We start from the raw sequence: 57,671 nt of genomic DNA, 5'->3' as shown, positions 1-57,671 counted from the left end.
ACTTCGCTGCCTAATTTCCGCAAGCTCATGGCTCCTTCAAGCCCAATAAACGAACTGCCAACAATGACCACCCGTTTATTCTGCTTGCCTAAATCGCGCAAATGCTTGCTATCGTGCAGGCTGCGTAGTGTGTAAACGCCTTTAAGATCAGGATTTAAGCCGGGTAATGTATTGGGTTGCCCACCCGGACAAACGAGTACCTTATCGTAGGTGAGTGTTTCGCCGGAAGCCAACTCAATCCGCTTTTCTATTGGGTCCAGTGTCGTAACGCGCTGGCCAGTACGAATTTCGATTCCGTAATTGGTATAAAATTCTTCGGTCCGAAGAGGCATCCATTCATCAGGAGCGGCATCCTGCAAGTATTCTTTCGAGCAATTTGGGCGATCGTAGGGAATCCGATCGCTTTCGGTTAGCATGATGATGTTACCGGTAAAACCGCCTTCCCGCATAGCTTCGGCCGCAAAGGCAGCCGCCCCTCCTCCCCCAACAATCACATACGTTGCCGTATTGGTTTCATCAGGTGTAGCCATTGGATTTTCCAGGCTTTCTTTATTCGTCGTTACCCGCACAAACACCTGGTCCTGCTCGATACGAACCTCATGCGTGGGTAGACCATTCAGGGCAGGGGCTTCGAGACGATGGCCATCCCGAACATCGAAGCAAGCGTTATGCCATGGACAAATCAGTCGATGCCCATTCAGAACGCCCTCAACCAATGGCCCATGATAGTGTGTACACTGGGGATGCAGGGCATAAAACTGTCCATCGGCACGCGCCAGCAGTACATCGGTATCGCCCACGCGAACTTGTTTTAATTCGCCATCAACGAGGTCATTTACATGACAAACAGGAGCTTCGGTGTAATCGGCTATCATAATCGATTCGTTTACTGGAATAACCGGAAAGTAAGCCAATTTGATTGAACAAAAAAAAGCCGATGCGGCAACGGCATCGGCTTAACATAAGCGAGTAAGGCCAAAAATAGGCTGAATATAACTTTATTTCGAGGTAGCCATGACCATTTTGATATTGAGTTTGGCTCCCGTTTGTAGTACATCGACTAAATCCTGAACCGTCAGACTTTTATCAAAACGCACGACAACAGTTGGCTCAGCAATACCGGCCATGATCGTTTTCAGTTCATTTTCCAGATTAGCCGGATCGACGGGTTTCTTATCAATAAAGTACTGCTTCTTATCATCGACCGACAACGTCACCTGTTTTTTACTCAACTGCTGCGACGAAGACGCTTTGGGCAGCATAAGTTTAATGACGTTTGGATTGGCCACCGTAGAAATGATAAGGAAGAACAACAGCAGGAAAAACATGATGTCGTTCAGCGACGAGGTCGCCACTTCGGCAGCAAATTTATTTTTTCGACGGAGTTTCATAATTGCAATGGATCATGAACAATGGACAACAGGCCAGCCTTTAGCCCCATTTCGCATTATTCATTCGTTACCGTACACGCGCAGGTTCGTTGGTCGGTTTCTGAAGCACCTCGATAAATTCAAACGCATTGATTTCGAGCGCGAGGGTAAACCGTTCGATCATCATATTAAGCAGGTGATAGCCTGTGTAGGCAATAACCCCAACAATCAGACCGGCGCCCGAGGTGATCATTTTTTCGTATAGACCCCCAGCAATAATCCCAACACTGATATTATCAGACAGCGAGATGTCGTAAAAAATGCGGATAATCCCTGAAATCGTACCGATAAAACCCATCATTGGCGCAATACCGGCAATAATTCCAAGATAGCCCATATTCCGCTCCAGTCGCGATAGTTCGATCTGACCAACGGTTTCGATGGTGCTTTCGATTTCCCGAATGGGCGAACCAATCCGACCGATCGCCTTTTCAAATACACGCCCCATAGCGGTACGCTGGTTTTTAGCGAATGATTCGGCCGACCGAATATTACCCTGGGCCACCATATCGCGGATGTTGTCGATAAAGTTGGCATCGGTCTTCGATTGGGAGCGAATAACGAAGTAGCGCTCAAAAATCAGGTAAAGCGCGGCAAAAAATAAAATGGCGATGGGAATCATAACCCAACCCCCTTTGGCTACCAGGTCGAATAACTGGAGCGATTGGGTTTGGGTGCCCGCTGTGGCAGACAGCGAAGCGGCTGTAGTGTCGACAGCCGGAACCTGAAGCAAAAGCATACGAACGATTCGGGTAAATGGATGAGGTAAGACCAACAGAGTCGTTACAGGAACAAACGTGCGGGTTTTACTGGATATTGTTTCAAAGATAAGGAAGTAACACGGACATCCCGTCCGATGTTAACAAATACAGCCTAAATGCCGATTTTACTTAGCAAATACTTGTCGTCCAGCCGTAAATGTGTATGACAAACTATATAGTCCTTTAGCGTATAGACTAAACCGTCAGGGCTTTACCAGAATCTTGCCCCATCGTCCATGTCGTTCAGCATGATCAACGGCTTCGGTAATTTGATCCAATGAATAGGAGGCCTCTACGGGTAATTGTATCTGGCCCGATGCCAGAAGACTAATTACTTGCTGGGCTACATCCTGCCGGGTTTGACTATCGACCCGTTGCATCCAATCTGTTAGCCAGAATCCTTTGACGGTTAACCCTCTGAATATCATTAACCCCGCATTGATCTGAGGGTCTTGAAGACTTAATACACCATATATAAGCATGGCCCCGCCTTTAGCCAAGCACTTCAGGGCTTCGCTTGCCGTGTGACCACCAACGGCATCGAGCACACAAGCTACGCCAGCCCCTTCAGTAATCTCTTTGACGCGGTCTGTCAGATTCTCCGTTTCAACGTTAACCACTTCGGTAAGGCCAAGTGCTTTCAATTCCTGATTCAGGTCATCGCGCCGAACGGTACCAATGGTTTTAATGCCTCTCATTTTACACAACTGAATCACCATTTTACCAAAGGCCGATCCAGCAGCCGTAAGCATCAGCCAGCCCCCTTCCGGCACCTTAGAATCCTGTACCATAGCATAGGCCGTAAACGGATTGACAAACAACTGAGCCGCCACCTCATCCGACATAGCATCGGGCACCGGAATCAAACTCCGATGATGTGCTAAGGCATAGTCGGCCCAGGTTCCTATAGCCGTAAAACTCACCCGCATACCCGTTCGCATCTGAACCCCTTCGCCCAGGGCATCGACAACACCCACTCCTTCAAACCCGGCTCCAGATGGCAGTTTTGGCCGAATTCCATACAGGTCCTGAACGAACATAATGTCTGACGGATTGATTGGTGCCGCAATCACTTTTATCCGAACCTCATTGGGGCCAGGTTCTGGCAGGGCTGTATCAGCAGTTTTAAGAATGTCGATGGGTTTGCCAGTTTGATCAAAGACAACACGTTTCATTCGCTAATGAGCAGGTTAAATGGTAAAAACTTTGTTGAGTAACCGATAATCCAGAGAGTTTTATGCCTGGAATTTGGATTCCGGCCAAAAATATAATTTAATTTGCATAAACTATTCCTAAACCTCGAAATCAAGTCATCAGCCAATGGTTGTCAATCGATAGTCAGTAGGTAATCGTGTATCGTATACTTTCTGACCATTGACAACTGTTGGTTGACGACTACTCTCTCCCCAATGCACACCTCTCCATTTCTAGGTGAATTAATTGGCACTATGGTATTGCTGTTGCTTGGCAACGGTGTTGTAGCCAATGTAGTGTTAAAACAAACCAAAGGCGAATCGGCTGGTTGGATAGTGATTACAGCAGGCTGGGCTTTTGCCGTTACGATGGGCGTTTTTGTTGCCAAAGCATTTGGTAGCATCGACGCACACCTGAATCCGGCCGTAACGGTTGCATTTGCTGTTGCCACAAACGATTTCAGTCATCTGGTTCCCTACATTACCGCCCAAATGATCGGGGCTTTTCTGGGCACCACACTTGTCTGGCTACATTACCTTCCTCATTGGGCAGCCACACCCGATCCTGGTGATAAACTGGCTTGTTTTTCAACCGGCCCAGCCATTCGGTCAACGGGTGCTAATTTCCTAAGTGAAGCCTTGGGCACCCTGGTTCTCATTCTGGGTCTAGCGGGTATCTCGTCAAAAAATCTTGGTGAACTGGCTATAGGTGTAGGACCTTATTTGGTAGGCATTCTGGTCTGGAGCATTGGCCTTTCTCTGGGAGGTACTACAGGGTATGCAATCAATCCTGCCCGTGATTTAGGCCCACGACTTGCCCATGCCATCCTGCCGATTTCGGGTAAAGGCTCGTCCGACTGGGGCTACGCCTGGATACCCGTCGTTGGTCCAATCGTTGGCGCTATCATTGGCGGCCTACTGATTCGAGGCTTCGCCTTATAATGCAATGTAGAATGTAGAATGAATAATGGGAACTAGCTTGCCACTATTCATTCTACATTGTTCATTATCCAAAAATATTCGTATCCAGAAAGGCGTTGCGGAATTTCCCCTGAGGGTCGTAGTCGGTCAGCATTTTTTTGAATTCCGGCATCTTCTCGTAGCGGGACTGTAACTGTTTGGGCGCAATCGTAAATAGCTTTCCCCAATGAGGCCGTGTGTTGAACGGTGCCAGTTCTTTTTCAATCATAGGTAGTACTTTTCTGACCGAAGGCCAGTCCTGTTTCCAGGTAAAGTGAATGGCTAAACTTGGCCGTTTATAGCAGGGGCTCAACCAGAGATTATCGGCATCGATGGTTCGCAACTCGGTGATCATCAGGTGAGGACTCACAAACTTATTCAGTCGCTCAACCGCAAGGATGGCCTCAACGGCATTTTTCCGGTCTACAAAATATTCCGATTGCAATTCTTTTCCACTGCTCGGCGTGAAACCCATTCGGAAGTGTGGTAGCCGCTCATACCACGGGCCTGGAACGCCCATCTGCTCCGTGCAGTTAACGGCCGATAGTTCGGCAATGGGGTGCAGATTCTTCGTGGCTCGCCTGGCACCGTAAAATTCCGGTTTGGCATCCAGCGTTCTTCCCGCTTCAACTTTGCGTTTAATCCACACCTCGTTGATACGCTTTTTCTGCCAGTCGGTGAATAAACTTACACTATAACCACTCGACATGATGGCTTCAAAATGATCCTGAAGCTGTGCCAGCGGAAGATTTTCGTACACATCCTGCCGCATCTGGAACGTTGGTTGAATATCGAGGGTAATTTTTGTAACAGCGCCTAATCCACCCAGATGCACCACGGCGGCTTTGAAAGCCTCGCCATCTTTAGCTCGCGAAAGTGTACGAATTTCGCCCTTGGCCGTAACGATTTCCATAGCGGCAACGGCCGTAGACAGATTGCCATTTTTAACCCCGGAGCCATGCGTAGCCGTAGCGCAGGCACCCGCTATGGATATATGTGGCAATGAGGCCAGATTATGAAGGGCAAAGCCTTTTTTATCCAGATATGGAGCCAGTTGACCGTACTTCATGCTGGCATCGACGGTTACAGTTCGGGCTTTCGTATCCAGCGAAATCACATCGTCCATCTCCGTCAATGAAATGAACTGATGCGTGCTATCGGCTATCCCATTGAAGCAGTGGCGCGTACCCAGTACTTTCAGTTTATTCTGTTTTTTAATAAAATCCTGTACCTCCTTTATCGACTTCGCTTTGGTGAGTTTGGTGGTGCTGTATTCGTAATTACCAGCCCAGTTTCTGATTTTTTCATCAGCTACCCAGCTAACCAGTGGCGACAATAACGGAGCGGCCAGCAGTGTAGATGATAGCTTGATAAACGTTCTTTTTTGCATGGTTATAGGGTTTTTCGCTAAACTAATTGGATATTTCGACAATATTACAAGCCCAAACGAATATCCCTATACTCTTTATGCCTTCTTACGTAGCCGCCATCGACCAGGGAACGACCAGTACCCGTTGCATCGTATTCGACCGGCAAGGTCAGATTGTTTCGCTGGCCCAGAAAGAACACAAACAGATTTATCCACAACCCGGCTGGGTCGAACATGATCCCGAAGAAATCTGGAAAAATACCCTCGAAGTCATTGCTTTAGCCCGCATAAAAGCCAAACTTTCGGTACAGGATATCGCTGCCGTTGGGATTACAAACCAGCGCGAAACGACGGTCGTCTGGAACCGTCGGACCGGAAAGCCGTATTACAATGCTATTGTCTGGCAGGATATGCGAACGGCGGATCTGGTCAATCAATTTTCTGCCGATGGTGGGCAGGATCGCTTTCGTGCCCAGACGGGTTTGCCCTTAGCTACTTACTTCAGCGGCCTCAAACTTAAATGGCTGCTGGATAATGTAGCGGGACTGCGGGAAGATGCCGAACGGGGCGATGCCTTGTTTGGCAACATGGATACGTTCGTAGTATGGAATCTGACGGGCGGATCGCAAGGGGGGTTGCACCTGACCGACGTAACCAACGCCAGCCGAACCCAACTCATGAATCTTCAGACCCTGAACTGGGACGATGATTTACTGCGTGACTTTACAATTCCTCGCACAATGCTTCCTCAGATTCGCCCAAGTAGTGAGGTTTACGGCAATGTGGCTTCAGAAGTACTGCCGGGTGTTCCGGTGGCAGGTATTCTGGGCGATCAGCAGGCTGCACTGGTTGGTCAAACCTGTTACGAACCGGGTCAGGCAAAAAACACCTACGGAACTGGCTGCTTCCTGCTGATGAACACAGGTACGGAGCTACGCACATCGACCTGTGGACTGCTGACTACGGTAGCCTATCAATTTCAAAATGAACCCGTTCACTACGCACTCGAAGGCAGTGTAGCCATTACGGGGGCACTTGTGCAATGGCTACGCGACAACTTAGGCATTATCAAGAAAAGTACGGACATCGAGACCCTCGCCCGATCCGTTGACGATAACGGTGGAGCCTACTTCGTTCCGGCTTTTTCGGGCTTGTATGCGCCCCACTGGAAAGCCGATGCGCGGGGGGTTATTGCAGGGTTGACGCGTTTTGTCAACAAGGGGCATTTGGCGAGAGCCGTTCTGGAAGCAACCGCCTATCAGACCGTGGATGTCGTTCGGGCGATGGAACAGGACGCGGGGGTATCGCTGAGCTCGCTTCGGGTCGATGGCGGGATGGTTGTCAATTCGCTGCTGATGCAATTTCAGGCCGATGTGCTCGACCGACCCGTTATTTGCCCCCGTATGACCGAAACTACGGCGTTGGGAGCCGCTTATGCTGCAGGCCTGGCAGTCGGTTACTGGCAAAACCTCGACGATTTACGGCAGAACTGGGGTATTGCAAAAACGTATGAACCCGCTATGGAAGATGCGCAACGGGCCAAACTCATGCACGGCTGGCAAAAAGCCATCGAACGTTCGTTTGGCTGGGAAGAGTAAATTTTTGTCATCCCGGCGAAGGACCGGGCCACCGGGATGACAAAAGCAGCTAACTACCAAATCCTTTATTTTGCCTGATTCGTAAAGTCAACAACCGTCAGATCACCGATCCAGGGACCCACAACTTTGCCAAACTCTTTGTGAGCTGGGTGAGGCAGATAGGCATCGCGGTCTTTTTCAGAATCGAAGGTCAGAATAAACGCGTGAGTTAGTCCATGGGCGTGATTTTCAGGACTGTTGTTGGTTCCCCACTGAAACCCTTTGATTTCCTTGATTTTTGAGGGCAGCGCTTCAAAAGCCGCTACGATTTCCTTTACTTTCTCGGGAGTGGTTTCGGGCTTGAATTTGAAGAGCACGATATGCTGAACAGAATTACTTTTCATGGTTTTTACGGGCGGATCGCCGTTAAGTGTGTGTGCATTTGCGGTAACCGAAAAAAGCGCGAAAGCCGCAAGAATCAGCAGTTGTTTCATGATTAAACGAGTTTAGACTATCAAAGAAAAGAAAAGTGCCGCCCTACTTGAGAGCGGCACTATCTGAACCGGGATTTATACGATTTAATTGACCGACTATGATTTGTAGATAGCTTTCGAAGAAAGTATAATCAAGGTCAGTCAATAAAATCAGTTTAATCCTAGCTTAGTTTCGCTTTCAGGTTGGTATCCAGCGCTTCGAGGAAGTCTTCAGTATACAGGTAGTGCTCACCGGCTACCAGATTCTTCACATCGGGGAACGCCGACAGAGCCAGGTCTTTGGTCATTTTGCCGCTTTCAACCGTTTCGACGCAAACAGCTTCGAGGGCGTTAGCAAAATCGATCAGTTCCTGATTACCATCCAGTTTACCACGGAAGGCCAGACCACGGGTCCAGGCATAAATCGACGCAATAGGGTTAGTAGAGGTCTTATTCCCTTTCTGATATTCGCGGTAGTGACGGGTAACCGTACCGTGAGCTGCTTCCGCTTCCATCGTATTGCCATCGGGCGTCAACAGAACGGACGTCATCAGACCCAGTGAACCGAAGCCCTGAGCAACCGTATCCGACTGAACATCACCATCATAGTTCTTACAAGCCCATACGAAGTTTCCTTCCCATTTCAGCGCCGAAGCCACCATGTCGTCGATCAGACGGTGTTCATAATGAACGCCTGTGCTCTTGAACTCGGTTTCGTAGATTTCCTGGAAGATATCTTTGAAACGGCCGTCGTATTTTTTCAAGATGGTATTTTTGGTCGAGAGGTACAGCGGCCAGCCTTTCTGAACGGCTACATTGAAGCACGAACGGGCAAACCCTTTGATCGACTCATCGACGTTATACATACCCATGGCAACACCTGGGCCTTTGAAGTTGAATACTTCGTACTCCTGAACGGTACCGTCTTCGCCTTCAAATTTCATGGTCAGTTTTCCTTTGCCAGGAACCACAAAATCCGTAGCCCGATACTGATCGCCAAACGCGTGACGGCCTACGATGATCGGTGCTTTCCAGTTTACAACCAGACGAGGAACATTGCTCATCACAATCGGCTCGCGGAACACTGTACCATCCAGAATATTCCGGATCGTACCGTTTGGCGATTTCCACATCTGCTTCAGATTGAATTCTTTAACACGGTCCTCATCGGGGGTGATCGTAGCACATTTGATACCGACACCGTATTCTTTAATGGCATTAGCCGCATCAATCGTTACCTGGTCGTTGGTTTCGTCGCGGTATTCGATGCCGAGGTCGTAATATTTAATATCAACGTCAACGTAGGGCAGAATCAGCTTGTCTTTAATGAATTTCCAGATGATACGGGTCATTTCGTCGCCATCCAGTTCGACAACCGGATTCGCTACCTTAATTTTCTCCATTGGACTTGGTTCTATAAACGATTGAAAACGATACAAAAACTTGGCCGCAAAAGTAGTGAATATCGCCCAAATATGGGTAGCACGTAGGGGTGCGGTTTCATTTGTAATGATAAAGCGAAAATGGGAAGTAAGACATGATAAGTTTTATTACTTTTCTACATCAATCCGCACAAAGCATATGGCTAGCCGAAAATTTATCCTTTCCACTCTTTTCATTTTCCTGAATACAACCTTTCCAAATTATGCACAACTCTTTTTTTCTCCCGGTTACGTTGTTTTGACGAACGGGGATACTCTCAGAGGAGAGTTAAAGGAACAAGGAAATAAGTCGATCTTCTTTCGAAAAAATACAAACAGCGCCCCACAGCCTTATGATCCTACCCAAATCAGTAGCTACTACTCCGACAATACAAATCACGTAGCGGTAACGATTACTGAATCGCAGCAGGAAACCATCTATTTTATGCGGGAGGTAATCAAAGGCTATGTTAGTTTGTACCGATTGCTTTATCCTGAAGGCCGATTAACCCATACAATCCGGCTCTCGAATGGGTCGTTTATACCGCTCCGGGGTACTATCGCGTTACTAATGCTCACCAATAATTTAACGGAGTGCAGGAACTCAGAATTTACAAGACTACTTAATCCACAATTATTTTATAACTCAGAAATTCAGCTTAAACGAATTGTAAACGCATATAACCAGTGTGTTCAACCTAATAAAGTTGTAATTCAGCCCCCCTTGAAAAAGCGCTTTAGTTACGAAGCAGGGTTGTTTCTGAGCGGTTTACAAAACAACTGGTTGTACGGAAGAGCTGACAAACCCAACACTGTTTACTACGACCCCTATGGACTTTTTAGCCCGTTATATACAGGTACTCTGGGTGCTATGTTTACCATATTTCCCCGAAAACGTCTTTCGGGAAGTATAGAGTTTATAACCAGCTATTATAAAGGGAATCGAAATGTACCTATTACCGACCCATTAGATCCAAGCAATCCTAATTATAGACTTTACTCTTTTGAAGAGCATTATGTTTGCTTACCGATTTCTGCTCGTTATGTATTTATAGACCAACATATTCGCTGGTATGCCAAAGCGGGGCTAATGCCTTCATTAACGACGTCAGTAGAAGGAAATTATTTTGATAGCGGCCAGCAGCAAACTTCACCCATCACTATTCTAAACAAAAAGAATATTGGTATTGGCTATTTAGTAGGAGTGGGTACCGATATACCTATTAAAGAGCAGCATGTATACGTTGAATTCCGAATGGCACCGCATTTTGTGTTAGATGGCGTAACCCGCACAGCTATATCACGCTCCTATCAGTTTATCGTATACGTACCACTCATTAAACATTGGTAGAATATCCAATAAAAGTAATATGTTAAAAAAAGAGGAGCTCCTCTTTTTTAGTAGCTGATCATGAATTAAGCGTGATACGTGAACGTCCGGGCTGGGGAGTGGCTTTAAGTGGCTCGCAGGAAAGCAGAAGTTTGGCCGTTTCGGTCAGGCAACGGATAAGCGAATAACAGCCAACGGTCGGAATCGCTTTGGCCATTATTAGCGGTTGGCCCTGGCTATCAATAACTAAATGCCAGCCTGTTGCTTTTGGGTCAGGAAAATACTGAAACGTATAATCGTGAATACGCTTGAACCACTTCAAACAATCGGCATTATTCGTGTGATAATAGCACTTCAGCAGGGCCGAAAGCGCTTCTGCATGTACCCAGGCCCATTTTTGCTGAGATTCTGGAAAAACAATTGGCTGTCCTTTGAAGTCGATGTATTGATTCAGACCAGCCGAGGTTTCGTCCCATCCCTGTTCACACATCTGTTGGCACCAAGCAACCACCTGTGACACTACCTTCCGATTAACGACACCAGTTCCTGCATGTTTAGCCCGATCCGTTTCGGTGTGTAGGTCGAGCAGGTAGTTAGCCGCCTGAAACGTCAGTCCAACATTCAGCCGACGCCCTTCAGGGGTATTCAAAAAACCACCATCGGGCAGGATGTATTCGCGAAGGGTATCCGTTCGTCGATCGACAAACTCTTGTAGTATTTCCAGAACGATGGCATCCGTCGCCTGCTTCCACGATTCTTCGTCCAGAAGTGGTTGCATAGCCATGGTAGCTTTCAGAAATGCCAACGCTTCGGCCAAATGGCGGGTCTGACGGTATTTTTCGGGGCTTAGTGCGTGTGCTTGCAGGCTAATTCCCCGACGCTGATGGGCACTTGAAAAGATTTGCTTGGCCAGCATCTCCCATTCATCTTCAGCCGTAGCCCGAAACAGCTGCACATAAGCCATCAAGATATAAGCATCGGGCGTAAAATCGGCGGAAGCTGCAACCGGACGGCCACGACGATCAAGTTGCGCGTAGTACTGGTTCTGGTCATCGTGGGCAGACTGGCTTAGAAACATAGCCCCATGCCGTGCATGATCGAGCCAGGCCGTTTGTCCGTCAAATGTGTTGTAGAGCCAGGAAAACGCCCATGTCTGCTGCGCCTGAACAATAACGGATTTATCACCGTCAATGGCTCCGCCTGTTGCCGTCAATCCATCAAAATATCCTCCGCACTGAACATCCAGGCTATGTTTAAGCCAAAACGGCACCACCTGACGCAATAGCGCCTGCTGATACTGAGCAGAAAGTTTCTGAAAGTCAAGCACTGGCAGAGTAGCTTAAACTGAACAATGGATAATGTAAAATGAATAATGGATAATGAGCTTATTGTTCATTATCCATTATTCATTTTACATTACCTACTAATATACTTTCTCAACTTCCCGTTGTTGTTCTTTTTCTTCGGGAAGGATAAACTTCATAGGTTTGCCCACTTTGCCGGGGAGCAGAGCAATACTCAGTACCTGATCCACTGTATCAACGTAGTGAAATTTCAGGTCTTTGATGTAGGTCTGGTTTACCTCTTCAATATCCTTCCGGTTCTTTGAGCAGAGAATAATTTCTTTAACGCCTGCCCGGTTAGCCGCCAGAATTTTCTCTTTGATACCCCCTACCGGCAATACTTTTCCACGAAGGGTAACCTCGCCCGTCATCGCGATATAGGGCTTCACCTTGCGTTGGGTATAAATAGAAGCCATCGAGGTTAGCATCGTAATACCCGCCGATGGGCCATCTTTCGGAACGGCTCCAGCCGGAATATGAATATGTAGATCGTAATGGTTGAAAATCCGGTAATCGATTTCCAGATCGTCGGCATGTGCTTTCAGGTACGAAAGTGCTGTAATGGCCGATTCTTTCATCACCTCACCCAACTGTCCTGATAAGGTCAGTACGCCTTTGCCCCGGCTTAAGCTGGATTCGATCAGCAGAATTTCACCACCAACCTGTGTCCAGGCAAGACCCGTGACAACACCCGCAATATCGTCGTCGGCATAGAGCTCTTTATCGAATATTTCGGCCCCCAGCAATTTTGGAATATCACCCGCTTTAATGTTGTGGGTGTATTCTTCTTCCATTGCAATGGATTTGGCAACCTTCCGCACCAAAGCGCCGATTTTCTGTTCCAGGTTCCGAACCCCCGACTCACGCGTGTAGCCTTCGATGATGCGCAGGATGGCTTTATCGTCAATAACCAGATCTTTGGGTTTTAGCCCGTGATCTTTACGCTGTTTTGGAATCAGGTACTTCTTCGCAATCTGTACTTTTTCCTCAACGGTATACCCGGCAATATCAATGATTTCCATACGGTCGCGCAGGGCCGGATGAATGGTATCGAGCGAGTTGGCGGTAGCGATGAACAATACCCGCGACAGATCGAACTCTGTTTCGAGGTAATTGTCCATAAACGTTGAGTTCTGCTCAGGATCAAGTACTTCGAGCAGCGCCGATGAGGGGTCTCCCCGGAAGTCGGAGCTTACTTTGTCGATCTCATCCAGAATAAACACCGGATTGGCCGTACCGCATTTCCGAATGTTCTGAATGATTTTACCCGGCATGGCACCAATGTACGTTTTCCGGTGGCCACGAATTTCGGCTTCATCATGCACACCACCGAGTGCCATCCGGCTGTATTTACGCCCGAGGGCCTTGGCTACCGATTTGCCCAGTGAGGTTTTACCCACACCCGGAGGACCATACAGGCACAAAATCGGCGCTTTCATATCGTTTTTCAGCTTCAGAACGGCGAGGTATTCAATAATCCGCTCCTTCACTTTCTCAAGCCCAAAGTGGTCGGTATCCAGAATCTTCTGAGCCCGTTTCAGATCAAAATTATCCTTGGTATACTCGTTCCAGGGCAGATCGACCATCAACTCCACGTAGTTCATGGTCACCGGATATTCGGGGGCCATCGGGTTGATGCGCTGTAATTTATTCAGTTCTTTATCGAAATGGCCACGCACTTCGGTCGACCATTTTTTGCGATCGGCTTTCATGCGCAACTCATCAATATCGCGGTCGGGGCTATCCATACCCAGCTCGTCCTGCAGGACTTTCATCTGCTGACGTAGATAATAGTCACGTTGCTGCTGGTCGAGGTCAGAAGAGGCTTTAGACTGGATTTCCCGTTTCAGCTCAAGCAGCTGCACTTCTCGGAGCATGAATTCGAGCAGTAAACTTGCCTGCTGGCTTCCATCAATAAGTTCAAGCAAGCGCTGTTTATCCGCCACATCGGCATTCAGGTTCGACGACAGGAAGTGGAGCAGGAACGTTGAGCTTTCAATATTGTCCAGCGCAATACGGGCCTCCTGAGGGATTTCGGGGTTGAGCCGCAAGATTTTGTAAGCCGCATCTTTCAGCGATTGCAATAACGCTTTTCCTTCCTTCTTATTTACGTTCGGGAATGAATCATCGATCTGACGAACCTGAGCCGTCATAAACGGCTCTTCCTGCGTAATCTGCTGAATCTCGAACCGTTTTTTCCCCTGAATAATAATCGTAATATTTCCATCGGGCAGCGTAATCATTTTGATGATATAGGCTACCGTTCCGAACCGATACAAATCATCGACCGTTGGCTCGTCTTTCTGCTGATTGAGCTGAGCCACTACACCAATGATCCGATTGCCTTTATAGGCACGCTTCACCAGCCGGATCGACTTGGCACGCCCGACCGTAACGGGTATAACCATACCCGGAAACAATACCGTATTTCGAACCGGCAAAATGGGAAGATTGGCCGGTAACTCATAGTCTTCATCTAACCCCTCCGGTGATCCGAGCGGAACAATCTCTAAATTATCCGAATCAAAATCGGTCATCAATAAACGGGCTGTTAAGTCTTTATTAAATAGCATATGTACACTGCCAGTGTGGCAGCTTCAATAATGGGTTAGCTACGGCAAGGTACGTATCAACCTAATACAATCCGTATGCCAATTGTATTCTCATGACGAATTGGCCAGGAAAGCGTTGTTACTACAATATTAACGGATTACAAACCTTACTTACTCAGAAATTTATTAACCGAACGATATGTCCTGAACGGGCTGGTTTTTACGAAAAACGAACGTTTTTTTCTGGCCCTGGTACTGGATGTTGACCATATTGACCTGATCGTCAAAGAGCTCCATCAGTACATTTTGTTTCAGCAAGCCGCCCCGAAACGGTTCAGCATACGGCATTTCCAGATAAATCCAGTTTGCATCCGCTTCTACTTCATGCCCTACATATTTTAATGGCTTGGTCTGCTTTTGGGGATTTACGTAGCTAATGTGCGACAGGACGTATTTTTCAATTAGCTCGTCGGCTTTGGGATTCGTTTCCAGATTGATTCGGCTGTGCGACGCTTCAGAGAGGGCTTTTTCGAAATCGTCTGTAAATATGCGAATGCTAATTTCGAACGATCGCTCCTTAGGGTTATACTGCATCTGCGTTACACTGGCATGAAAATCATGGGCGGGTCGACTAGCGGTAAGCAGTATAAGTGAAAGGCAAAGAGGTAGACAGTACGCAACGAACGACCTAAATCGCCTGTCATTCGTTGCGTTGCTTGTTGCTTCTTTGCGTTTAAACTTCTTAAAAAACGGCTTTAAATACATCGTTGAAAATAGCAAAAGCCATCAAGCAGAGCAAAATAACCATACCTACCCGTTGAGCTCCCTCTAAGAACTTGTCGGATGGTTTACGGCCCGAAATAATCTCATAGCCTAAAATTGTTGCATGCCCACCGTCGAGGGCCGGAATCGGCAGCGCATTCATAAAGGCAAGCGCCATCGACAGAAGCCCGGTAACGGCCCAGAACCGATTCCAGTCCCAGATACCTCCAAACAGATTTTGGGCAATACCGATCGGACCGCTTAGCGCTTTAGAGGCAGACACATCACCCCGGAAGATTTTCCCAAATCCTTTAATGTTGTCGAAAACCACCTGAAAAGCCTTATTGGTACCCACTACCAGCGCCTGCCCAAATGTGTAATCTTCGGTGGTCAGTTTCAGAAGCGATTCACGGTAAAAACCGATTGTACCGTCGGGGGTCGTCGTCATTTGTAGTGTAAGCGGGGTTCCACTGCGGTTAATACCCAGGGTAATTGGCTTATTCTTCAATGGCTTAATCGCTTCGACGAACTCATGGTAAAACTGAATAGGTTTACCGTTAAGGCTCGTTATGACATCGCCCGTTTTAAGGCCAGCTTTCTGTGCCGGTTGGCCTGGTGCCAGTTCACCCACTTTAAACGGTTCTATTGGCGCAATAAATGGCTCTGTATCTCCTTTCTTCCCGATAAGCTTGTCGGCAAAATTATTCGGGATATAAATATCAAGCTGCTTACCACCCCGCTCTATGGTGTAATAGCTATTGTTTCCCAACAACACATCCGAACTGCGGATCTCATTGAAATCGACAATATACTTTCCATTAACCTTCACAATTTTATCACCCGTCTGTAAGCCAATGCTTTTGGCCAGATCGTAGGCAACAATTCCGTATTTCGCATCTTTCGTTGCCAGATACGTATTTCCGTTTTTATAGGCCAGGATTACAAAAATCAAAATACCTACGATCACATTGACAATGATACCGCCGAGCATAACGATCAATCGCTGCCAGGCTGGTTTCGAGCGAAATTCATAAGGTTGTGGTTCAGCATTGGTATGGGCCGTATCAAGCGATTCGTCGATCATTCCAGAAATCTTCACAAAACCACCCAGTGGAATCGCCCCCACCCCGTATTCGGTTTCACCCCGCTTTATACTCCATACTTTCGGGGGAAATCCGATAAAATATTGTTCAACTCGCATACCAAATGCTTTGGCAGCCAGCAGGTGTCCTAACTCGTGTAATCCAACCAAGATGGACAGGCCCAGAATGAGCTGTCCGGCCATCACTAAAATTTCCATGTATTCAAAAACCGCTTTGGCGGGCCTTTATGAGAGGTTTCTTTTAAGACTATTTAACGACTTAGTTTAGGAAAGCTTGCCCGATAAACCACTTCGGCAACCTAAATGTAGTAGGTTATGACGGTTAAAACGTTATGTTTAGGTCATATAATGCAAACAGCTAAACCAAACTTTTAATTCGTTCGGTAGCCAACCGGCGCGTCTCTTCATCCGTACGTACGTAGTCGTCGTAGGTTGGACTTTGCACAAATGAAGATTTGGTCAGGCAACTTTCGATAATTTCCGAAATCTCCAGGAATCCAATCTGATCATTCAAAAATGCGTCAACGGCTACCTCATTGGCCGCATTGATAATGCAAGGAGCATTGCCTCCTTTATCGAGCGCGTCGAAAGCTAGTTGCAGGTTTCGGAAGGTAGTACGGTCGGGCTGCTCGAATGTTAAGGAAGGATAATCCATAAAATTGAAGCGCGGAAAATCGGACTTGATCCGATTCGGATAACCTAGCGCAAACTGGATCGGCAAACGCATATCGGGCAATCCCATTTGCGCCTTCAGACTCCCGTCTTCGAACTGAACCAACGAGTGAATAATGCTCTGTGGATGTACGACTACCTCAATCTGATCAGATCGCAGGCCAAATAACCACTTGGCCTCGATCACCTCCAGCCCTTTGTTCATCAACGTAGCTGAATCGATGGTTATCTTGGCCCCCATCGCCCAGTTTGGGTGTTTCAGGGCTTGAGCCTTTGTTACCGTCGATAAAAATTCCCGTGTTTTCCCCCGAAACGGGCCTCCCGAGGCTGTCAGGATAATTTTCTCGATGGGGTTGTGAAACTCACCAACCAGACATTGAAAAATCGCTGAATGTTCCGAATCGACGGGGTAGATATTGACACCTTTCTGAGCCGCCAGCCGCGTAATGAGTTCACCCGCTACTACGAGCGTCTCTTTATTGGCCAGAGCGATCGACTTCCCGCCTTCAATGGCCTTGATCGTCGGCAGCAGACCAGCATAGCCAACCATAGCTGTCAAGACCATGTCGATAGCATCCATCTGAACTACCGAAGCAATGGCTTTGGCACCTGCATATACCTTAATGCCCAGCGGATCGAGGGCCGAAAAGACCTGATCGTAGCGATCTTCATTGCAGATAACCACTACATTAGGCTGTAAGTCAATGGCCTGCTCAATGAGCAGATGGGCGTTATTATTGGTGGTTAGCACTTCCACCTGAAACTGGTCGGGATGCGCTTTTATTACCTCTACAGCCTGCGTACCGATCGAACCGGTCGAACCCAGAATGGCAATATGTCGTTTTTTAATTTCAGTCATTTAGTTCTTAGCAAGTCAAAATTGACTTTAACATTCAATTCTTCTTCAATGGCCCGGATGAAATAAAGACCATCAGGATCGGTGACCAGTAAATCATCAATAAAATCCTGGTTAGTTTTCCCAGAATAATTAATAGTACTTTTGATCCGTTGTATGTATCGCTTACGAGTATCTGCGAGCAAAGGATCGTCCAGCTTCAGTAATTGGATCAGATTGGTTGCTTCTAAGTCATTGGGATTAGCAGTATCATAATTCCCCTCGAAGTAAATAATACGTTGTTCAAAGTCATGTGCTGTCGGGTATAAAACAGGCTGAAAATCTACCCATTTTTTACCCTTCTCACTATTCCACTGCGCCTTAACTAGAAACCAATTTTCATAGTTGTCATCTAGCGTACCTTTGATCGTAGGGTTAAAATGTTCAATATCTTTCTTATCAGCCCGACCTAAATACGTTTCTGTATAAGCACAAATATTAAACTGTTCATCACAAAGCGCTTGTGCCAACTTTTTATTATCTCCACCGTCTTTGTATGTTAACTTCTTTGAAAGAACTTTTGAATCGGCTGGTTTATCAATTCGTCGCATCCAACTCAAAAATTATAACGATTACCTAACTCAATACGATCAGCGATCAACTCATTTTTCCTTTTCTCATCGGTTTCTTGCCGGATTAATGACCCTAGACGGCGATATTCCTGATAAGCTTCTAATCCTTTATCCAGCATGAGTTCATTCAAACCAAAATCCTGCCGTAAGACATCATTTGGGTCATCGCCAATGGGCGCTACCCCGTTTCGGCATTTCACCTCACCGTTTTCATCAAAATACAAAATGAACCGTTCGCATGGCTCAAAGGCGGATGCAATGATCGGCGAGTGAGTTGCAAAGAAGAATTGAGCTTGGGGGGCTAGATCCTTATAATATTGGATCAAGCGACGTTGAATATCTGGAAATAGTGAACGTTCGGGCTCGTCGAAAAGTATTACTGTGTCTGTTGTATCAAATTTGTAGATGGGAATAGCGGTTGCTAGAAGTTGGCGTGTGCCTGTGCTCATATTTGAACTATCTATTTTAACGCCTTGCCTAGTACGTAGCGTAATAGGAACATTTCCTGTCTCGCCATCATTTAATTCTAGAAAAAAGTAATTTAAAATCGGGTTCAGACATTCCTCTGCTAGCTTAATACGCGGATCAGCCTCTACCCACTTTTGCAGTTCCTCTGTGACAGTAGCCTTAGGCGTATTTTGAATAATATTTTTGATCTGAGTTACTGTGGCCTCATCATAATCATCAATCTCTTTAAGTAAATACTGCCAGGTAGATAATGATTGCATATCGCCTAATGAAATAACTTTCTTAGACCCTGCTGTACTAATACGCCCCTCATAGTCTACCTTTTCTTTTTCAACCTGCGTATCGGTTTTAATAAAATCAGAAAAAGTTTGAGGCTGATTTTTTTGATCAAATAAGAATGCATCTGCTTCTCGGGCAATAGATTCTTTTATTAATAGAGATAGCTTCTGAGTATTTTTAATAGTATCTATTAGATTATTATTTTCAAGCCATTTCATTAAAATACCTATTCTTACATTAATAAGTCTATCATACTTACTTAAGTCTTCGGTTTGATAAGAATATACTGAACCTTTATTTTCAATTATAATTGAGAGTGGACTACTAAAAAAATCAAACTTACCCCAATTGCTGTGTATAATTTCTTGATTATTTATGGCAAGATAACTATCTTCAAGTAGCTGAAAGAAATTCCAAATAATAGTCAACAACGTTGTCTTACCCGTTCCACTCTGCCCAATGAAACATACTTTTTCTAACGGCTGTCCTGCTTTTGGATGATCAGCCGGGTAGGTAAAATCAAACTTTATATTTTTAAACTGGCGGTATTCGCCAATGTCAATGCCTGTTATTTTCATTGTTCATTAACCATTATACATTTTGCACTACCTGCAACAACCCCTCGGCGATTTTGCGGTCATTGCTTAGGCGTGGGACTTTGTTTTGGCCGCCCAGCTTTCCTTGAGACTTCATATAGCGCTGAAAGGTACCCCGTGGCAAGGCTATTAATTTGAGCGGCTGTAAGATAGAGCCTGTAATCAGGTCATCGTAATAAACGTTCAGTTCGATCAGGCGATTGTCTAAGTCCTTTGCGAACGCAACTGGGTCATGTGGGGGTGTAGCAAATTCGATGAACCATTCGTGGTAAGGCAGCCCTTCTTTCGGACTAACCATCGGCGCAACCGTAAATTCAACCACTTCAGTTTCAGGATGCTTCTGCATGGCAAACTGCAAGGCCTTTTCTACCTCTTCGCCAATAACGTGCTCACCAAAAGCTGAAATAAAATGCTTGATCCGACCGGTTACCAATAAGCGATAAGGTTCGCGCGACACGAACTTAACCGTATCGCCGATGGAATATCCCCAAAGCCCCGCGTTATTGTTGATGATTACTGCATAGTTTTTACCCAACTCCACCTCGTCAATAGTCAGTCGGCGCGGGTTTTCCGAATAGAATTCGTCAGCGGCAATAAATTCGAAAAAAATACCGCTGTTCAGGAGCATCAACAGACCTTCTTCGGCCTGCGAATCCTGAAACGCAATGAATCCTTCTGAAGCGGGGTAGGTCTCAATGGAATCAATGCGCTTGCCGATGCTCTCAAACAATTTGGCGCGATAAGGCTCAAAATTCACCCCTCCGTACACAAAGAGCGAAAAGTCAGGGAAAACGTCTTTGATTAGTTTGCCTGTCCGCTCCTGAATCCGATCGAAGTACATCTGCACCCAGGGCGGAATACCGGAAATCAGCGACATCGGTTCTGGTAAGGTCTCGTCGATGATTTTCTCCAGCTTCGTTTCCCAGTCTTCGATGGTATTGGTTTCGTAGGTGGGCATCTGATTGGTGCGCAGATAGGCTGGAACGTGGTGATTGACAATGCCCGACAACCGACCAATATTGATCCCTGCTTTCTGTGTCAGTTCGGGACTACCCGAAAGAAAAATAAGCTTTTTATCCAGAAAGGCGCTGTTGCCCGTTTCGGCCACGTAGTTCAGCAGGGCATCTCGGGCCGAGTTGATATGATTCGGAATCGAATCGCTCGTGATCGGGATATATTTGGTACCCGAGGTGGTACCCGACGTTTTGGCGAAGTACAACGGTTTCCCTTTCCACAGAACGTCGGAATCGCCATGCAAAACCTGTTCGATGTATGGCTTCAGGTCTTCATAGTCACGAACGGGAACGGCCTGCCGAAACTCGTCAACTGTTCGTACGTCTTTCAGTCGGTGGTCGCGTCCAAACACCGTATCTTTTCCACCTTCAACTAATTTCTGAAACCAGTTTTGCTGAGCCTGAGCCGGTCGAAACATCCAGTCTTGCTGACGTTCTACTACCCACTTAGCCAACGGCTTACTCACAACCGAACGAATACCCATAATACTGCAAAGGTAATGGAGATTCTACTTTGTAGACTATGCCCATGACCGGGTTAGTCAGAATGGCTTTTTAAACGGTTATTTCTGCCTGAAGCAACTACTGATTTATCAGCTTTGCTGTACGTTATTGTTCAAATATTGTTACTGGTCTGCAACCTTGTTGATGATTAAGCGCATCTAGTGCTAAAAAACGCAATTCATATGAAAAAAATCATTTTCGCGCTGGTAATTATTTCGCTCGGAACAGGACCATGTATAGCTCAAGAGCGCATTGATGCCACCCTGGCTACAATGCAAATGCTCCTTCAACAAACAAGTCTCCCTGCGTCGGCAACGGTTATTAAACCGCTCGCCAAAGCGTATGCGATTCAAATTAACAACCATGTTTTTCCGTTACAAGAAACAACTCATCTGGATTGGAGCAAAAGCGGAAAGGGCGCGTATCAGGTCGAGTTCTTTTTACAAAAGGGAACAGCCATCACTGACGCTACAGACCCCGGTTTTCGTCGAGCTTATTGGAAAATTCCACTCTCATCGAAACAAGCTTGTCAGAAGTTTATAGCGCTTTTCGACAGTCTTCGCACTGAGATGCGGAGGGGATAAGGTTTTGCCTTTACCTCAGATTTGCCTTATTATCGTTACAAACCAATTATTGGAGTGCCGGAAAAACTATTTATCCAGACGTACGATTGGAACGGGAATTTTGTCAGATTCTCCCTATTTTTGTACACTTTTCAAAAAATCAGTACTCGTAATAAGGCGTTCTGCGTCAACCTATAATGGGACTTTTTAATTTTCTAACCAGCGACATTGCAATTGACCTGGGCACAGCGAATACCTTGATTATTCACAAGGACAGGATTGTGGTGGATGAGCCTTCGATTATTGCAATGGACAAAGTCAGCGGAAAAGTGCTGGCGATTGGCCACAAGGCCATGCAGATGCATGAAAAGACGAACGAAAATATCAAAACCATTCGCCCCCTGAAAGATGGTGTTATTGCCGATTTTACGGCAGCCGAACTCATGATTCGGGGCATGATTAAGATGATCGATACGGGCAGCAAGCTATTTTCGCCCTCGCACCGAATGGTCATCTGTATTCCGTCGGGGATTACCGAAGTAGAAAAACGGGCCGTTAAAGACTCTGCTGAGCATGCCGGGGCTAAGGAAGTGTATATGGTACATGAGCCGATTGCCGCAGCCATCGGTATCGGTATCGACATCACCCAGCCCAACGGTACGATGATTGTTGACATCGGCGGTGGCACTACTGAGATTGCCGTAATCGCCCTTTCTGGTATCGTATGTGAACAGTCGATCCGGATTGCGGGCGACGTCTTTACACGGGACATTGTCGATTACATGCGTCGGGAACACAACCTGCTCATTGGTGAACGGTCGGCCGAGCAAATCAAAATGGAAGTTGGTTCAGCCCTGCCTGAACTCGACAATCCTCCAGCCGATTATGAAATCCGGGGTCGTGACCTGATGACGGGTATCCCAAAAGAAATCAAGGTTACCTACAGCGAAATCGCCTACTCACTCGATAAGTCGATCTCGAAGATTGAAGAGGCTACTATGAAAGCCCTCGAGATTTCGCCACCGGAGCTGTCAGCCGACATTTACACCAATGGTATTCACCTGACGGGTGGTGGGGCATTGTTGCATGGTCTGGATAAGCGGCTGGGAGCGAAAACCAAACTACCAATTCACGTAGCCGATGATCCACTCAAAGCCGTTGTGAAGGGTACCGGTGAAGTGATCAAGAATCTGGATTTGTATAAATCTGTTCTGATTAGTTAAAGTAACGCGGGTAGAAACCCGTGCTCTGTAGGTGATCACAAAATCGCTATAGAGCGCGGGTCTCCTCCCGCGTTACTTGTATATATGGGAGAGTTAGTTGATTTTTTCTTACGAAGCCGGAACTTCATCCTGTTTGTGTTGCTGGAAGTACTCTGTTTTTACTTCATCATCAACACCAGCAACTATTGGGGCGTTACGTACTTCAATACCTCGAATCGGTATGCGGCTCAGATACTGGCCTGGTCGAACGCAGCCAATCAATACGCCAGCCTCCGCCAAGTCAATGCTGACCTGGCCCTCGAAAACCAACAATTACACGCTCGACTAACTAAATTGCTTCAAAGCAAACCGGCTGCCCCTGCCGAATATCAGGCCGACTCGGCTTTTGCCGATCGGTTTAAATTTACGGTAGCCAAAGTGGTGAATAACACGACGCAATTCGCCAACAACTACATTACTATCGACAAAGGCACCGACGACGGCATTCGGCCGGGTATGGGGGTTATTTCCCCAACAGGTGTAGTAGGAAAAGTCAAAGTCTGTAACCAGCATTTTTCGGTAATCACGTCAATTCTGCATTCAGAGTTTCTGGTCTCATCGAAGCTGGTAAAAGCAGGTGAGATCGGCTCGGCCAAGTGGGATGGTGTTGACCCTCACCTGATTAAGTTAGATGCTATTCCTCGTTACAAGCCTGTTGCCAAAGGCGATTCGGTTGTTACATCTGAATTTAATTCGACATTCCCCCCTGGTATTTTAGTCGGTCGCGTTCGTACAGTAGGCGTCCAGCCCAATCAGACATTCCATGACCTTACTCTGAATCTGGCTACTAATTTCAGCAATCTATCGTTTGTTTACGTAGTCGAAAATCGACTGAGAGCGGATCAGGATCAGTTAGAAAAACAAGTTGAAACTGAAAAATAAAAGCAGAGGCCGTTAGTCGGTAGCTTATCCAAATGGCTATTGTTAACGACCTTTGACTGACAACTTTTACCCAATGACTTTACGCGAAATCGTATCGACCGTATTGCTGTTTTTGCTCTACCTCGTATTGCAAATTGTGCTTGTACGGAATCTGGTGCTCTTCGATTATGCATTTTGCTTTGTTTATATCGCCTGTATCCTGCTCCTGCCCAATGAAACAAGCCTGACCTGGCTGTTGCTCATTGCTTTCGTGACAGGTATCATCGTCGATATGTTTTACAATACGTTAGGTATGCATGCGGCCGCAACGGTGCTGATGGCCTATTGCCGACCGTTTATTGTTCGGGCACAAATAGACGTGCCAGGCCTCGAATCCCGTATCGAATTTTCACTGAAAGAATTAGGTACAGGTGCTTTCTTCCGGTATGTCATCATATTGGCACTTATTCACCATACAGCGCTGTTCTTTATTGAAGCCAGCAGCCTGTCGTTGATTATCCCAACACTTATTCGGGTTGTTGCCAGCACTTTGTTTACCACATTGAGCATCGTGCTTATCCAGTTCTTCACAAGAAACTAAACGATGTAGGGTATAGCTCCCTATATCATAAATCGTCCTTATGGCTGAGACACTCATCATCCCGCAAACAACTGACCGGCAGGCCATTTACGAAAGTCTGATTCCACAACTAACTGCCCTGGTCGAAGGGGAGCCGGATCTAATAGCTAATCTGGCGAATATTGCCGCAGCGCTGAAAGAAGCGTTCGGCTTTTTCTGGGTAGGGTTTTATCTCAAAAAGAATGATCAGTTGGTATTAGGGCCTTTTCAGGGGCCAATTGCCTGTACGCGCATTGCTTTCAACAAGGGCGTTTGCGGGGCTGCCTATACTCGTAAAGAGACGATTCTGGTGCCCGATGTTGAGCAGTTTCCAGGCCACATTGCCTGTAGTTCGGCTTCCCAATCCGAAATTGTTGTGCCTGTATTTGACAAAGCAGGCAATGTAACCATGGTGTTAGATGTAGATAGTGACCAGCTCAATGATTTTAGCGCAACCGACGCTGATGGGCTAGAAACAATCAGCCGGCTAATTACTTCATTACAAACGAATTAATGCCGATAAACACAGTGGCTCCACGGCGAACACTAAGACTACTATGCCCTTTGTACCCATGTGTTAACTACACATACATCGGTTAAGATGCAATTAAAATCATGGCGTTCGTTAAACCGAACCGCACGTTACCCGTCTCATAATCGGATTAACGACAAAAACCATGATAAAGAAACTTATGCTGAGCGGACTAATGCTTTCGCTCTTATCGCTCCCCTTACTCGCTCAAACAGCTACTTCGGAAGCACCCGCCCAAACTAGCCCACGTATGGGCCGTGGTCGCGCCATGCAATCCTATCAGGCGGCTGATCCAGCCACACGCGCTCAACGAATGACTGACCGGATGAAACAGCAGCTTGGGCTTGATGAGGCTACGACCAAAAAGGTATATGATGTCACGTTAGCGCGGGCTCAAAAGGTTGATGCAATTCAGAAAGGTTCGGACGATAACAAGACGAAAGCGCAGGCGCTGAAAGCCAATGCCGACGACTACAAAGCGAAGCTAAAGTCAATCCTGACACCCGATCAGTTCACAAAGATGGAATCGATGCGGAGCCAAATGCGAAAGGGGCGTCGTGGCCCAGGCGATGGCGACAACGAACAGGGCAACAACTAGTTTTTGCGTCTTTTATAGAAAAGCAGCCCATTAAGGATCGATCCTCAATGGGCTGCTTTTCTATTGTACATGGTAGCAGTAAAGATTGGCACTTCGTTACTTTTTCAGGAAAACAATAGAGTACGCTCATGGCCTCTTTTCTTTCGCGTCGATCTTTTGCCAGACAAACAGCCCTGGCAACTGCAACCACCTTGGCAGCGCCAACGATTCTTTCTGCCAATCCCTACCAGCGTAAAGCGGATACCGTGGTATTAGGTCATAATGGATTTAAGTATCGGGTAGTACCGGGCTGGGGTGTTTTAGATACCTCCAAAAACCCGGTCAACGATTGTCACGAGATGGTTCAGGATGCAAAAGGCCGGATAATCCTTCTGACCAACGAGACCAAAAACAACATACTCATCTACGACAAGTCGGGTAAACTGCTTGATACCTGGGGTCACGATTACCCAGGCGGTCACGGCCTGACAATTGCTGGCGAAGGCGCTGACCAATACCTGCTCATTGCCGACCCCGAACGCCATCAGGTTATCAAAACGGATTTGACCGGAAGGGAGTTTTTGAAGATCGACTATCCGAGAGAAACGGGCAAGTATGATTACCCGACTCTGTTCAAACCCACCGAAACGGCTGTCAACCCGGCCAATGGCGATATATATGTTGTCGATGGATATGGCCTTAATTACGTCATGCAATACGATAAGAACGGTAAACTGATCCGTTTTTGGGGTGGTAAAGGCGAAACCAATGACACCTTCGACTGTTGTCACGGAATTGTTGTAGACCGACGTAATGCCGCCAATCCGATCCTTTTAATCACCGACCGGCGGCACAATGCACTGAAACGCTTTTCGCTGGATGGCAAGTATCTCTCTACCATTGCCTTACCTGGCTCTTACATTTGTCGCCCGGTTATTCACGGCAATAGCCTATATGGTGCGGTATTCCGTAGTACATCCGATGCCTATCCCGATTCAGGTTATATTACTATCTTAGACAAAAATGACCGGGTTGTATCCACACCGGGCGGAACAGAGCCAATTTATCAGGATGGGAAATTAGGCGAACAGCGGAAAGACCGATCTAATTCTCCTTTCCTGCATCCACATGATGTGCTGGTCGATGAAGACGAAAATGTTTATGTAGCTCAATGGGCTTCTAAAAAAACATATCCAATCAAATTGGAGCGGGTTGCCTGACCTTAATTCTTGTATGAACCAATTTATTCTGGCGCAAGCTACTGTTTCGCCACCCGCCGACTGGGTGCTATTCTGGGGACATTTTCACCCACTTATTGTCCATCTGCCCATCGGCTTTCTGCTGATTGCCGGTCTGCTCGAACTGGATCGATTAACTCGCCGTAATACGGTCAGTCAGCACACGATAACGCTTATTTTGTTCTGGTCGGCCGTAAGCGCAACGATGGCCTGTTTGTTTGGTTACATGCTTTCGCTGGGTGGTGGCTATGAAGCTGAAACGTTGGATTCTCACAAATGGGAAGGTATTGGCGTAGCCGTTTTTGCATGGCTTGCCTGGTCCGTAAAATCCGAAAATCTGGGTCGTATCATCCCTATAGCCCAACTAGCCTATTTGCCTGCACTCGGTGTTGCGCTTTTGCTCCTATTGTTTGCGGGGCATAATGGGGGGAATTTGACCCACGGCTCCGATTATCTTACTCAGTATGCGCCTGGCCCAATCCGTTCTTTAGCCGGACTGCCTCCCAAACAACCAACCTTTAAGGCTGAACCGATCAAGGATGTTAATCAGGCCATGGTGTATCAGCAGATCGTAAATCCGATTCTGCAAACCCGCTGCGTGCAATGCCATAATGCCGAAAAATCGAAGGCCGACCTCCGGCTCGACAGCCCTGAGATGATCAAAAAAGGGTATGAAGATGGTCCCGTCTTTGTTTCTGGCAAAAGTGCCAACAGCGAATTGATCAAGGTCTGTTTACTCCCGGTAGAAGATGATCACCATATGCCACCCAAGGGCAAAAACCAGTTGACGGAAGGCCAGATCGCGCTGTTGACCTGGTGGATCGATCAGGGCGCCCCGTTCGACAAAAAAGTGTCGGATTTAACCGTCAACGATGCCATTCGTCCGGTACTGGCTTCGCTAAATGGAGGTGGGCCTATTGAAGCAGGAGGCTCAACCGTAGCATCTGCTCCCGCCCCTGAATCACCCGTGTTGACCATGAAAATGGAAGCCGCCGACCCCAAAGCGGTTGATGAGTTAAAGAAAGCGGGCCTATTGGTATTACCCCTATCGAAAGAACAAAACCAGCTCGAAGTCAGCGCCGTAAACGCCCGCAGTTTCAACGACGCCCAGGCTGCTTTACTGCCTAAAGTCAGCAAGCAGCTGGTCTGGCTGAAACTGGGCGACACACAAATCTCGGATGCAGCCCTGGCCCAGGTAGCCAAGCTTGAAAACCTGCAAAAATTACATCTGGAGCAGACTAAAATTACCGATGCAGGGCTGAAACAGCTTAAGAACCTACCCAACCTCGAATACCTAAATCTGTATGGCACGGGTGTTACGGATGCTGGTCTGGCAGAGTTAACAAATCTGAAAAACCTTAAAACGGTTTATCTCTGGCAAACCAAAGTAACCGATCAGGGTGTAGCGAACTTAAAAAAGGCCATGCCTAAACTGGACGTGATTGGTGGGCTCAGCGAACAGGCAATTGCTGAACTGGCTAAAACAGCCGAACCAGCCAAATAGTACCTTTTCTGACAGTATTACCAGGATTAATGGTTAAGTAAAACCCTGTTTTATCCTGTTAATACTGTCAGAAAAACTGCACATTTTTGGATTTTTCTTTGTTATTTTTGTAATAGTATCCCAACGCTTTATCTTGTTTGTATGCTCATTTGGTCTGACATACGATTCCGATACGTTCTGCTTAGCGCAACGATTGGCCTGTTTGGTGCTTCCGTCTGGTTGACGTCTTGCCGAACATCCATCGAAAAACCGGCTGAACTTATTGCCGTTGAAGCTACCCTACCCGAAAAAGTCGATTACAACCTGCACGTTAAGCCAATTCTGTCGGATCGGTGCTTTGCCTGCCATGGCCCCGATAAAGCCAAACAACAGGCAGGACTCCGGCTAGACACGCCCGAAGGGGCTTATGAAGCTTTACAGAAAACGGGACATACCGCCATCGTCCCTGGCAATCTGGCCAAAAGCGAGTTGGCCCATCGTATCCTCAGCACCGACCCGGAGGAAATGATGCCCACGCCCAAATCAAACCTGAGCCTGACGACTGAAGAAAAAGCTCTTTTGCTGCGATGGATCGAACAGGGGGCCGAATACAAAGAACACTGGTCGCTCATTGCGCCCACGATGCCCGAAATCCCACAGGTGAAAGACCAGCAGTGGGCTAAAAACGACATCGACCGATTCATCCTGGCCAAACAGGAAGCCAAAAAGCTGGGGCATGCACCCGAAGCCGACAAGACAACCCTGCTTCGACGGGTAAGCCTCGATCTGATTGGCCTGCCTCCTACTCCAGCCGAAATTGATGCGTTCCTGGCTGATAAATCCCCAAATGCGTACGAGAAAGTCGTAAATCGGCTGCTGAATAACCCTCATTATGGCGAACGTCAGGCTGTCGAATGGCTCGATGTGGCCCACTATGCCGATACCCATGGCTATCAGGACGACGGTCTTCGCACCATGTGGCCTTATCGGGACTGGGTCATTCGGGCTTACAATCGGAACCTCTCCTTCGACCGATTTATTACCTGGCAGCTAGCGGGCGATCTACTGCCGAATCCGAATCGTGACCAGCTCATCGCAACAGCCTTCAATCGCAATCACCAGCAGAGTCAGGAAGGTGGTATTGTTGATGAAGAGTATCGGGTCGAATATGTAGCCGATCGCACCAACACCTTTGGGAAGGCCATGCTGGGCCTAACGGTCGAATGTGCCCGCTGCCATGATCACAAGTATGATCCCATCAGCCAGAAAGATTATTACTCACTGTTCGCATTTTTTAACAGTAATAACGACCGGGGACAGATTCCGTACAATGGCGAAGCCGCCCCGACCATTACGTTGACCAAGCCCGAAACGGACGCCAAAATTAAGTTCATACGCGAGCGTCTTACGCCACTTGAACAGCAGCTTAATCCCAATCCGCCCGACTATCAGAAACGATTCGGTCAATGGCTGGGGCAGGCTGCCAAACGACCGCTCTCCTCCATCGACTCGGGCCTGATTGCCCACTATACCTTTGACGAAGCTGACCGAACCGATATTAGCGCCTTCGTAAAAGCAGATCGGGAAAAACGAAAACTGGAGGACGAAAAGCGCAAAAAAGAAGAGGAAGCACGGGCCAAGTCAAAAAAACCGGCCGAAAAACAGCCGGAAAAGAAAGAGCCTCCTAAGCGCAAAACCAAGGAAGAACTCTGGAAAGACCCGCGAAACGCCTTCGAAAACTCGGTCGACGATACCATTCCTGCTCGCTTAAGTGGCGACCCTGACAAGGTGCCTTATACTGTTCCGGGGCGATTTGGAAAGGCGCGTTATTTCCCCGGAGATAGCTACATTGAACTACCCTCGAAATTCGGGGCTTTCGAACAAAACGAGCCGTTCTCTATTAGTAGCTGGTTCAACCTGGCGAAGCCCAATATGGCGCTGACCTTTCTGGGCAGGACTACAGGACCGATGGATGGGCAACGCGGTTACCAGCTCGACCTATTAGCCGACGGTCGCCTTAAACTGACACTCAGCCATGTTTGGCCGTCCAATGCCATTGATGTGGAAACGACAGAGAAAGTACCCGTTCATCAGTGGTTTCAGGTGGCGTTGACCTACGATGGGATGGGCCAGGCTCAGGGCGTGCATCTGTATCTGAATGGCAAACCCATGCATACGAAAGTCGTTGCCGATCATCTGATTCACAGTATGGTATGGGGTAAAGATCGCACCCACTGGGCTCAGCATTCGTTTTATGTAGGCCGGATGCATGATAACTTCTACAAAGATTTTGCCGTTGACGAACTCCGCATTTACAACCGCTGCCTGACACCACTGGAAATACCCCGACTGGCTGGTCAGGCCGACGCGCTGGCCAATGCCCTGCATACCGCTAACCGAACGCCCGAGCAGCGGTCAGGCCTGTACAACTATTATGTGACCACCCAAGACCCTGTTTATAGAAATACCTTTGCGCAGGCTATGAAACTGCGTGGGGAACAGCTCATGCTCTACACCAACTCCGACCAGGTGATGGTGATGGAAGAGCGAAAGACGCCCCGCGAAACTCATCTGCTGAAGCGTGGGGCTTACGACGCACCGGGCGAGGTTGTCACCCCAGCCGTTTTACACAGCCTGAATCCACTCGACGACGATCTTCCCAAAAACCGATTGGGTTTGGCGCAATGGCTGCTGTCAGACAAAAACCCCCTGTTCAGCCGGGTAATTGTGAATCGAGTATGGCAACAGTATTTCGGACAGGGGTTAGCCAAAAACAGTGACGATTTTGGCAATCAGGGGGCGTTGCCAAGCCATCCCGAATTACTGGACTATCTGGCTGTACGGTTTAGGGAATCTGGCGGTCCGCACGGCTGGAACTTAAAAGCGTTACACAAAGAAATTGTGATGTCGGCCACCTACCGCCAGTCATCGACCGTATCTGAAAAAGACCGAGAAGCTGATCCGGATAATCTGTATCTGACCCGGGGAGCTAGCTATCGGATGTCGGCCGAGCAGGTGCGGGATAATGCACTGGCCGTCAGTGGACTTCTCACGCAACGAATTGGCGGCCCTAGTGTCCATCCCTATCAACCAGCCGGTATCTGGGAGGCTCTGGCTACCCGAAATGCGGTCAAATACGTTCAGAATCATAAAGATAGTCTCTATCGACGGTCGATGTACACCATCTGGAAGCGTTCGTCGCCACCGCCCATGATGTTGAACTTCGATGCAGCCGAACGGCATACCTGTATCGTCAAACGCCAGAAAACCAACACCCCGCTGCAGGCACTGGTCACCCTCAATGATCCGCAGTTTGTCGAAGCCGCGCGAGTATTAGCCCAGCGAATAGGACAACAGGATGCAGGCAAACAGGATGAAAGAAAGGTAATCAACGACCTGTTCAAAGCTGTGATCAGCCGCCCGGCCCGTGCAGAGGAAGTAACATTAATGCAACAACTCTATGCCGAGGAACTGGCCGACTTTAAGAAGAATCCCAAGCGAGCGGCTGAGTTGTTATCGGTAGGTGAATATCCGATTGATACACATCAGAACCCTGCCGAACTAGCCGCCTGGACGGTGGTGAGTAGTACGGTAATGAATTTTGACGAAGCGATTATTAAACGATAGTCATTCGCTTCGCTGTCATGTGTGTCAGTTGCTACACCGCCATTCCCGATAGCCAGGGCTATTAATGATGGTAAAAACAGCAAGGCGTATAACGCAAACAAAACAACCTGTAACGATGGACATTCAGGATCACCTTCATGACCAACTGAGCCGCCGTACTTTTCTGGGCCAGACCAGCGCAGGCTTAGGCACTATTGCCCTCGCTTCGCTGCTCAATCCAACCAACTTGTTTGGCGGATCGTCCAGTATGAGTTCGCCTGGTGATAACCCAATCGTCGGCAAACCTCATTTCCCGCCCAAAGTCAAACGCGTTATCTACCTGTTCCAGAGTGGAGCGCCCTCGCAACTGGAGCTATATGATTATAAGCCCAAATTAGAAGCCATGTGGGGTCAGGATCTGCCCGAATCGGTTCGAAAAGGCCAGCGCCTGACTGGAATGACCGCTGGGCAAAGCCGTTTCCCATTGGCCGCTTCCAAATATAAATTTGCCCAGTACGGCCCCGGCCGAATGTGGATAAGTGAATTACTGCCCAATATTTCCCGGTTAGCTGGCGATCTGACTTTCGTGCGGTCACTTCATACCGAAGCCATCAACCACGATCCAGCCGTTACCTTTTTTCAAACGGGTAGCCAACAGGCCGGACGACCCAGCTTTGGGTCGTGGGTAAGCTATGGGTTAGGTTCCGACAATCAGAACTTACCCGCTTTTGTGGTGCTTTTGTCGAAAGGCCGCGATGGTGACCAGCCACTATATGCCAAATTGTGGAGCAATGGGTTTCTGCCCTCGGTTCATCAGGGCGTTGTATTCCGATCGGGCCCCGACCCGGTCTATTACCTGAACAACCCGCCCGGCATTGACAAGACAAGCCGTCGGCGTATGCTTAATTACCTGGGTAAGATGCATCAGGAACAATTCAAACATGTGCTGGACCCGGAAATCAACAACCGCATGGCGCAGTACGAAATGGCCTATCGGATGCAAACGTCAGTGCCCGAAACGCTTGATATTTCGAAAGAACCCGATTACATTTTCGATATGTACGGACCTGAGAGTCGTAAGCCAGGTACATTTGCGGCCAATTGTCTGCTAGCCCGTAAGCTCATCGAAAAAGATGTGAAGTTTGTCCAGTTATACCACCAGGGATGGGATCAGCACGGTAACCTGCCCAACGACATTAAAATTCAGACCAAAAGCGTTGATCAGCCGTCGGCAGCACTGGTTATGGATTTGAAACAACGGGGTCTTTTGGACGACACGCTGGTAATCTGGGGTGGAGAGTTTGGGCGGGGAGCCTACTCACAGGGCAAATTAACCCGCGACAACTACGGACGCGACCATCACCCCAGAGCGTTTACCATCTGGATGGCCGGAGCGGGCGTAAAAAAAGGACTCGTTTATGGCGAAACCGACGACTTTGGATATAACGTCATTAATGAGCCGGTTCACGTTCACGATTTCCAGGCTACGGTATTGCATTTGCTGGGTGTCGATCATGAAAAACTAACCTTTAAAAGCCAAGGCCGCCGGTATCGATTGACCGATGTGCATGGTAATGTTATTAAACCATTATTGGCATAATAAAACCTTGCAAGTATCTTAGTAAAAACAATAAGATACTTGCAAGATTGAGACTACTTTTTGCCACTCTTTTTCTAATCGCCTACTCCGGGCAAGCGCAATTCCGCTATGGGAACGAATGGATTGTTCCGACTCAATCCTATGCCAAAATAAGTATTCGGGAGGATGGCGTTTACCGACTTACCTATACTGAATTGGTTCGTGCCGGTTTTGCTTCTGATACAATTAACCCCAAAAATCTACAACTCTTTCACAGAGGCCATGAACTGGCTATTGAAGTCAGTGGCGATGAAGACGGCCGATTCGACAAGAGCGATTTTATTCAATTCTACGCCGAAAAAAATAAAGGGGAACTCGATAGCTTAGTTTATTATCACACTACACGAGCCAATCCATACCAAAGCCTATTTTCAGACGAAACATTTTATTTTCTGACGGTAGGATCAAAACCGGGACTTCGGCTTCCTTCGTTCGTTGGCAAACCTACTAATCAGGCGCCCGAACCGTATCACCTCGAACAACAGATCACGGCCTTTACTAGTCAATATTCGTTCAACAATTCCATTGGGTTAGTACCTCCTGTTCAGCAAAGCTATTTTGAAGAGGGCGAAGGCTGGACAGGGGATTATATCGGGCCAGACTCATTAGCCCGCTTTCAAATACGGTTTCAGAATCGGGTCGTCGATAGTAACCAGCCTCCTACGTTTACGTTTCAACTGAATGGTCGTTCGCCCAACAAGCACCAGCTTTGGTACGCCCTGAACGATAACAGTCCTATCGATACACTTTCAATCGGCTCGTTCAGCCCTAAAAACGTGCAGCTAAACCTGAACGAAAATGTGATTAAAAATGAATCGATCCTTTTAAAAACCCAATCCCTGAACGTAAGCGCGTACGACTGGTATTCGATGACCTATCTGAAGGTCGTATACCCACAACGCTTTCTGATGAATGGGCAGCCCGGTAAGTACTTTTATCTACGCCCAAATACGGCAAATCAGTCAGTCGTACAAATTCCTGATCTGAATACCAACGCAATGGTATATGCACTGACAGGTCGGTACGCAACCGCCAAAATCAGGAATCAGCCAGAGCAGTTCATCGTTCCAAACACCTCGGTAGGGCAAACAATATTCATTAGCAATGAAATCAAAAAATCGCCTGCTGTTACGGTTGTTATTTTTCCGGTTATCAACCCTAAAACAAACAATTATCTGATCATTACGCACCGCTCGCTGCTCGAATCGGCTACCGAGTATGCCGCCTATCGGGCTTCAGACGTGGGTGGTAAGTACAAACCATTGGTCATTGAAACGAAGGCGATCTATGACCAATTTAACTATGGCGAGCGCAGCCCGATGGCGATTCGTCGGTTTGCCGATTTCATACTGTCAGGTGGGCCAGATAAGCATTTACTACTGCTGGGCCGGGGCATCAGTTTTCCTGATGTGTTGAAATCCTCTGAAACTGACGATCTGGTTCCAACATTCGGCTATCCGGGTTCTGATGCCCTGTTTACGATGGGCCTGGCAGATTTCCCCGAGTTTGTCCAGGCCATACCAACCGGCCGCATCAACGCAACCACCAATCAGCAAGCTCTGAATTATCTCGCCAAAGTCAAGGAATTTGAGCAGGCGCCACCTGCCGATTGGCAAAAACGGATGCTTCACTTAAATGGTGGCCACGACCAGGGCGAAATCCTATACCTCAAAAGTCTGATGGAACAGCTTCGTCCGATAGCCGAAAGCCCTTACATGGGTGCGCAAGTGACGTCGTTGTCGAAAAAAACGTTCGAAGAAGTTGAAGCCGTTGATATTTCGCAACCGATTAATGAGGGTGTGGGGATGGTAGGTTATACGGGGCATGGCTCCTCCAATACACTCGATTTTACGATTGGTTACTGCTCTGCCCCCGGTAGCCCTATCCATAACAAAGGCAAGTACCCGATCCTGTTTTTCAACGGTTGTAGCATCAATAACCTTTTTTACAAATACGATCCTCTCAGTACAGACTGGCTTATTACTCCCGATAAAGGGGCTATAGCCGTACTGGCAGGTTCCTTCTGGAGCTACCCAACCAGCACCCAAACCTATGCTGCCACCTTTTACAAAAAACTCTTTGCCGATAGCACTACCCTAACTCATACGTTGGGGCAACTACAACAGCAGGTCAATTTGGCTCTCAACCCATACAATGGAGACCTGACACTTCGCACAGACCTACAACAGATCATTTTGCAGGGTGATCCAGCATTGCATGTTTTTCCACTAGCCAAACCCGATTATGCCGCTCGAAAGCTGTTTATCGAGGCCCGAGAACCGGGGACCATCATCGCCAATAATGACTCTCTAACAGTCAACCTGGTTCTTTCCAACGCTGGTAAATTTTATGCCCGACAGTCCGTGTCACTACACTTCACCAAAACCTATAGGAACGGCACCGTTACCAGCCAGCGGCTTCTGGTCGATGTTACATCGGTTCGGGATACGATCGCCATTCCCATTAAAAAGGAGCTGTCTCTTAAGCAACTCGCCATTGTGGTGGATGGTGACAACCAGATTGACGAGCTGGTAGAAACGAATAACGAACTCAGCCTCGACCTAGCGGATTGGCCGATCATTCAGAAAGCCAGCATTTTCCCCGCTAGTGCTCTTCCCGATCAGTTGAATCCGATTCTGTCGGTAACCGTCGATGACCGGGCGCTCAAAAATGGAGATTACGTTTCGGCTAACCCGGTTGTTCAAGTTGGTCTGACCGATGAAAATCAGTTACCTCTGGATAACCTAAGGAATATCCAGACCTACCTAAAACCCTGCTCAAACTGCCCATTTGCTCTCCTGAGCCCCGAGTCGGGTTCCGCCATATCAGCCATATCCTTACTGGCTACGTATCGATTAACAAATCTGGCTCCTGGCTCTTATGAATTGCTGGTAACAGGCCGCGATGCAGCGGGAAATGCAGCGGGCAATGCCTACACTATCGCTTTTAAGGTAGCGGAGGTACGAGCCCCAACCGTCTGGAAAATCTATCCGAACCCAGGTAGGGATATCATCCAGACTAGTTTTACATTGGTCGGAAAATCAGCGCCCAAGTCAGCACAACTGCAGCTCATAAATAGCCTCGGAATTCTAGTTGATGTGTATACTGCCACCCCGTTCGTCGGTGAAAACACCATTTATCTGGAACGCTTCCAGCAGCTTCCGGCAGGTCTTTATCAGGCAACCTTACGTATTGACTGGGGCGACGGCCAGGAAGAGCAATTGCAGGAGAAGCTTATCAAATGGTAAAGAGAAGTTGTCCACTACTTACTCGACACCAGTTTCGATCAATAGTTGCTTTCGACGGTACCCATAAGCGATCAGACCTTTTCCGATACAGTCAGGACTACTTTGGCAGTAAGCAAGTACCGCGCTTTCCTTAAAAATCAAACCTGTCTGATAGGCATACACATCTACGTACCGATTTAGTGAAATGGCCGTCGAATCATTTTGTTTGCTAACCACCTGAATTGTATTTGGATAGCTTTCTTTACCAGCCATGTAGGCTTTCCCCACTTGCTCATAGCGAAAGGTAGTGGCAGGAAGCGAATTGTATTCGTTTGGGTTCCAGGTTGTGCTGATCGCAACTGGGAAGAAAAGCTTGATAAAGGCAATCGAATTTTCGGTCCGAATCAGGCTGTTGGGTAACTGTTGCAGCGTCCAGATCGAATCCGACTTCCAGGCATCTGTGGATTTGCTACGTTTGTATCGGATCAGTTTATAGGTTTTAGCTGTTTGTGAGGATAATCGCTCGCCAACTGTTTCTTTTAGGAAATAAGTACTAAAAACTGGGGAGGCACTCAGCGAGTAGGTTTCCTGCTGCACTTCATATACCCAGTAACGCCCCACCTCGATTGGCACGTACTGGCTATCATCGTTCACGATAGTATCGGCTGGTTGGCAAGCCAGCATCAACCCGAACAATATCCCTTGCCCTATCGCCCTTTTAAGTAATCCACCCATATTGTTATTTAACTAGAAGAGGAGTTCACATCGACATAATGCAGGAACTCCTCTTCATTCATTCAGGCTGTAACTTACTATGGCTGGTAGCTAGTTAGTCCATCTGACATACTACCTCCTTTCAAGGTAAGTTTCGATACGTTTCCATAGCTTGAAAGTTTTGGTCTAGTATATACCTTCTTTACCGATTGAGATGATTTGACTGAATAAGTGCGTTTCATAGAAGTAAACGGGGGATTTTATCATGATAGATTTAATTACTCAATAATCACTTTTATGATCTGCTTTGTGGTTTCGCCATTTGTCTGAAGCCGCAAAAAATAGACTCCAGGTGCTAAATGGCCAACCACGTTTACAGACGTAGATGTAGGGCGTTCATCTTGACGAAAAGTGACCGGGATTAATGTCCCTAACGCGTCGTATAGACTAACAGTGGACAATTCCAGGTTATTGGCAGATACAGTAAAGCAGCCATGATTTGGGTTCGGGTAGACAGATGCGCCAAGCATTTCCATACCGAAACCGGCTCGGATATCAATAATTTTTGACAACGCAGAACCTCCACCCATGTCTCGCTGAAGAAGTCGATAATAATATACTCGTCCTGCTTCCACGTCTCGATCCGTAAACGAATACGCTGATACGGCCTGTGTAGAGGAATGCCCTTCGACATAGCCAATTTTCTCAAGCCCATCAGGCGTTCGTCCTCTCAGAATATCAAAACCTTCGTTTTTATCTTCCCACGAGGTGGCCCAGGTCAGTTCTATCGTTTTGTCAGTTGGCTGGCCAGAAAACGCAACGAGTTCCACAGGGAGAGGGGCTGATGCATTTACAGTTAGTGTATTATCCAATCGAAAAGTCCCCACCGAGTTACTTGCTCCCCACGCATAAATTCTGAAACGAACGGCTTGGGGAGTTTTTAATGTAAAAGCAGGGCTTATTGATGTTGACGTAGTGGTTGAGAGCGTACCAGTTGTGATTGTTGTTTCAGAACCTGCTACGGAATAGGTCAGAAGATAATTCGCAGGTCCAGCCGCTGAACGACGAGCCGAAAGGGAAATACCCGTTATGTCTAGCTGATATCCACTAGTTGGCGTCAGGGTAAATTCATAGTAATCGTTGGCATCCTGAGCGGAGCTAATCCATCCTGTAGCATTTATGCTTCCAGAGCCTGACGTTGCTGTAACGCCAGTGCCCCGTGTTATATTAGAAGCCGTAATATTCGGGTCCTTTGACGTTACTGGCTGAGACGTCTGGCTTCCTGTAGCTCCACTAAAGTTATACGTTGCTACTTGTGCAAAAGTTAGTAGTGGAAGCCAACATAGTAGTATCAGTAGCCATGCTTTCATAAACTAAAATTTAATTTTAATATAAAAATTAATATACAAATACTTTTAAAAAGTAATAATATCATTTTAATTTGATAAAATGCATAGCTGATTGATAATCTGAAGACAATAAAAAGAGGCTCGCTGCATTAGCGAGCCTCTACCCCATTTTCAAATGACTAGACTGTTCGTCCTACCTACAATGACTATAGGCCCGAAATAATACGCGCATATACATTATTGACAGGATTAACGTCATACCCAGACCCACTGTCATTCGCAACGTTGACAGTAATACTGGAAACGCTTCCTGAGTTGGCCGTTGTGCGGGTCAGACTAAAACCGACGTTACGCTGGGTATTAGCATCCATGAACTGGCCCTCTTTTATTTTTAAAGTGATTTGCTGACCATCCTTTGTATTGATTACATCCCAGTTGGTGTTATCAACCGCTACATTAGTAATAACATTCGATGCATTAAGTACACTAGTGTTGGTCAAGGTTCCATCGAAAGTTAATGTATAGCCTGTAGGTACACTGAGCGTAATAGTTAATTGTCCGGACGTTGTAGAATGATAACCCACTTCATATAAATTCACCACAAAATTTCTGACATTATCAGGATCTGTAGCCGTGAATTGCGCTTGAGCGAGCATAATCGTTGGTGATATGTCGGGGCCATTTGTGGCCGTCACGCTCACGAATGTGGTTTGTGTACAGCTTCCCTGACCAGCCAGCAAGGTAAAGGTTTGCACGCCAGCAGCGGTTAATGTAGCCGAAACGGGTGAACCCGTAGATGGGCTAAGAACAGCCTGAGCTGGTGCACTCCATTGATAAGTTGTTGCCCCGGTTGCTGTCAGACTTACCGTCCCACCAATCGTGGTTGTAGCCGAAGAGGGCCCAGCCACAACAGAAATTGGCCCCTCAACTGCTACATTTCCACTCACTGCCGTAGCGCTGTTATTTGCAGAGCTCATTACCGTCAATGTGAACGAACCGGCTACAGTCGGGGTAATACTAATCTGTGTTGTTGACGTTGATACACCCGTTGTAGTCGTGCTGTTGGTACCGTTCGTTACGGTGTAGCTATATGTAGCCCCACCCAGGCCACTTACAGTAATAGCCAGATTAACAGGCTGCCCCGAACAAACCGCCGACGTGCTGGCTACCAACGTAGCTGAAAGTGGAGGTGCGAACTGAAAACGAGCCGAAACCGGGAAGTGGTCGGATGTTGTTGTTCCGCCTACGATCGGGCGTACTGCTGTAACCGAGTTCGGAATATAGGCAATACCACTAGCCGGAAAAGAGCCATTGGTGCTAATTTCATTCGAAATGATCAGGTGGTCGATAATATCAGGGTATGATGCCGTACTCGAAATGTTACAGGTGCTAAGCTGTTTCGTAATGGCCGTGTAATCGCCTGAAATGATGAAGTTGTTGAACGACGACACATTTGTTGTACTCGTTGTACCATCAATATAAATCGACTGGTCGGCATCGTCGTTAAAATCACCCATGATCATGACATTACTGGTCGGATAGGTTGCATCAAGATACGTTTTCAATGACCCAAAATCGGCTATCCGACGATTATATGATGATGCATCAGAGCCGGATTTGGCATGCACGCCAACCAGCTTAAAGTTTTTGGTAACCCCATTGATCATCACATCACAACTCATTAATAATGGGAACCGATTCGATGCCCAGGAACTTGAATTCAACTGACTGGCATCGGCTACAATCTGGCTGGCCGTTACGTTCTTGACAATGGCCGTGTTGTACACAAAACAAACCTTTTGTGCATAGGTGCTGGCATTACCCGGCACTTCAGGGCTGTCAAACCAGTGTGAGTAATAAATAGGCGGAGTACGGTTGGGATCAGCGCCACAGGTGTATGTGTATGACTTGCCCGTATTTGTATTCAGGGTAGCCACAATGGCATCTAGCTTTGTCAGGTCCGTAACTTCTTCCAGGCAGTAAATATCCTGATTCATGTTTTGCAGTTGCTGCCGTACATTATCCTGCTGTTGGGCCTCATTTGTAGGACCAAAGCCTGTATTACCTAGCCATTCCACATTCCACCACGTAATGTCCAGCGTATTATCTGCCGAAATGCCAGCCCCTCCAGTACCAACGCCGGGGCAGGAAACCGTATTCGGTGTAGCTCCGGGAACATCAGTCGTTGAACGGGGAAGTAGCTGGCAAGTACCATTGAATACGCCCACAATTCCCGTAACATCAAGAGTCCCCGTAGGCTTAGCTGCTGCCACCAGATCGGTACCGAGCTGAACCCGCATGATAACCGTGCCGCTACCCGTTGTCAATGTATAGTTCGTGTTGCCTGTAAACGTCCCACCCGATGGTGTAATAGTGTTCACTCCCGTAAGCGTCACCAGTTCGCCTTTGTGATCGCAAAGAGTAGTAGCGGAAACCGTAACGGGCGTAGGAATCGAATTTGGGGAAGTGGTTTTTACAAAACAGCTCGTGAAGTTCTTCAACTCCCGCTCCCCGTTGTAGGTTGCCAATACGCCTGTCACTTGTACCTCGTCACCAATGCTTAACTCAGGCACTTCAATCGAAGTACCCGTACCTGTGTACAACAGAATACCGCCTGTAGCATCCTGGATATAAATGTTCGTACCAATACTTGATGTAACACGCCCGGTTATCGTAAAGGTCACGCCATCGGCGGCATTGCGTACATCGCTTATTTTATAGGAGGTTCCACAAGCACCGCTGGCACCAGCTGTATAAACCGTTCCACTGAGCGATGCTGTTTGGGACGTGGGCACTTCTGTACTGCTCACTGTGGCAAGCCCTGTATAAGGCCCCGCAGAAAGGTTACTAACTAATCGAGTATAAATAGTTTGACTAAGTGTTCCATTACCCGAAGGTGAAATGGTGACAGCACTTGTTGAATAACTAGCATTGTCCGTCGAAATTTCGAAATTAGCCGGAGGGCTAACCGAAACGGGCGTTGCAGGATTGAGCAGCCCACCAATGACCGTAAATGTGGATGGTGCAGAAGGACTGCTATTGTTGGCAGTATTGACCAAATTACCTACAGATGTAGGATTTACAACGAGGAAAGGGCTGGTAACGACACTAACGGTTAAATCGTCGACACTTAGACCAGCATCGTTTCCGCTATCGTCAACGTCCATCCAGCGAAGCATAATCTTCTCGCCAACCGGAATGTTCACATTAAATGTACTGGTAATACTTTTTGCATTGGCATTGCCATCCAGGGCACCATTTGAGGAAACAGGGGGCTGGCCTACAAAATCGAGCAACGAGTTGCTGGTATAGTCAGACTCACTAACTGAGTTTGCCCCAACTTTATAAGCGAAGGAAAGCACATTCTGTACAGATGTACTGCTACGCCACTGCTCCCCTTTATAGCTAACAGACAGGGCTGTAATTGGGCTACCCGTATTGTTGACTAATAAAACTCCGTAATAGATGGCCTTCGCAGAACCAGAGCCCACCGAGCCTAAAGCGCGGTCAGTTGCGGAGGTTGCTCCATAACTATGTAGCCCCCCCGTAGTGCTGCTACCTGGGTCCACCGTATAGGTAGTGGCAGCATTCGTCACGTTAGAGCTATTCGTAATGGCAGCATACCAGCCCTGAATTGTAGTGTTGTCAGTCCAGGTTCCTGAGCCAGAACTAGCCAGTGAATTAAAATTCTGGGTATACGAGGTTGTCCCTGTCAGACTTACCTGAGCCCATGACGCATAGGTTACCAACAGAAAAGTTAAAACGAAGAGTATACGTCTTTGCATAATGAAATGAGGCATTAAGAATGTTGATTACTAAAAATTTTACCTGATCTAAAAAACGGTTTAACCATCTAAAATAAATCTACATTTTGCAGAATGACATCCCGGTAAATATTATTTATTTATGTTCCTTGTTTAATGTAATTTAAACTATTCAAATTCATAAAACAGAACCAAAAGGCATAACGCTTCTAATAGTTAAGTAACTTAGTAAATGCTCTTAAGCGTTTTTTCGAACGCAACAATCTCATTTTACACTATAACGAATACGGTAAATCAAACTCACCGAAACCACCCCCACAAAGTGACAAACCGCTAAAAATCAATAAATTATAAACCTAAACCTTTATCATAGAGTACGTATCGCGGGTAATCGAATCGCCGTTGCTGATAAATTCCTTTATCTTTGGTCATTAATCAGTATCGTTCGTATATGTATCGATTAACTCAGAATCAGATCTCCTCTGAACTGGCTGGCGAAACGGTTATTCTTAATCATGCAGCCGGAATGTATTATGGCCTCAATGAAGTGGGTACGTTTGTCTGGGACCTTCTTAAACAGTCGCCTATGTCGTTTGATGATCTTAAAGAACATGTTATGGCAAACTTTGAAGTCGATGAGCAAACCTGTACCAACGATTTGCAGCAACTGCTGAACGACCTGGCCCATGAAAAACTGGTGGAAACGATTTAAGCGGTTTACACAGCTATCCACTTCAGATCAACGGCTTCTTATTCAGGCGTTCTTTATTGTTTCTACCATCCAGCTTGGCCTTAAATTGTTATCGTTTCAAACGTTTAGGCAACTTTATAGCAAACTTACCAGGGCTAACAAATCTGGTGAGACTCCCCGCCAGTTGATTGACCGAAAAATTCAGGCTATTCAAAAAGTAAGCGGTCCGCTAGCTGCTTTCTGCCTGCCGCAGGCGTTGGCATTAACCTATTTCCTTCGAAAAGATAAAGACATCGATCTGGTCGTTGGCGTCCGCAAAAGCCATACATTTGAAGCACATGCCTGGGTCGAGAAAAACGGAACCGTCCTGATTGGCGATTTGCCGGATCTGGATTTTCAACCGATCTGGACCTGGCATTAACTGAAACACAAGTTACCTGTAATCCGGTTAATACGACAGGCACTTCAACTACCGCATGCAACAGCAACTTGACCTATGGATACGGGCGATTGTCCGTTGGTTTGGCTATGTACCGAATCGCGATTTGTCGGGATGGATATTGCTCATCATCGCCGTTGTACTAGGACTAGCCGTCGATGTGGTCATTACACAGACCATCCGGTTTGTGGTGCGCCGACGGTCGTTTCGAACGCTATCTCTTTTAAAAGTGTACGCTCGCTGGGCGTTCTGGTTGTTTGTACCCTCGCTATTTTTTCTGCTGGCTACAAATTTGCAGTCAGAGCGTTTTTTGCGTCGGCACCCTGTAGCCGACAAAACCGCTGAAATCCTTTTTCTGATTACAACAACCTGGTTTATCGTCCAACTGCTCAAGGTGGGCGAAAAACGGCTTATTTATGAATACGACACCACGAATGATACCAATCTGGCTCATCGGAAATTCGTTACGCAGGTACGTTTTTTCCGTCGGCTCATTGTTATTCTGGTCGTTATACTTGGGGCTTCGCTTTTACTCATTACCTTTCAGGGGAGCCGAAAAGTAGGCCTTAGTGTGCTGACATCGGCCGGGGTAGTGTCTGTCGTACTTGGGTTTGCCGCCCAGAAGACATTAGCGAACCTGCTGGCAGGTATCCAGATAGCGCTCAATCAGCAGATTCGCCTGGACGATGCGGTTGTGGTTGAAAAAGAGTGGGGTCGTATCGAAGAAATAAACCTGACCAGTGTAATTGTGCGGCTTTGGGACCGTCGACGATTGATTCTGCCTATTACCTACTTTGTCGAAACGCCTTTCGAGAACTGGACCCGCTCAGATGCATCCATCGTTGGGGCCATTTTTCTCTATCTGGATTATACGGTTCCTGTTGAAGCTGTTCGAAAAAAAGCGCGTGAACTGGCTGAAAATGACCCGCTCTGGACTGGCGATAGCTTTGCGGTACAAGTGACGGATACCACTCCTACCTGCATTCAGGTAAGGGTGCTGGTATCGGCCCAGGATGCCCCTTCAGCCTTTGATCTGCGCTGTCATATGCGAGAAAATCTGATAGCGTTTATCCGCGATGAGTACCCGCAAAGTCTGCCTCAAACGCGACTTATGCTGGCCGAAGAACTGAAGCCCCAGGAGCACTCGACTGGCCAATAAGCAGATTCAAACTTTCTGGATAGGTGGCTGATTCGCAACCGTTAGGGTAAAGACATCGTTTCGGGAATAGTGCCCCACGCAATCGAAATCTAATTTGCTTTTAGCCAGTATCGAGAAGTCCAGATCGGCCGTGAGTAGCCCCTCCTGATTCCAAAGTGGTCCGGCAAGCACTTCACCCATTGGCGAAATAATTACACTACCCCCGCTACACATGACCGTCGGTTCGTCAGCCAGATCGGCCTGGTATCGTTCGGGATAGTCGGTTTTTTGCACAAACTGATTACTGGCCAGCACAAAACAGCGGCCTTCCAACGCAATGTGCTGCATAGTTGCCTGCCACGAGTTGCGGGCGTCGGCTGTTGGCGCCAGATATAGTTCGATTCCCTGCTGATATAATGCTGTTCGGGCCAGAGGCATGTAGTTTTCCCAGCAGATCAAACCACCAAATTTACCGATCTCGCTGTCGAAACTGACCAATGTGCTACCATCACTTTCGCCCCAGATGTATCGTTCTAGGCCAGTGGGCTTCAGTTTACGGTGTTTCCCCAACAAACGCCCGTCATTCCCGAAATACAATAACGTGCAATATAGAGTACCTCCCACTGGCTCTTTCTCGGTCACTCCCAGGGCTACCATCACATTTGCTTTTTTGATGGCCTCGCTGATCCGTTGCGTCTGGACCGACGACACCTCCAGACTATTTGCCCAATAATCCAGCCATACAGCACGGCCTTTGTCGGTCCGGCGGCCAATGATGGCGTCAAAGGTCAGGCCACGCGGATAGCAGGGAATGAACGATTCAGGAAATAAAACGAACTGGCAACCCGCTTCTGCTGCTTTACCAATCCAGTCGATTACCAGATCAACACTTCTTTCCAGATCGAATAACGCAGGGGTCGCCTGCACCACACCGACACGTATGTTTTTGAAGGCCATAAGCAAAAGGGGAAAAGGGAGAAGGCAGAAGGCAGAAAGGGAGTTTACAGATCAACTTTCTTTTTTCCATTTTCCTTTCTCCTTTTTCCATTCATTATAAATTCTTCTCGACAAAATCTGTCATCATCTGGTAGAGATGCAAGCGGGTGTTACCTCCATAAATACCGTGGTTCCGGTTCGGATAGTAAAACGACTGGAATTGCTTTCCGGCCGAAATCAGGGCATTTTCAAAAGCCACTGAATTCTGAAAATGAACATTATCGTCGCCCGTACCATGCACGAGCAAAAAAGGACCACGGAGCTTGCTGGCGTGAGTTACCGGCGAATTATCGTCATAGCCTGCTGCGTTCTCCTGCGGCCGTTTCAGGTAACGTTCGGTATAAATTGTGTCGTAGAATCGCCAGTTGGTAACGGGAGCGACCGAAATTCCGGCTTTGAACACATCGGCACCTAACGTCATGCAGAGGGCCGTCATGTACCCCCCATAGCTCCACCCCCAAATACCAACACGACTCTGATCAACGTAAGGCAGAGTTTTCAACTGACGGGCCACGGAGATCTGGTCTTCGGTTTCGAGTTTACCCAATTGCGCGTAGGTGACGGTGCGAAATGCCGTTCCGCGTGCACCTGTTCCCCGCCCATCAACCGACACAACGATGTAGCCTTTCTGAGCCAGCGTTTGATACCAGAAGAAATCGCGGCTTTCCCAATCGTTCTTTACCGTCTGCGAGCCTGGGCCTCCATACACGAACATCAGGACTGGGTATTTTTTGGAACCCGTACTATCAAACGTCGCCGGGCGAATCATCCAGCCATTGAGCAATGTACCATCGGCGGCTTTGCTTTGAAAAAACTGTTTTGGTGTGATGGCATAGGTTGCCAACCGATTTTTCAGGTCCTCATTGGCTTCCAATATGCGAAGGTCATTAGTCGATTTCGTATCGCGAAGGCTGACCTGCACCGGCGAACCGGCTGCTGTATGGTATAACAGATAATAGGAGAAATCGGGGCTGAATGTAGCCTTATACGTACCAGCCTGGGTAGTCAATGGCTGTTTATGCTGTCCGTCGATCCCGATTTTATACACATGCCGTTCCAATGGCGATTTCTCAGTACTTATGTAATAGATCGTACCTGCCTTTTCATCGATCCCTGCCACCGTAATGATTTCAAAGTTGCCGCTGGTGATCGGACGAATGAGTTTGCCACTGAGATCATACAGATACAGATGTTTGTAGCCGCTGCGTTCGCTGGTCAATAGGAACGACTTACCATCACTCAGGTAAGTCAGATCGTCGGTAAACTCCAGATCAACGTAGGTAGGACTTGTTTCGGTCAGCACCACTGTCGATTGTCCCGTTGTAGCGTTTACATGCAGTAGATCGAGTCGGTTCTGCAACCGATTCATCCGCCGGATGGAGAGCAGGTTAGCCTGCTTTGTCCATTGAATACGCGGCAGGTATATATCCTTATCGGCCAGGCCTGCTTCTGTTTTCGCCATCACCTTTTTGCCTGACACCACATCGGCTATCCAAACCGACACCGTTGAATTGGCTTCTCCTGCCTTTGGGTATTTGAAGCGATACTCTACCGGATACAGGCTGCCCCAAATCTGCATATCATATTCGGGAACGCGGCTTTCATCGAACCGAATCCAGGCCAGCCGTCGGCTATCGGGCGACCATTCGAACGCACGCGCCATGCTGAATTCTTCTTCATAAACCCAATCGGCTCCTCCGTTAATAATGGCGTTTCGCTTCCCATCGGTCGTCAGTCGGGTTTCCTTACCAGTTGCCAGCTCAACCACAAACAGGTTATTGTCCCGCACAAACGCCACCCGTTTTCCATCGGGCGAAAAGGTTGCGTATTGCTGTTTACCCCCTTTGCTAAGTGGTTTCAAGGACTTGGTGGCCAGATCGTAAACATAAAATGTTGCCTTGCTGGACCGCCGGTATATTGGCTCCTCATCAGTAGTCAGAAGCAGTTTACGTTCGTCAGCCGACAACTGGTAATCGCTCATAGTGATCGGCTTACCGGCCACCGTCGCTTGCCGCCCATCCAACAATGTCTCGACGGGCAGCCCTGTTGTAATGGCAAATTTGACCACTTTATTCCCATCCAGAGTCGTATAAAAACCTCCGGCTTTCATCCAGTTTACAGCATCGACGGTTCGCTGGTTGAACACACCGGCATTGCGGCCCCAGATGTCATCGAGTGTCACCGACCTTTTTGACTGGCCATAAGCCGTTATTGATAGAATAATAAGATAAGCTGGAACGAGCAGATTTCTCATGCGTTTAGGTTTGTCTGAGCAAATAAACAAGAGCCACAGAGAACACAACGCCCCCATTCACAGTAGGTTTTGTGTTCTTTGCGGCTCTGCACTAATACTACAGGTATAACGAGGCTACTTAACGGTTTCAGCCGGGACATTTCCACCGGCCAACAACCCTTTACGCTTCAGTAGCGCTTCCGTAAATCGCAGGTCGTTATCACTTGTGAATATAGCAAATGGCAAATAGATAAATTGTGCTTTAGAAAGCCCTTTAGTTACGGTTTTGGCAAACCAACTGGCTTTTACATTCGCCATAGCGTCGGCATTGTTCAGAAACAGGATGTAGGCCTCTTTGTCTTTGATAACGCTGTCGATCTGGCTCCATTTCAGAATGCCCCCCTCTTTGGCGTTGATACGCATCAGGATCTGGCGGCTGTCGATTTCGTAGACGTACTTATCGAACAAGGCTTTGCTTTGCTCCATCTGCGATATGCCCGTGATCTGAACAGCCCAGAACAGCACATATAAAATGGTCAGCAGAACGATAACAATGTAAATCCAGTAATTCGGATACACATTCGTCAGGTTCAGAACCACATTCAGCAGAATGAGCGCAAGGGGAACAAACGCCCATTTCCAATTCTCTTTCACCCACTGACGCAGGGCAATATTTACGTACGTTTTTTGGTCTAGCGCGTATTTTTTGGTCTTAACAATCATAGTACCTCTACATGAAAGTGCAAAGATACAGGTAAAAATCGTCCGTCGTTTGTCAATCGTGCTCAGGAACAGATGAATTGATGGATGTACCGATACTTACCGACTGACGACCGACGACGATTCTTTTCGAAAATGGAGCGCGTTGATCACATACGTATGATTACTGTTCTGACGCATGAGCACGTATACCGAGAATGTTTGACCATCGGTTTTGTACGTACCTGTACTGTAGCGCAGGTGGTCTGAAGCCCCCCGGTATACAAACTGAAAGCTCTGGGGCGGGTATTTTCGAAAGAAGGAACGTAAAATCAGTTCGGCATGGGTAGCCTGAACAGCCGAAAATTCGACGTTTTCGGCATCGATGACCAATTCAATGGTTTTGGCAAACCGGGCTGACAATCGACTGGCATCTCCGCTTCGTAACGATACGCCTACGGTTTGTGTAATGTCGGTTTCAGGTACGGAAGGTGCGGGCAATACCCAGAGGTAAAGGCTTACTATAAGACTGATAATCGTATGCATGGTCGGTTAAATCAGCTTGCATCTATCAGCACTGATGGCGAAAACTATGCCAACTCACAGACCCGAGCGGTTATTTCGTTCCCTAACCGCTTTTTTATCATCTTTACATCCAAATTTCGATTGTCGATTTCTGCATGAACACAGCCCAGCCCACGCTTATCCTTAATTCTGCCCAGATCCATCAGAAAATCAGACGGATAGCATTCCAGATCTACGAAACCAATTTTGACGAAACAGCACTACTCCTGGCCGGTATAGCGGGCGAGGGCTATATACTGGCTCAGGCATTGGCACGCGAATTGCAAACCATTACTCCCCTTGCGATCGACCTGATTCGGCTTGATCTGGATAAATCATCAGCTGCCCAGCCTAGGGTTCATCATGAAGGGTCGGCAACCGATTTTACGGATAAAGTAGTCATTGTTGTCGATGATGTATTATACACAGGCCGGACGTTAGCCTTTAGCCTGCAACCTTTTCTAAACATCCCGATTCGGAAATTACAGGTAGCCGTTCTGATTGACCGAAATCATCCCCGTTACCCGGTTGCTGCTGACTATAAAGGCTACGAGTTAAGCACAACCTTAACCGAACATGTAGATGTAGTCCTGAGTGATACGGATCGGATGGGAGTTTACTTACGGTAAAGAAAAGCAACAACGAAGGCCGGACAGAGAGAAGGATTGCCAATTTATTCTTCTTCCTGTTCGGCCTTCCTTGTTGTGTTATCAGGCTTTTGTTCCGCGAATCAGGCTAATGCCCGCAAAGAAGAAAACACCGCCCAGAATAAGGTATACAAACGAAGCCTGAGCCACTCCGCCTTTCGTAAAGTCCATTCCTCCATAGATCAGACCAACCAATCCGATAAGGGTCAGAATAATACCGAATACGCTTTTGACATTCATACGTTGAGTTATTTATTAGTGAACGATAGTGTTTCGGATGAATAACTATCGCCAGCCAATATCTTCCCGCAAATGCCTGGCTTTTATTAAAGCTTTTACTCCAGCAGCACCATAATATCCTCTTTGGTCAGTGATTTTACAAAGTTTTCCTCTGTCGTAATCAGGCTACCAGCCAGTTGCTGCTTGGCACGTTGTAAAGAAAGAATTTTTTCCTCTACCGTATTTTTGGCGATGAATTTGTAAGTGAACACCGTCTTTTGCTGCCCTATCCGGTGCGCCCGATCAACGGCCTGAGCTTCGATGGCTGGATTCCACCAGGGGTCCAGAATAAATACGTAATCGGCAGCCGTCAGGTTATGTCCCAATCCGCCAGCTTTTAGCGAAATCAGGAACAGCTTTACCGAGTCGTCGGTCTGGAACAACGCAACCTGACTTTGCCGATCGGTAGTCGACCCGTCCAGGTAGGCGTACTTGATTCGTTTTTCCTTCAGGTAGTGCTGCACTACATTCAGGTGCTTAATAAACTGACTAAATACCAGAACTTTGTGATTCTCCGTCATCGCACTTTCCAGCCGCATAATCACATCATCCAGCTTCCCGGAATCCCCTTCGTATTCGGCATCGACCATACGCGGGTGGTTGGCAATCTGTCGGAGCTTAGTCAGCCCCTGCAACACAACCATCTGTGATTTGGCCATACCCTCCTCTTCAATATGCTCCAGAATCAGATTCCGATAGTATGATTTGGCCTCTTCGTATTGTGCTTCCTGATCGGGAGTCATCTCGCAGTAAAGCACGCTCTCTACTTTTTCGGGCAAATCGGTAGCAACCTGAGCCTTGTTGCGCCGAAGCATAAACGGCTTGATCAGGCTGTATAACCGACTGGTTTTGGCTTCGTCATGCCGCTTCTCGATTGGAACCTGAAATTCATTTCGGAAGAACGACTGACTGCCCAATAACCCCGGATTGATGAACGACATCTGCGACCACAGATCCATGGTGCTGTTTTCGAGCGGGGTTCCCGTCAGGATAAGCCGATTAGCGGTGTTAAGTTGCATAACGGCTCTGGTAATGTGCGACGATGGGTTTTTGATCGCCTGCGACTCGTCCAGAATCACATAATTGAACCGATAATCGCTAAGGCTATCAATATCGATTCGAACAATTCCATAGGACGTCAGAATAAGGTCGTACCCGTCGAACTGGGCGGTGTTTTTATCCCGGTATGTACCTGTGTACACCATAATACGCAGGTCAGGTGTAAACTTACGGGCTTCCAGCTCCCAGTTATAGAGTAGTGACGTTGGCATAACCAGTAAACTTGGCTCAGTAGCGCCCAATTCTTTCTGATTTTGCAGCATAGCCAGGGTCATCACGGTTTTGCCAAGCCCCATATCATCGGCCAGGCATCCACCAAATCGGTACTGACGTAAAAAATTCATCCAATCGTACCCAGCTTGCTGATAAGGCCGCAACGTACCATTGAAGTGGACCGGCAGTGGAAAATGCTCGATCTCCTCAAAATTTCGTAACCGCTCCAGTTTACGGCTAATCACCGTAGTGGCAAGATTGTCCCGATCAAGCTCCTCTACCAGGGCCAGGTGATGCTTTTGCAGTACCAACCGCCCATCACCGGAATCAATACCATCCAGATGTTCGATAAAGCCGAACAACTCGGAATATTTGGTAAACCAGGCACTCGGAATAACGGCTACCTCACCATTGGGCAGGGTAAATTCACGCTTCTTAGCCAGAATCAGCTTCCGAAGTTTTAGAAACGGAATTTCATACTCCCCAAATCGAACATTTGCATAAATATCGAACCAGTCGCGGCCTTCCTGAATCGACACATCAATGCTCGAATAACCCAGAAAATAGCGCTTGGTATTCTGGGCATCCTGCCGAACCAGAAAGCCAGCTTCCCGAAGTTGATCATTATTCGTAGATAGCCAGGCAAAAGCGTCAGACTTGGAAAGCGTTACACGACCATGACGCAGGTCAAGCCCCGAATCGCGCAGGAACGTCAGCTTCTGTTTTTCCAGTCGCTGATCCCGACGAATCTTGTGAAATAAGTACTCGTCGCCTTTTTTCTCTAAACTAACATTGGCAGACGTACCAAAGCTATCGAATCGAAACGTAAAGTTTCCGTATTGAAATGCCAGATCAAAGACAATTCGTGGATCAGCATCTTCGTCTCGTTCAAGCGTTTCGATACCATCAGTGCCTCCGTTTTGAAACAACGATACCGAAACTGAACGACTCGACTGCACTACTTCCGATACCGTAAGTACGGGTGTTGGCTCCAGCACTTCAGCGCGAATTTCGAACCCTTTTGCATATACGTCGTAGGAAGCAATTAGCTGCGTTACAAAGCGTTCGTAGTACTGCTGCTCAATATTTCGGGGAATTACAATATGATTTTTCGTAAAAAAAGGACGCAGTTTTTTTCCATCTACATTCTTGCTGAAGTGATAGAGTCGATTCCCTACCATCATGTAGGCAGGCTCGTCACAGATCATGAGTGCGTCTTTAAACTGAAAATCGACTCGCTCCGTTTCTACCTCTCCGGCGGCATTCTGGCGTGGGTATCGGATAATTGGAAAATAATGGGTTGAATCGGCGTTCCGAACAAAATGAAAGTGAACGCGGGCCGGTTCTGCCATCCAGATGATGGGTTGCCAGGCTGGATTGCCATCGTTGCCCATGATATAAAATGGCTTGCCCGGCAATAGCGCCATAATCTGCGCTTTTATTGTTTCAAGATAGCCTCCAATTGCTTCCTGAAGTTGTTTATCGCCTTTCTGTGCGTCGTATATTTTCAGGAAGAAATCGACAGCAGGTAACTTTCTCGAATTGAATTTTTTTACGATAGTATCCTGCTGAATACTATCGATGAGTTTGACAAGCTCAAAATCCCGTTCGTCCAATCCCTTGGCAAACTCACTAACATTTTGCGTTGATAAAGTTTGATTTTGAAGCGTAAGTTCACCCCGGCTATTTCGCTGGACTACAAAGGCCTCAATCAGGTAGCCTAAAAATTCGTGATCCAGTAATGAATACACGATTTGAAACGGTTGCAAAGGCGAAACTTTCATGCAGACTATACCATTCTGACTCAGCCCTTTCGGACTGGCAGGAATGACAGCAAAAGGTGAACACGTTGATTGAAAACTTGGGTGGATCAATCATTGAACAACTAGCAAAAAAGGTCAAAAAGAGTTCACTATGAACGATTTGCGCTTGCTACATAGTTGTCAACGATTTCAAATATACAAATCAAAACAAAACGGACAATAAGGTGTCTGGCAAAAAGAAGAAACGCGATAACGCATAGCCCGAAAGTTATTATCCGGTAAAATCATTAACTGCAAACGCACCTGGAAGCTTACGGAAATTTATTACCCAAAGGCTATTGGCTGGTAGCGTTCAAATTTAGATACGCCCAGAACCCCCTTTGCTCAAAGTACCCATCCACGTCTGAACATAAGCGTTTTATAGACCTAGCAAAACAAAAAAGGCCCTGATTTTCAGAGCCTCTTCATCACAGGGTTATATAATCCGTTATCTCCGTTTAGCCAATTGCTTCATTACCAGCTTCCGAAGGTCATTCACTTCGGATTTAAGTTGCTGATTGACGATTTGTTGCTTTTTATCGCTTTCTTCCAGATGACGGTTATTCTTTTCTAACTGAATACTATACAAAGTCAATTCCTCTATTTTCTTCAGCAACAGCGCGTTCATTTTAGCCAGATCGATACCCTGTTCAGCCATTTGCTCAGCCGAAGGAATTTCGGGCAGATGGTGATTTTGATGAATATAGGTTTCTACAGACGCCAGTGAACGCAGTGAGTAAGTATGTGTAAAAACATTGTCGGCCCAGTCGTCAGGACGGTTAACACGCAGCAGATAGTTCCCCTTCACCACATCGCCCTGCTCGTTGACGGTTAAGAATTGGTTTGTCGAACGAGCCGATGGGCTCTTGTCAGTTAAGTTCGTCAGCCGAAGGCCACTGGCATCGGCATTTTCACTAACCACCTCAAGCCGGGCCATAGGTGCCGATGTACCAATACCCACATTAGCCTTATTTCCTAAAATAACAGCATTGCTTACCGCCACCTGGGCGTCCGCTCCAATAGCAGTAGCATTGAACAGTGGCTCACCATTATCGGCCAGGACACCAGCCTGGGTACCTAAAAACGTGTTCCGGGAGCCCTTATCATGTTTGCCGGTATTATAGCCGATATACACGTTATCGTCCGAATTGATCGAAGCCGGGCCAGCTTTGTTGCCAATAATGGTATTATTCGATCCCGTCGTGATACTACGCCCCGCATTTACGCCGAAAAACGTATTTCCTTTACCCGACGTGGTCTGAAAGCCAGCCTGATACCCGACAAACGTATTTGAATCGGCTACAGCACTGTACCCAGCCTGGTAGCCAATAAACGTACTCCTCCTTCCCGTTTGATTTGTAAATCCGGCCTTCGAGCCCAGCATGACATTCCCATCTACTGTATTATTGAAACCGGCGCTGTCTCCGATCATTACGTTTTTATTGCCGGTCTGATTCTTGTTGGCTGCCCTCAACCCGACCGACACATTATTGGAGCCAGTCGTATTGTTTAATCCATTAGCAATGCCCAAAAACGTATTACCTACTCCGGTCGTATTGAATGAACCGGTATTACTGCCCATAAAGGCATTACTATCTCCAGTCGTATTGTTGTATCCAGCGGAATTACCAATAAACAGGTTTCCAAAGCCGGTCGTGTTTGTATAGCCCGAATTATTGCCGATAAACACATTTTGTGAACCAGTCGTATTGTTCAGACCAGCATACGCACCGATAAATGCATTGAAATTTCCAGAAACCGTACTATAACCGGCATTAATACCAATCATGGTATTGTTAAGGCCGATTGTATTGGACAAACCCGCATTACTACCCAGAAAGGTACTCCCTCCACCAGTGGTATTCGCCTGGCCCGCAGCATTACCAATAAAGGTATTGCCAGTACCTGTTGTTGTATTCAACCCGGCGTTATAGCCCAGAAACGAATTCTGGTAACCCGTCGTCACACTACTTCCAGCGCCAAAGCCCACGAAAGCATTCTGATAACCCGTTGTATTGAGGCTTCCAGCTCCTCCACCCAGGAAGGTATTGTTGGCCCCTGTTGTATTCGCCTGCCCCGCCGAGCTACCCAGAAAGGTATTGTTAGAGCCCGTCGTATTGCTATTACCGGCCTGATACCCAAAATACGAGTTACCAGACCCACTTGTATTGGCATACCCGGCATTGGCTCCCATAAAGGTGTTTGAAAAGCCACTATCGTTTGAATAGCCAGCATTATTACCCACAAATGCGTTATTAAAACCAATGGTGTTGGTTCTGCCAGAACCATTGCCAATGAACACATTAAAACTGGCGGTAAGCGTAGAAAAGCCTGCCTCGTAGCCAATGAATGTATTGCGGTTACCACTAGTTAGGGCCTGGCCGGAAAAAGAGCCGAAGAAGGTGTTATAACTACCGGTTGTATTCGATGTTCCAGCCCGGTTGCCAATAAAAGAATTATCGACGCCCAGCGTATTAAATTTACCGGCTGCACTACCTATAAATGTATTTTCGTTTCCTTGTGTATTCGTTTGCCCCGCCTGAAATCCTAAAAAAGAGTTGTTGCTCCCCTGCATGGACCCATTACCTGCTGAAGGCCCAGCCAACGTATTGTAGGAACCCGGTAAAGATGCGTTGGCCGAATTAGCCACATAGCTATTCTGCGCCATTACTATTTTCGTTGAGAGTAAGAGAAGAAAAGCCGGTATAGTTATACGCATACTGAAACAGTTTATTAGTATACATAGGGCTCGAACACTACCTGGTAAGTCTACTATCCCCTATCAGTCAACCTACAAGCAAACATCTAGCCAAACCTGTATTCAGAATTTGCATTTCCGTAAATTAACGATGCGTCAATTTGTAACTATCGATTCAGTAAGTGATTAGAGGCTGGCTTCACCATTTTATTCATTTTAAGTTACTCTTAACAAAGAAGTACTATACTTTAATAAATAAAGGTTATTGATATTTTTGGCCCGGTTTTAGCTGTATACTAGTAGAATACTCCTTTCAATAGACATTAATCTATATTTTACATTTTTCACATTAATGTGAACATTAGTTTATAAATAAACAAAATTATAAACAACATACTAATAAGCCCTCTTTGCCATGCTTGCGGATACCTATATAACAGCTAACAACGCCGATTTTAAACCTGATACGGTTACCTATGCTACATATACGACGGCCGCCAACACCGATTTTACACCTAGTGGAACTGTGAACGTTCAGATGATTGTCGCCAATCCTGATCTCTTCACACCCGCCGTTCAGTGGAGTAATGGTAAAGCTCGTATTATAAACACAAAGCAACCCGATCTTGGCGGTGGTGAGTATACATTCTACTATATAGGTGGTATGCCGGCTGTCACAAGCTTGCCAACAACCTACGATTTTAGTCCGGGCGATAGTATTTCTATTATAATGGGCATAGCCAATTTACCCAATGCCCCTTATAACTGGATACGAAAAGCCTTTACCCAAATCTTTTTAGGTACAGACCCTTTACCCACAGACCCATCTCTTCTGCCTTATAAAGTAACCCGCCCACCCTGGTTAGCCCCGACTGACATCTGGATACCAAGGGGAATGAAAGAAGCCCCAACTATGACTCTACCCGATAATCGGGTGTTTACCATTGTGCAGAAACGTACAGACATTACGTCCGATAGCATCGTTTCCGCCAGAAAGGGAGGAGTACTAGCTATCATGGATAGTTCACTGGGAAATAATCAGCGAGTAAACTGGACGCACAGTATTAATCTGGCTGTGTCGGGTGCCCCTGGCCCTTACACCGGCACCGAAGCAGGGGCATACCCCGCCAAAAGCCTCAGCAACGACAACATCAACCGCGCCAGCAATACCATCCCCTGCGCACTCTTCGAAGCCAACGAAATTCAGGAGGGAGTCTATGGGATGCCCGACACCGCACCCCAATACACTGCCTGGTACGAAGCCCGAAAACGAAAATACGCTGACCCTACCCTCAACTCATTAGGCATTCCCTACCGAGACTTTGGCACCTATGGCGGCACAGCCAACTACAACGGCGACCCCTGGAACTATCAGGTACCGGGCGGTGGCAATACCCTACCGAATGATGCCCTGTTCAAAAGTAAAATTCTGTCGGTAGATGGGGCCCGGCAAACCTGCAACTATTTCTCGATTCTGAAAGACAAGGGGGTAGGAGCGATCATCAAG

Annotated in this window: 43 protein-coding genes and 1 pseudogene (1 of these 44 running past the window's edge); 19 read left to right on the top strand and 25 right to left on the bottom strand. The window is 47.2% G+C overall.

Annotation, left to right across the window (positions count from 1 at the left end; genetic code table 11):
* The 4 genes from BGO59_RS12455 to BGO59_RS12440 form a co-directional block, all read right to left on the bottom strand.
* On the bottom strand, positions 1–875 hold the 5' portion of the coding sequence (locus tag BGO59_RS12455; protein ID WP_293683952.1) for an FAD-dependent oxidoreductase. It extends 706 nt beyond the left edge of the window; the window shows 875 of its 1,581 coding nt (coding positions 1–875); its start codon is at positions 873–875; its stop codon lies beyond the left edge, outside the window.
* Between the two features lie 123 nt (positions 876–998).
* Positions 999–1,391 carry a biopolymer transporter ExbD gene (locus tag BGO59_RS12450; protein WP_080059305.1) on the bottom strand — a complete coding sequence of 131 codons (393 nt, stop codon included), beginning with the start codon at positions 1,389–1,391 and terminating at the stop codon, positions 999–1,001.
* A 67-nt stretch (positions 1,392–1,458) separates the two neighbouring features.
* Complete coding sequence (locus tag BGO59_RS12445) at positions 1,459–2,169, bottom strand: MotA/TolQ/ExbB proton channel family protein (protein WP_020597407.1); 711 nt, start codon at positions 2,167–2,169, stop codon at positions 1,459–1,461.
* Between the two features lie 225 nt (positions 2,170–2,394).
* Positions 2,395–3,366, bottom strand: a complete 972-nt coding sequence (locus tag BGO59_RS12440) for a zinc-dependent alcohol dehydrogenase family protein (RefSeq protein WP_293683951.1) — start codon at positions 3,364–3,366, stop codon at positions 2,395–2,397.
* 234 nt (positions 3,367–3,600) lie between these two features.
* On the opposite strand from BGO59_RS12440, the gene BGO59_RS12435 reads away from it, so the two are divergent.
* Positions 3,601–4,326: an MIP/aquaporin family protein gene (locus BGO59_RS12435; RefSeq protein ID WP_293683950.1), complete on the top strand. Its 726-nt coding sequence runs from the start codon at positions 3,601–3,603 to the stop codon at positions 4,324–4,326.
* A 64-nt stretch (positions 4,327–4,390) separates the two neighbouring features.
* Here BGO59_RS12435 and BGO59_RS12430 read toward each other — a convergent pair whose 3' ends face one another.
* Positions 4,391–5,734: a D-arabinono-1,4-lactone oxidase gene (locus tag BGO59_RS12430; protein WP_293683949.1), complete on the bottom strand. Its 1,344-nt coding sequence runs from the start codon at positions 5,732–5,734 to the stop codon at positions 4,391–4,393.
* Positions 5,735–5,811: 77 nt separating this feature from the next.
* Here BGO59_RS12430 and glpK point away from each other — a divergent pair, with 77 nt between their 5' ends.
* The gene (gene glpK, locus BGO59_RS12425; protein ID WP_293683948.1) at positions 5,812–7,311 is read left to right on the top strand and encodes a glycerol kinase GlpK; all 1,500 of its coding nucleotides are present in this window, start codon (positions 5,812–5,814) and stop codon (positions 7,309–7,311) included.
* Between the two features lie 65 nt (positions 7,312–7,376).
* On the opposite strand, the gene BGO59_RS12420 is transcribed toward glpK, so the two are convergent.
* Positions 7,377–7,784 carry a Dabb family protein gene (locus BGO59_RS12420; RefSeq protein WP_293683947.1) on the bottom strand — a complete coding sequence of 136 codons (408 nt, stop codon included), beginning with the start codon at positions 7,782–7,784 and terminating at the stop codon, positions 7,377–7,379.
* Between the two features lie 161 nt (positions 7,785–7,945).
* Positions 7,946–9,166: an NADP-dependent isocitrate dehydrogenase gene (locus tag BGO59_RS12415; RefSeq protein WP_293683946.1), complete on the bottom strand. Its 1,221-nt coding sequence runs from the start codon at positions 9,164–9,166 to the stop codon at positions 7,946–7,948.
* 40 nt (positions 9,167–9,206) lie between these two features.
* Here BGO59_RS12415 and BGO59_RS12410 point away from each other — a divergent pair, with 40 nt between their 5' ends.
* Positions 9,207–10,535, top strand: coding sequence for a hypothetical protein (locus BGO59_RS12410; protein ID WP_293683945.1), 1,329 nt, complete (start codon positions 9,207–9,209; stop codon positions 10,533–10,535).
* Between the two features lie 58 nt (positions 10,536–10,593).
* On the opposite strand, the gene BGO59_RS12405 is transcribed toward BGO59_RS12410, so the two are convergent.
* The 8 genes from BGO59_RS12405 to BGO59_RS12370 form a co-directional block, all read right to left on the bottom strand.
* Positions 10,594–11,841: an AGE family epimerase/isomerase gene (locus tag BGO59_RS12405; protein ID WP_293683944.1), complete on the bottom strand. Its 1,248-nt coding sequence runs from the start codon at positions 11,839–11,841 to the stop codon at positions 10,594–10,596.
* Positions 11,842–11,937: 96 nt separating this feature from the next.
* Positions 11,938–14,430 carry an endopeptidase La gene (gene lon / locus BGO59_RS12400; protein ID WP_293683943.1) on the bottom strand — a complete coding sequence of 831 codons (2,493 nt, stop codon included), beginning with the start codon at positions 14,428–14,430 and terminating at the stop codon, positions 11,938–11,940.
* Positions 14,431–14,595: 165 nt separating this feature from the next.
* The gene (locus tag BGO59_RS12395; RefSeq protein WP_367120201.1) at positions 14,596–15,054 is read right to left on the bottom strand and encodes a DUF6702 family protein; all 459 of its coding nucleotides are present in this window, start codon (positions 15,052–15,054) and stop codon (positions 14,596–14,598) included.
* Positions 15,055–15,151: 97 nt separating this feature from the next.
* Positions 15,152–16,471, bottom strand: a complete 1,320-nt coding sequence (gene rseP, locus BGO59_RS12390; RefSeq protein WP_293683941.1) for an RIP metalloprotease RseP — start codon at positions 16,469–16,471, stop codon at positions 15,152–15,154.
* 160 nt (positions 16,472–16,631) lie between these two features.
* A complete protein-coding gene (locus tag BGO59_RS12385) occupies positions 16,632–17,804 on the bottom strand; it encodes a 1-deoxy-D-xylulose-5-phosphate reductoisomerase (RefSeq protein WP_293683940.1) in 1,173 nt (390 codons plus the stop codon).
* Positions 17,801–18,391, bottom strand: a complete 591-nt coding sequence (locus BGO59_RS12380; RefSeq protein WP_293683939.1) for a hypothetical protein — start codon at positions 18,389–18,391, stop codon at positions 17,801–17,803. Before BGO59_RS12380 ends, BGO59_RS12385 begins: the two co-directional genes overlap by 4 nt.
* A 5-nt stretch (positions 18,392–18,396) precedes the next feature.
* Positions 18,397–19,737, bottom strand: coding sequence for an AAA family ATPase (locus tag BGO59_RS12375; protein ID WP_293683938.1), 1,341 nt, complete (start codon positions 19,735–19,737; stop codon positions 18,397–18,399).
* Positions 19,738–19,750: 13 nt separating this feature from the next.
* Positions 19,751–21,253 carry a GH3 auxin-responsive promoter family protein gene (locus tag BGO59_RS12370; protein ID WP_293683937.1) on the bottom strand — a complete coding sequence of 501 codons (1,503 nt, stop codon included), beginning with the start codon at positions 21,251–21,253 and terminating at the stop codon, positions 19,751–19,753.
* 201 nt (positions 21,254–21,454) lie between these two features.
* Here BGO59_RS12370 and BGO59_RS12365 point away from each other — a divergent pair, with 201 nt between their 5' ends.
* The 11 genes from BGO59_RS12365 to BGO59_RS12315 all read left to right on the top strand — a co-directional run bounded on the left by BGO59_RS12365 (position 21,455) and on the right by BGO59_RS12315 (position 36,900).
* Positions 21,455–21,856: a hypothetical protein gene (locus BGO59_RS12365; RefSeq protein ID WP_293683936.1), complete on the top strand. Its 402-nt coding sequence runs from the start codon at positions 21,455–21,457 to the stop codon at positions 21,854–21,856.
* A gap of 176 nt (positions 21,857–22,032) precedes the next feature.
* Entirely contained in the window at positions 22,033–23,058 is a 1,026-nt protein-coding gene (locus BGO59_RS12360; protein ID WP_020597389.1) for a rod shape-determining protein, read from the top strand.
* 84 nt (positions 23,059–23,142) lie between these two features.
* Positions 23,143–23,979, top strand: a complete 837-nt coding sequence (mreC, locus tag BGO59_RS12355; RefSeq protein WP_293683935.1) for a rod shape-determining protein MreC — start codon at positions 23,143–23,145, stop codon at positions 23,977–23,979.
* Positions 23,980–24,052: 73 nt separating this feature from the next.
* Complete coding sequence (locus tag BGO59_RS12350; RefSeq protein ID WP_293683934.1) at positions 24,053–24,559, top strand: hypothetical protein; 507 nt, start codon at positions 24,053–24,055, stop codon at positions 24,557–24,559.
* Between the two features lie 40 nt (positions 24,560–24,599).
* On the top strand, positions 24,600–25,091 hold the full coding sequence (locus BGO59_RS12345; RefSeq protein WP_293683933.1) for a GAF domain-containing protein: 492 nt from the start codon (positions 24,600–24,602) through the stop codon (positions 25,089–25,091).
* 163 nt (positions 25,092–25,254) lie between these two features.
* A complete protein-coding gene (locus BGO59_RS12340) occupies positions 25,255–25,707 on the top strand; it encodes a DUF4890 domain-containing protein (protein ID WP_293683932.1) in 453 nt (150 codons plus the stop codon).
* Between the two features lie 128 nt (positions 25,708–25,835).
* Entirely contained in the window at positions 25,836–26,906 is a 1,071-nt protein-coding gene (locus BGO59_RS12335) for a 6-bladed beta-propeller (RefSeq protein ID WP_293683931.1), read from the top strand.
* A 13-nt stretch (positions 26,907–26,919) separates the two neighbouring features.
* A complete protein-coding gene (locus tag BGO59_RS12330; RefSeq protein ID WP_293683930.1) occupies positions 26,920–28,428 on the top strand; it encodes a leucine-rich repeat domain-containing protein in 1,509 nt (502 codons plus the stop codon).
* A 141-nt stretch (positions 28,429–28,569) separates the two neighbouring features.
* The gene (locus BGO59_RS12325; RefSeq protein WP_293683929.1) at positions 28,570–32,034 is read left to right on the top strand and encodes a DUF1553 domain-containing protein; all 3,465 of its coding nucleotides are present in this window, start codon (positions 28,570–28,572) and stop codon (positions 32,032–32,034) included.
* A 115-nt stretch (positions 32,035–32,149) separates the two neighbouring features.
* A complete protein-coding gene (locus tag BGO59_RS12320) occupies positions 32,150–33,613 on the top strand; it encodes a DUF1501 domain-containing protein (RefSeq protein WP_293683928.1) in 1,464 nt (487 codons plus the stop codon).
* Between the two features lie 47 nt (positions 33,614–33,660).
* Positions 33,661–36,900, top strand: a complete 3,240-nt coding sequence (locus BGO59_RS12315; RefSeq protein WP_293683927.1) for a C25 family cysteine peptidase — start codon at positions 33,661–33,663, stop codon at positions 36,898–36,900.
* A gap of 18 nt (positions 36,901–36,918) precedes the next feature.
* On the opposite strand, the gene BGO59_RS12310 is transcribed toward BGO59_RS12315, so the two are convergent.
* The 3 genes from BGO59_RS12310 to BGO59_RS12300 all read right to left on the bottom strand — a co-directional run bounded on the left by BGO59_RS12310 (position 36,919) and on the right by BGO59_RS12300 (position 42,727).
* Complete coding sequence (locus BGO59_RS12310; protein ID WP_293683926.1) at positions 36,919–37,614, bottom strand: hypothetical protein; 696 nt, start codon at positions 37,612–37,614, stop codon at positions 36,919–36,921.
* A 257-nt stretch (positions 37,615–37,871) separates the two neighbouring features.
* Positions 37,872–38,963, bottom strand: coding sequence for a T9SS type A sorting domain-containing protein (locus tag BGO59_RS12305; RefSeq protein ID WP_293683925.1), 1,092 nt, complete (start codon positions 38,961–38,963; stop codon positions 37,872–37,874).
* A 185-nt stretch (positions 38,964–39,148) separates the two neighbouring features.
* Positions 39,149–42,727 (bottom strand): DUF5689 domain-containing protein, encoded by a 3,579-nt coding sequence (locus BGO59_RS12300; RefSeq protein ID WP_293683924.1) that lies wholly within the window; start codon positions 42,725–42,727, stop codon positions 39,149–39,151.
* Positions 42,728–43,157: 430 nt separating this feature from the next.
* Here BGO59_RS12300 and BGO59_RS12295 point away from each other — a divergent pair, with 430 nt between their 5' ends.
* Genes BGO59_RS12295 through BGO59_RS12285 form a run of 3 tightly spaced genes read left to right on the top strand, consistent with a single transcriptional unit; the run spans position 43,158 to position 44,995 of the window.
* Positions 43,158–43,418: a PqqD family protein gene (locus BGO59_RS12295; RefSeq protein ID WP_293683923.1), complete on the top strand. Its 261-nt coding sequence runs from the start codon at positions 43,158–43,160 to the stop codon at positions 43,416–43,418.
* The gene (locus tag BGO59_RS12290) at positions 43,393–43,818 is read left to right on the top strand and encodes a lasso peptide biosynthesis B2 protein (RefSeq protein ID WP_293683922.1); all 426 of its coding nucleotides are present in this window, start codon (positions 43,393–43,395) and stop codon (positions 43,816–43,818) included. The genes BGO59_RS12295 and BGO59_RS12290 overlap by 26 nt, the downstream gene beginning before the upstream one ends.
* A gap of 55 nt (positions 43,819–43,873) precedes the next feature.
* Entirely contained in the window at positions 43,874–44,995 is a 1,122-nt protein-coding gene (locus tag BGO59_RS12285) for a mechanosensitive ion channel domain-containing protein (RefSeq protein ID WP_293683921.1), read from the top strand.
* Between the two features lie 6 nt (positions 44,996–45,001).
* Here the strand turns inward: BGO59_RS12285 and BGO59_RS12280 are convergent, their stop codons facing one another.
* The 4 genes from BGO59_RS12280 to BGO59_RS12265 form a co-directional block, all read right to left on the bottom strand.
* Positions 45,002–45,931 carry a carbon-nitrogen hydrolase family protein gene (locus tag BGO59_RS12280; RefSeq protein WP_293683920.1) on the bottom strand — a complete coding sequence of 310 codons (930 nt, stop codon included), beginning with the start codon at positions 45,929–45,931 and terminating at the stop codon, positions 45,002–45,004.
* 94 nt (positions 45,932–46,025) lie between these two features.
* Positions 46,026–48,224, bottom strand: a complete 2,199-nt coding sequence (locus tag BGO59_RS12275) for a S9 family peptidase (RefSeq protein WP_293683919.1) — start codon at positions 48,222–48,224, stop codon at positions 46,026–46,028.
* 114 nt (positions 48,225–48,338) lie between these two features.
* Positions 48,339–48,926: a YcxB family protein gene (locus BGO59_RS12270; protein ID WP_293683918.1), complete on the bottom strand. Its 588-nt coding sequence runs from the start codon at positions 48,924–48,926 to the stop codon at positions 48,339–48,341.
* Between the two features lie 96 nt (positions 48,927–49,022).
* Positions 49,023–49,448: a DUF4783 domain-containing protein gene (locus tag BGO59_RS12265; RefSeq protein ID WP_293683917.1), complete on the bottom strand. Its 426-nt coding sequence runs from the start codon at positions 49,446–49,448 to the stop codon at positions 49,023–49,025.
* A 134-nt stretch (positions 49,449–49,582) separates the two neighbouring features.
* On the opposite strand from BGO59_RS12265, the gene BGO59_RS12260 reads away from it, so the two are divergent.
* Positions 49,583–50,095 carry a phosphoribosyltransferase family protein gene (locus tag BGO59_RS12260; protein WP_293683916.1) on the top strand — a complete coding sequence of 171 codons (513 nt, stop codon included), beginning with the start codon at positions 49,583–49,585 and terminating at the stop codon, positions 50,093–50,095.
* 81 nt (positions 50,096–50,176) lie between these two features.
* On the opposite strand, the gene BGO59_RS12255 is transcribed toward BGO59_RS12260, so the two are convergent.
* The 3 genes from BGO59_RS12255 to BGO59_RS12245 all read right to left on the bottom strand — a co-directional run bounded on the left by BGO59_RS12255 (position 50,177) and on the right by BGO59_RS12245 (position 56,185).
* A complete protein-coding gene (locus BGO59_RS12255; protein ID WP_170061219.1) occupies positions 50,177–50,353 on the bottom strand; it encodes a hypothetical protein in 177 nt (58 codons plus the stop codon).
* A gap of 95 nt (positions 50,354–50,448) precedes the next feature.
* Entirely contained in the window at positions 50,449–53,448 is a 3,000-nt protein-coding gene (locus tag BGO59_RS12250) for a DEAD/DEAH box helicase (protein WP_293683915.1), read from the bottom strand.
* 466 nt (positions 53,449–53,914) lie between these two features.
* Complete coding sequence (locus tag BGO59_RS12245; RefSeq protein ID WP_293683914.1) at positions 53,915–56,185, bottom strand: hypothetical protein; 2,271 nt, start codon at positions 56,183–56,185, stop codon at positions 53,915–53,917.
* A 394-nt stretch (positions 56,186–56,579) separates the two neighbouring features.
* Between BGO59_RS12245 and BGO59_RS12240 the strand changes: the two are divergent.
* Positions 56,580–57,671: pseudogene (locus BGO59_RS12240) on the top strand (hypothetical protein); the annotation flags it as partial.

Origin of the sequence: Spirosoma sp. 48-14 (assembly GCF_001898575.1) — a bacterium.
Taxonomy (GTDB): Bacteria; Bacteroidota; Bacteroidia; order Cytophagales; family Spirosomataceae; genus Spirosoma.
This window is presented reverse-complemented; position numbering and strand designations above follow the sequence as displayed.

Excerpts from the sequence above, each read along its gene's own strand:
- BGO59_RS12450 (WP_080059305.1), bottom strand. The coding sequence starts at position 1,391 with ATGAAACTCCGTCGAAAAAATAAATTTGCTGCCGAAGTGGCGACCTCG.
- BGO59_RS12445 (WP_020597407.1), bottom strand. The coding sequence starts at position 2,169 with ATGCTTTTGCTTCAGGTTCCGGCTGTCGACACTACAGCCGCTTCGCTG.
- BGO59_RS12440 (WP_293683951.1), bottom strand. The coding sequence starts at position 3,366 with ATGAAACGTGTTGTCTTTGATCAAACTGGCAAACCCATCGACATTCTT.
- BGO59_RS12435 (WP_293683950.1), top strand. The coding sequence starts at position 3,601 with ATGCACACCTCTCCATTTCTAGGTGAATTAATTGGCACTATGGTATTG.
- BGO59_RS12430 (WP_293683949.1), bottom strand. The coding sequence starts at position 5,734 with ATGCAAAAAAGAACGTTTATCAAGCTATCATCTACACTGCTGGCCGCT.
- glpK (WP_293683948.1), top strand. The coding sequence starts at position 5,812 with ATGCCTTCTTACGTAGCCGCCATCGACCAGGGAACGACCAGTACCCGT.
- BGO59_RS12420 (WP_293683947.1), bottom strand. The coding sequence starts at position 7,784 with ATGAAACAACTGCTGATTCTTGCGGCTTTCGCGCTTTTTTCGGTTACC.
- BGO59_RS12415 (WP_293683946.1), bottom strand. The coding sequence starts at position 9,166 with ATGGAGAAAATTAAGGTAGCGAATCCGGTTGTCGAACTGGATGGCGAC.
- lon (WP_293683943.1), bottom strand. The coding sequence starts at position 14,430 with ATGCTATTTAATAAAGACTTAACAGCCCGTTTATTGATGACCGATTTT.
- rseP (WP_293683941.1), bottom strand. The coding sequence starts at position 16,471 with ATGGAAATTTTAGTGATGGCCGGACAGCTCATTCTGGGCCTGTCCATC.
- BGO59_RS12385 (WP_293683940.1), bottom strand. The coding sequence starts at position 17,804 with ATGACTGAAATTAAAAAACGACATATTGCCATTCTGGGTTCGACCGGT.
- BGO59_RS12380 (WP_293683939.1), bottom strand. The coding sequence starts at position 18,391 with ATGCGACGAATTGATAAACCAGCCGATTCAAAAGTTCTTTCAAAGAAG.
- BGO59_RS12375 (WP_293683938.1), bottom strand. The coding sequence starts at position 19,737 with ATGAAAATAACAGGCATTGACATTGGCGAATACCGCCAGTTTAAAAAT.
- BGO59_RS12370 (WP_293683937.1), bottom strand. The coding sequence starts at position 21,253 with ATGGGTATTCGTTCGGTTGTGAGTAAGCCGTTGGCTAAGTGGGTAGTA.
- BGO59_RS12365 (WP_293683936.1), top strand. The coding sequence starts at position 21,455 with ATGAAAAAAATCATTTTCGCGCTGGTAATTATTTCGCTCGGAACAGGA.
- BGO59_RS12360 (WP_020597389.1), top strand. The coding sequence starts at position 22,033 with ATGGGACTTTTTAATTTTCTAACCAGCGACATTGCAATTGACCTGGGC.
- mreC (WP_293683935.1), top strand. The coding sequence starts at position 23,143 with ATGGGAGAGTTAGTTGATTTTTTCTTACGAAGCCGGAACTTCATCCTG.
- BGO59_RS12350 (WP_293683934.1), top strand. The coding sequence starts at position 24,053 with ATGACTTTACGCGAAATCGTATCGACCGTATTGCTGTTTTTGCTCTAC.
- BGO59_RS12345 (WP_293683933.1), top strand. The coding sequence starts at position 24,600 with ATGGCTGAGACACTCATCATCCCGCAAACAACTGACCGGCAGGCCATT.
- BGO59_RS12340 (WP_293683932.1), top strand. The coding sequence starts at position 25,255 with ATGATAAAGAAACTTATGCTGAGCGGACTAATGCTTTCGCTCTTATCG.
- BGO59_RS12335 (WP_293683931.1), top strand. The coding sequence starts at position 25,836 with ATGGCCTCTTTTCTTTCGCGTCGATCTTTTGCCAGACAAACAGCCCTG.
- BGO59_RS12330 (WP_293683930.1), top strand. The coding sequence starts at position 26,920 with ATGAACCAATTTATTCTGGCGCAAGCTACTGTTTCGCCACCCGCCGAC.
- BGO59_RS12325 (WP_293683929.1), top strand. The coding sequence starts at position 28,570 with ATGCTCATTTGGTCTGACATACGATTCCGATACGTTCTGCTTAGCGCA.
- BGO59_RS12320 (WP_293683928.1), top strand. The coding sequence starts at position 32,150 with ATGGACATTCAGGATCACCTTCATGACCAACTGAGCCGCCGTACTTTT.
- BGO59_RS12310 (WP_293683926.1), bottom strand. The coding sequence starts at position 37,614 with ATGGGTGGATTACTTAAAAGGGCGATAGGGCAAGGGATATTGTTCGGG.
- BGO59_RS12305 (WP_293683925.1), bottom strand. The coding sequence starts at position 38,963 with ATGAAAGCATGGCTACTGATACTACTATGTTGGCTTCCACTACTAACT.
- BGO59_RS12300 (WP_293683924.1), bottom strand. The coding sequence starts at position 42,727 with ATGCAAAGACGTATACTCTTCGTTTTAACTTTTCTGTTGGTAACCTAT.
- BGO59_RS12295 (WP_293683923.1), top strand. The coding sequence starts at position 43,158 with ATGTATCGATTAACTCAGAATCAGATCTCCTCTGAACTGGCTGGCGAA.
- BGO59_RS12290 (WP_293683922.1), top strand. The coding sequence starts at position 43,393 with ATGAAAAACTGGTGGAAACGATTTAAGCGGTTTACACAGCTATCCACT.
- BGO59_RS12285 (WP_293683921.1), top strand. The coding sequence starts at position 43,874 with ATGCAACAGCAACTTGACCTATGGATACGGGCGATTGTCCGTTGGTTT.
- BGO59_RS12280 (WP_293683920.1), bottom strand. The coding sequence starts at position 45,931 with ATGGCCTTCAAAAACATACGTGTCGGTGTGGTGCAGGCGACCCCTGCG.
- BGO59_RS12275 (WP_293683919.1), bottom strand. The coding sequence starts at position 48,224 with ATGAGAAATCTGCTCGTTCCAGCTTATCTTATTATTCTATCAATAACG.
- BGO59_RS12270 (WP_293683918.1), bottom strand. The coding sequence starts at position 48,926 with ATGATTGTTAAGACCAAAAAATACGCGCTAGACCAAAAAACGTACGTA.
- BGO59_RS12265 (WP_293683917.1), bottom strand. The coding sequence starts at position 49,448 with ATGCATACGATTATCAGTCTTATAGTAAGCCTTTACCTCTGGGTATTG.
- BGO59_RS12260 (WP_293683916.1), top strand. The coding sequence starts at position 49,583 with ATGAACACAGCCCAGCCCACGCTTATCCTTAATTCTGCCCAGATCCAT.
- BGO59_RS12255 (WP_170061219.1), bottom strand. The coding sequence starts at position 50,353 with ATGAATGTCAAAAGCGTATTCGGTATTATTCTGACCCTTATCGGATTG.
- BGO59_RS12250 (WP_293683915.1), bottom strand. The coding sequence starts at position 53,448 with ATGAAAGTTTCGCCTTTGCAACCGTTTCAAATCGTGTATTCATTACTG.
- BGO59_RS12245 (WP_293683914.1), bottom strand. The coding sequence starts at position 56,185 with ATGCGTATAACTATACCGGCTTTTCTTCTCTTACTCTCAACGAAAATA.